The sequence below is a fragment of the Arminella tubonensis genome, from assembly GCF_003240585.1.
Lineage (GTDB): Bacteria > Pseudomonadota > Alphaproteobacteria > Rhizobiales > Rhizobiaceae > Rhizobium > Rhizobium tubonense.
Genome location: NZ_PCDP01000020.1, coordinates 1 through 42,272 on the forward strand (window position 1 = coordinate 1; position 42,272 = coordinate 42,272).

General features: G+C 59.0%; 33 protein-coding genes and 5 pseudogenes. 17 read left to right on the forward strand and 21 right to left on the reverse strand.

Features of this window, described 5'->3' with window-relative positions:
- Both CPY51_RS07175 and CPY51_RS07180 read left to right on the forward strand, forming a co-directional pair.
- Positions 1–123, forward strand: a pseudogene (locus CPY51_RS07175) (IS630 family transposase); the annotation flags it as partial.
- A gap of 74 nt (positions 124–197) precedes the next feature.
- Positions 198–1,277 carry an IS630 family transposase gene (locus CPY51_RS07180; RefSeq protein WP_111159608.1) on the forward strand — a complete coding sequence of 360 codons (1,080 nt, stop codon included), beginning with the start codon at positions 198–200 and terminating at the stop codon, positions 1,275–1,277.
- 371 nt (positions 1,278–1,648) lie between these two features.
- Here CPY51_RS07180 and CPY51_RS07185 read toward each other — a convergent pair whose 3' ends face one another.
- Genes CPY51_RS07185 through fumC form a run of 3 tightly spaced genes read right to left on the reverse strand, consistent with a single transcriptional unit; the run spans position 1,649 to position 5,165 of the window.
- Complete coding sequence (locus CPY51_RS07185; protein ID WP_111159609.1) at positions 1,649–2,371, reverse strand: YoaK family protein; 723 nt, start codon at positions 2,369–2,371, stop codon at positions 1,649–1,651.
- A gap of 11 nt (positions 2,372–2,382) precedes the next feature.
- Entirely contained in the window at positions 2,383–3,681 is a 1,299-nt protein-coding gene (locus tag CPY51_RS07190) for a threonine/serine exporter family protein (protein WP_195909456.1), read from the reverse strand.
- 20 nt (positions 3,682–3,701) lie between these two features.
- A complete protein-coding gene (gene fumC, locus CPY51_RS07195) occupies positions 3,702–5,165 on the reverse strand; it encodes a class II fumarate hydratase (RefSeq protein WP_111159611.1) in 1,464 nt (487 codons plus the stop codon).
- 479 nt (positions 5,166–5,644) lie between these two features.
- On the opposite strand from fumC, the gene CPY51_RS07200 reads away from it, so the two are divergent.
- Positions 5,645–11,152: a trifunctional serine/threonine-protein kinase/ATP-binding protein/sensor histidine kinase gene (locus CPY51_RS07200; RefSeq protein WP_195909457.1), complete on the forward strand. Its 5,508-nt coding sequence runs from the start codon at positions 5,645–5,647 to the stop codon at positions 11,150–11,152.
- A gap of 38 nt (positions 11,153–11,190) precedes the next feature.
- Here the strand turns inward: CPY51_RS07200 and CPY51_RS32975 are convergent.
- Both CPY51_RS32975 and CPY51_RS07210 read right to left on the reverse strand, forming a co-directional pair.
- Positions 11,191–11,871: pseudogene (locus CPY51_RS32975) on the reverse strand (glutathione S-transferase N-terminal domain-containing protein); the annotation flags it as partial.
- A 236-nt stretch (positions 11,872–12,107) separates the two neighbouring features.
- Positions 12,108–13,580: a CoA-acylating methylmalonate-semialdehyde dehydrogenase gene (locus CPY51_RS07210; protein ID WP_111159613.1), complete on the reverse strand. Its 1,473-nt coding sequence runs from the start codon at positions 13,578–13,580 to the stop codon at positions 12,108–12,110.
- Between the two features lie 622 nt (positions 13,581–14,202).
- Here CPY51_RS07210 and CPY51_RS07220 point away from each other — a divergent pair.
- Both CPY51_RS07220 and CPY51_RS07225 read left to right on the forward strand, forming a co-directional pair.
- Positions 14,203–15,279 (forward strand): GAF domain-containing protein, encoded by a 1,077-nt coding sequence (locus CPY51_RS07220; RefSeq protein WP_195909458.1) that lies wholly within the window; start codon positions 14,203–14,205, stop codon positions 15,277–15,279.
- Positions 15,276–15,980, forward strand: coding sequence for a sensor histidine kinase (locus tag CPY51_RS07225; protein ID WP_111159616.1), 705 nt, complete (start codon positions 15,276–15,278; stop codon positions 15,978–15,980). Before CPY51_RS07220 ends, CPY51_RS07225 begins: the two co-directional genes overlap by 4 nt.
- 109 nt (positions 15,981–16,089) lie before the next feature.
- On the opposite strand, the gene CPY51_RS34020 is transcribed toward CPY51_RS07225, so the two are convergent.
- Positions 16,090–16,350 carry a nuclear transport factor 2 family protein gene (locus tag CPY51_RS34020; protein WP_111159617.1) on the reverse strand — a complete coding sequence of 87 codons (261 nt, stop codon included), beginning with the start codon at positions 16,348–16,350 and terminating at the stop codon, positions 16,090–16,092.
- Between the two features lie 149 nt (positions 16,351–16,499).
- Here CPY51_RS34020 and CPY51_RS32230 point away from each other — a divergent pair, with 149 nt between their 5' ends.
- Positions 16,500–16,703: a hypothetical protein gene (locus CPY51_RS32230; RefSeq protein WP_146260090.1), complete on the forward strand. Its 204-nt coding sequence runs from the start codon at positions 16,500–16,502 to the stop codon at positions 16,701–16,703.
- 69 nt (positions 16,704–16,772) lie between these two features.
- Here the strand turns inward: CPY51_RS32230 and CPY51_RS07240 are convergent, their stop codons facing one another.
- The 8 genes from CPY51_RS07240 to CPY51_RS07275 form a co-directional block, all read right to left on the reverse strand.
- Positions 16,773–18,281, reverse strand: coding sequence for an MFS transporter (locus tag CPY51_RS07240; protein WP_111159619.1), 1,509 nt, complete (start codon positions 18,279–18,281; stop codon positions 16,773–16,775).
- 14 nt (positions 18,282–18,295) lie between these two features.
- Positions 18,296–19,432 (reverse strand): HlyD family secretion protein, encoded by a 1,137-nt coding sequence (locus CPY51_RS07245; protein ID WP_111159620.1) that lies wholly within the window; start codon positions 19,430–19,432, stop codon positions 18,296–18,298.
- Positions 19,433–19,602: 170 nt separating this feature from the next.
- A complete protein-coding gene (locus CPY51_RS07250) occupies positions 19,603–20,067 on the reverse strand; it encodes a DUF4126 domain-containing protein (protein WP_111159621.1) in 465 nt (154 codons plus the stop codon).
- 832 nt (positions 20,068–20,899) lie between these two features.
- Positions 20,900–21,436 carry a TetR/AcrR family transcriptional regulator gene (locus CPY51_RS07255; protein ID WP_244598511.1) on the reverse strand — a complete coding sequence of 179 codons (537 nt, stop codon included), beginning with the start codon at positions 21,434–21,436 and terminating at the stop codon, positions 20,900–20,902.
- Between the two features lie 69 nt (positions 21,437–21,505).
- The gene (locus tag CPY51_RS07260) at positions 21,506–21,919 is read right to left on the reverse strand and encodes a universal stress protein (RefSeq protein ID WP_111159622.1); all 414 of its coding nucleotides are present in this window, start codon (positions 21,917–21,919) and stop codon (positions 21,506–21,508) included.
- 44 nt (positions 21,920–21,963) lie between these two features.
- The gene (locus tag CPY51_RS07265; protein WP_111159623.1) at positions 21,964–23,670 is read right to left on the reverse strand and encodes an NAD-dependent malic enzyme; all 1,707 of its coding nucleotides are present in this window, start codon (positions 23,668–23,670) and stop codon (positions 21,964–21,966) included.
- A gap of 33 nt (positions 23,671–23,703) precedes the next feature.
- Positions 23,704–24,285 (reverse strand): HupE/UreJ family protein, encoded by a 582-nt coding sequence (locus CPY51_RS07270; protein ID WP_111159624.1) that lies wholly within the window; start codon positions 24,283–24,285, stop codon positions 23,704–23,706.
- Between the two features lie 54 nt (positions 24,286–24,339).
- On the reverse strand, positions 24,340–25,320 hold the full coding sequence (locus tag CPY51_RS07275) for a DUF4331 family protein (RefSeq protein ID WP_111159625.1): 981 nt from the start codon (positions 25,318–25,320) through the stop codon (positions 24,340–24,342).
- A 462-nt stretch (positions 25,321–25,782) separates the two neighbouring features.
- On the opposite strand from CPY51_RS07275, the gene CPY51_RS32235 reads away from it, so the two are divergent.
- From CPY51_RS32235 to CPY51_RS07285, 3 genes and pseudogenes are all read left to right on the forward strand, one after another.
- Positions 25,783–25,977, forward strand: a complete 195-nt coding sequence (locus tag CPY51_RS32235) for a hypothetical protein (RefSeq protein WP_146260091.1) — start codon at positions 25,783–25,785, stop codon at positions 25,975–25,977.
- A gap of 76 nt (positions 25,978–26,053) precedes the next feature.
- Positions 26,054–26,236: pseudogene (locus tag CPY51_RS07280) on the forward strand (2Fe-2S iron-sulfur cluster-binding protein); the annotation flags it as partial.
- Between the two features lie 202 nt (positions 26,237–26,438).
- The gene (locus tag CPY51_RS07285) at positions 26,439–26,609 is read left to right on the forward strand and encodes a ferritin family protein (protein ID WP_206607233.1); all 171 of its coding nucleotides are present in this window, start codon (positions 26,439–26,441) and stop codon (positions 26,607–26,609) included.
- Positions 26,610–26,972: 363 nt separating this feature from the next.
- On the opposite strand, the gene CPY51_RS07290 is transcribed toward CPY51_RS07285, so the two are convergent.
- The 4 genes from CPY51_RS07290 to CPY51_RS07305 form a co-directional block, all read right to left on the reverse strand.
- Positions 26,973–27,548, reverse strand: a complete 576-nt coding sequence (locus CPY51_RS07290) for a molybdopterin-dependent oxidoreductase (protein ID WP_111159626.1) — start codon at positions 27,546–27,548, stop codon at positions 26,973–26,975.
- Between the two features lie 14 nt (positions 27,549–27,562).
- Positions 27,563–27,778, reverse strand: a complete 216-nt coding sequence (locus tag CPY51_RS07295; RefSeq protein WP_111159627.1) for a hypothetical protein — start codon at positions 27,776–27,778, stop codon at positions 27,563–27,565.
- Positions 27,779–27,919: 141 nt separating this feature from the next.
- Positions 27,920–28,294, reverse strand: coding sequence for a response regulator (locus CPY51_RS07300; protein ID WP_111159628.1), 375 nt, complete (start codon positions 28,292–28,294; stop codon positions 27,920–27,922).
- Complete coding sequence (locus tag CPY51_RS07305; protein ID WP_111159629.1) at positions 28,294–32,058, reverse strand: PAS domain-containing protein; 3,765 nt, start codon at positions 32,056–32,058, stop codon at positions 28,294–28,296. The genes CPY51_RS07300 and CPY51_RS07305 overlap by 1 nt, the downstream gene beginning before the upstream one ends.
- Before the next feature lie 92 nt (positions 32,059–32,150).
- Here CPY51_RS07305 and CPY51_RS07310 point away from each other — a divergent pair, with 92 nt between their 5' ends.
- The 6 genes and pseudogenes from CPY51_RS07310 (at position 32,151) to CPY51_RS33240 (ending at position 35,809) form a co-directional block, all read left to right on the forward strand.
- Positions 32,151–32,879, forward strand: coding sequence for a cation:proton antiporter domain-containing protein (locus tag CPY51_RS07310; protein ID WP_111159630.1), 729 nt, complete (start codon positions 32,151–32,153; stop codon positions 32,877–32,879).
- 303 nt (positions 32,880–33,182) lie between these two features.
- Positions 33,183–33,942, forward strand: a pseudogene (locus tag CPY51_RS07315) (SDR family NAD(P)-dependent oxidoreductase).
- Positions 33,943–34,008: 66 nt separating this feature from the next.
- A pseudogene (locus CPY51_RS07320) lies at positions 34,009–34,266 on the forward strand (enoyl-CoA hydratase/isomerase family protein); the annotation flags it as partial.
- Between the two features lie 9 nt (positions 34,267–34,275).
- Positions 34,276–34,680 (forward strand): nuclear transport factor 2 family protein, encoded by a 405-nt coding sequence (locus CPY51_RS07325; RefSeq protein WP_111159631.1) that lies wholly within the window; start codon positions 34,276–34,278, stop codon positions 34,678–34,680.
- Between the two features lie 18 nt (positions 34,681–34,698).
- Positions 34,699–35,700: a cation diffusion facilitator family transporter gene (locus tag CPY51_RS33235; protein ID WP_111159632.1), complete on the forward strand. Its 1,002-nt coding sequence runs from the start codon at positions 34,699–34,701 to the stop codon at positions 35,698–35,700.
- Complete coding sequence (locus CPY51_RS33240) at positions 35,693–35,809, forward strand: hypothetical protein (RefSeq protein WP_244598515.1); 117 nt, start codon at positions 35,693–35,695, stop codon at positions 35,807–35,809. Before CPY51_RS33235 ends, CPY51_RS33240 begins: the two co-directional genes overlap by 8 nt.
- Positions 35,810–36,206: 397 nt before the next feature.
- Here CPY51_RS33240 and CPY51_RS07340 read toward each other — a convergent pair whose 3' ends face one another.
- From CPY51_RS07340 to folE, 3 genes are all read right to left on the reverse strand, one after another.
- The gene (locus CPY51_RS07340; protein WP_111159633.1) at positions 36,207–38,054 is read right to left on the reverse strand and encodes a pectate lyase family protein; all 1,848 of its coding nucleotides are present in this window, start codon (positions 38,052–38,054) and stop codon (positions 36,207–36,209) included.
- Between the two features lie 1,108 nt (positions 38,055–39,162).
- On the reverse strand, positions 39,163–39,864 hold the full coding sequence (locus tag CPY51_RS07355; protein ID WP_244598513.1) for an SDR family NAD(P)-dependent oxidoreductase: 702 nt from the start codon (positions 39,862–39,864) through the stop codon (positions 39,163–39,165).
- Positions 39,865–39,890: 26 nt separating this feature from the next.
- Positions 39,891–40,493 carry a GTP cyclohydrolase I FolE gene (folE, locus tag CPY51_RS07360; RefSeq protein ID WP_111159636.1) on the reverse strand — a complete coding sequence of 201 codons (603 nt, stop codon included), beginning with the start codon at positions 40,491–40,493 and terminating at the stop codon, positions 39,891–39,893.
- A 370-nt stretch (positions 40,494–40,863) separates the two neighbouring features.
- Between folE and CPY51_RS07365 the strand changes: the two genes are divergently transcribed.
- A complete protein-coding gene (locus CPY51_RS07365; RefSeq protein WP_206607234.1) occupies positions 40,864–41,544 on the forward strand; it encodes a type 1 glutamine amidotransferase domain-containing protein in 681 nt (226 codons plus the stop codon).
- Positions 41,545–42,080: 536 nt separating this feature from the next.
- Positions 42,081–42,272 (forward strand): hypothetical protein (locus CPY51_RS32980; protein ID WP_206607235.1); only part of this gene is annotated, 192 nt, incomplete at its 3' end.

Consider the following 42,272-nt stretch of genomic DNA (forward strand, 5'->3'; position numbering starts at 1 on the left):
CAGGCAGCCATCAACCGCTTTATCAAAGAGCACAATGAAGAGCCGAAGCCGTTCATCTGGAAAGCAGACCCTGACGACATCATCGCAGCCGTCAGACGTGGGCACCAAGTGTTGGAATCAATCGACTCGTGGATTGATCGAAACAAAAGAGTCCGCATGGGATTCCTTTTTCGTCGTCGCCGTGCGAAGATGCGAAAATGCGTACAGGGATCACATTTGAAGTTTCCACTGCCGACCGGAGTCGACTAGAGGCCATTGTAGCTGCGCCGGTCTCTCCGCAAAAGCACGTGTGGCGGGCGAAGATCATCTTGATGAGCGACGACGGTTTGGGCACGGTCGCGATCATGGAGGCGACTGGCAAATCCAAGACTTGTGTCTGGCGCTGGCAGGAGCGCTTCATGACTGAGGGTGTGGATGGCCTTCTGCGCGACAAGAGCCGGCCACCCGGCATCGCACCGCTCGACACCGAACTGGTCGAGCGGGTGATCGCATTGACGCTGGAAACACCGAAGCAGGAAGCCACACACTGGACCGTTCGTGCGATGGCAAAGGTGGTTGGGATCGCAGCCTCCTCGGTCGTGAAGATCTGGCATGAGCATGGCCTTGCACCACACCGCTGGCGCAGCTTCAAACTTTCGAATGACAAGGCGTTTGCCGAGAAATTGCATGACGTCGTCGGGCTATACGTCTCACCGCCAGCCCATGCGATCGTCCTATCCGTCGATGAAAAGAGCCAGATCCAGGCGCTCGACCGAACGCAGCCGGGTCTGCCACTCAAGAAAGGGCGCGGCGGCACGATGACCCATGACTATAAGCGCCACGGCACCACCACCTTGTTTGCCGCTCTCAATGTTCTCGACGGGTCGGTCATCGGCCGCAACATGCAACGCCATCGCCATCAGGAGTTCATTCGATTCCTCAATGCCATTGAGGCGGAGTTGCCGATAGATAAGGCCGTCCACGTCATTCTCGACAACTACGCCACCCATAAGCAGCCGAAGGTTCGCGCCTGGTTGGCACGCCATCCGAGATGGACCTTCCACTTCATCCCAACGTCTTGCTCATGGCTCAATGCAGTTGAGGGCTTCTTTGCAAAACTGACGCGTCGACGGTTGAAATACGGCGTCTTTCATTCCGTCGTCGACCTGCAGGCAGCTATCAACCGCTTCATCAAAGAGCACAATCAGGAGCCAACGCCATTCATCTGGAAAGCCGACCCCGATGAGATCATTGCGGCCGTCAAGCGTGGGCACCAAACGTTGGAATCAATCGACTAGCATGGCCGCGACAGGAAAGCCCTCGTCCAGATTAAGAGCTGGGCGCTGCCGTACAAGGACAACGTCTTCGAGGTGTAAAAAGCCGTCGATTTCACCAATCTGATGAACCAGTACGGCTACTTGCTGACGCTCACGAGGGCCACGACCGAGAAGCCTTTTCGGTTGTGCCGACCGGCTGGCTATACACGCGCTGCAGGATGCAAGTTTGTCGTGGCAGGCCAATCCCTCCGGTGGCGTGACCGCAACGATAATTGGACAAGACCGTTGTTGTTGGACGGCGGAAGCGAACCTCCGGTACTGGCGGGTTTGAGTTACGTCAGCATCGCACAGGTTTACCGGAATGGGTGGTTGGAGGGTTGTAGCCGAAGCTTTTATCCTTCTGATGATGTGGTCGAAAGAGCGCCCCTTACTTCGAGCTTTCCCAATGGGGTCCCTGGTTGGGCTACCAGTGCCAAGAGCCCGATCATGGGAGGTATCAAAAAGCACAAGCTTCCTGAGCACGTGAACGCCGCCGCTGCCAGCGCGCAGCCGGACGCAAATGCCGCCACACTTGTAAGCATTTCGACCATTCGCCGTCGGGTAGCCTCTCTCGAGTCAGGATTCCATCCCCATATCCCATCCGCCAAATCGATCATGGCCTGGGTTATGTTGCCCGTCATCATCGTGGTCGGAGGTGACGTCCCGAAATGAATTCGATGAGCCGCATTTTGTATTGCCATTGCGCCGATGAGGGCCAATCCGACGAGGACGGCCTGCCATCCATCACCCTTCGGAAAGGGGCCGTAAGTGACCATGAGGCTTGCCGCGACAACGAGGAAGGCCACCTGAATAGAAAGCATGGTTTTCAGAACAGGCCAACGTCGCTTAATCAGCCAAAAACTTGCCAGTCGTGCGACCACGATCACTGCGCAGAATACAGGCAACGCCAGCAGCTTTGCAGTCGCACCGGATGTTTCCAGCACCACCGCCGCACCGAATGTCACCAGATTGCCTGTGACATGAGCGGCGAGCAGACCGTGAAGCGCGAGAAATCCCAAGGTGTCGACAAAGCCGGCGTTCAAGCTCAGCAGTTTTGAAAGAGATAACCGCAACATCTTGCTCCGCCTCAATCGGCACCAGACGTGTCGGATCGGTGCCGCGCGACCACGACAATTCCTGCGAGCGACGAAGCAACCAGCAGGCCTACTCCCACCGCAGCCGTTAGTACCAAGGCCGAAATGCCGACCGAGGCGGACTCCGCAAGAATTGCAGGGGGAGTGTCGACGCCTTTTGCCATGATTTCCAAGCCGCCGACGCTCGCTCGGAACACATACGATCCGGGAATCATCGCAACCGTTCCCGGAAATGCGAATGTTGGCCACGGGAGTGACAACCACCCGCTTGCGCTGTGGGCGATAAGTCCAGCGATAAACGAGCAGGTTAGCGTTGCCGTCGCCAGGTCCAGGCCAAGAGCGCCGAGTTCACTCCGCAGGCCGTGACTGACCATGCCGCAGACCACGCAAGCCAGGATTGCCCGGGCCGGGCAGTTGAACAGTATCGCGAAGCCGAATGCAGCGACACCGGAGAAACAGAAGTCCTGCCAAACGGGAATCGGGGCGGTTGCAAGGTCGACGGTCAAGGGTTCGCCAACCAGGTTTGCCGCCAGGAAAAGCGCAAATCCTATGGCGACCACCGTTACCGTCCCCAACGCCAGCCTGAACGAAGCAATCCCTGTGTGGCCGCTTGCCATGTCGGCGATCCCGTTGATCAAGGGGACGCCAGGAACGAGTATCATCCCCGCTGCCACGAACGCCAGAACCGTCGGGGCGGTCGACATCAGTCTGAGAACAAGTGCTGCGACCACCGCGCTGACCAGCGCCGTGGTGAACGAGGAGACAATCGAATTCAGGTGACGCGCGCTGAAACCCTGGCGGAGCAGGGTGCTCACCAGTCCCGCCAGGAAAGCGGCAAGGACGACTGACCACTCCCCTCCAAATAGACGACAGAGCGCCGCCATGGTGCCTGCCACGGCAGGGATGATGAGCCAGGCGGGATACCGGACCGGTGATCCCTCGAGGGCTTCAAGGCGCCCCAGCGCCTCGCTCAGGTCCATCGACCCCGCGACTACGCACTTTGTCACGCCTTCGACAGCATCGAACAGTCCTGTGTTGGCTCCCATCCCTGCGATCCGCGGGCCTATACGGGTGCGATAGCTTGTTCCGGCATCGATCATGAGCAGGAGGCCCTCGCCACTCAAAAAAATCTCGGCAGACAGACCGAGCCTCGAGACAACCACCTTGGTCCGCCGACGAACGTACTCTGCATCAGCACCGCTGATTAACAGGAGTCTTGCGGTCTTCAGTATGAAATGGCTGACCGGATCGATCCCAGGCGGCCGGGCTTCATGTATGACCGGCCTGCTCATGTTGGAGGTGCCCATAGCCATCACGCCCCGGCGAGACCTTCGCCTACCATCTGCAACGGATTGATCGTCCTGTCGAAAACCGCTGCATCGACCTTGCCGGAGGCAAGTGCCGCCTCGCGGAGCGTGATGCCGTCCGCGATCGCACGCTCGGCTATGTGCGCTGCGTTCTGGTACCCGATCAACGGCGACAGCGCCGTGACCAACATGACGCTCCCCTCGACGTAGGAGCCGATTTTCGCGGTATCCAACTCCGTGCCTTCCACTGAAAATTCTCGAAACTTCGCGCAACCGTCAGCGAGGATGAGAGCCGAATGGAGAAAGTTGTTTATGATCACCGGCCGCATCGCGTTCAATTGGAAATTGCCCTGGCTTCCGGCGAACGCGACTGCGCAGTCGTTCCCCAAAACCTGGATGGAGATCATTACGATCGCTTCGCATTGGGTGGGATTGACCTTCCCGGGCATGATCGACGACCCCGGTTCGTTTGACGGCAGATTGAGTTCGGACAAGCCGCAGCGTGGTCCAGATGCCAACCATCGCATGTCGTTGGCGATTTTCATGAGCGAGACCGCCAAACCCCGTAGGCCCGCATGGGCCCTGACCATTGCGTCGAGCGAACCCTGGGCCGCGAACTTGTTCGGAGCGGTCACGAACGGTTTGCCGGTCAATTCAGCGATCTTGGCGGCGACATCCCGAGAGAAGCCGTCCGGGGCGTTGAGGCCCGTGCCGACGGCGGTTCCTCCCACCGCAAGTTCGTAGAGTCCTCGCCGGCTCGCTTTGATGTCACCGACCGCTGCACGAATTTGACCGGCCCAGCCATGCCATTCCTGCCCGACGGTCAATGGAACGGCATCTTCAAGATGTGTGCGTCCGATCTTGACGACGTTCATCCAACCATCGGCCTTTCGCTCGATGGTTTCGGCGAGTTTTTCGACTTGCGGCAGGAGCACGGTGTCGACCGCGTCGATCGAAGCGATGTGCATGGCGGTCGGAAAGGTGTCGTTGGAAGACTGCCCCATGTTGACGTCGTCGTTCGGGCCGATAGGCTTTTGCGATCCGATAACGCCCCCCAGAAGCTGGATGGCTCTGTTCGAGATCACCTCGTTCACGTTCATGTTCGATTGCGTACCGGAGCCGGTTTGCCAGACAAACAATGGGTAGTGCTCGTCAAGTTTTCCGGCGATGGTCTCATCAGCCGCCCGGACGATCGCATCGCGCTTCCAAGCGGGCAACCTTCCGGCCGATGCGTTCACAAGCGCACATGCTTTTTTTACATAGCCATAAGCGTGATAGATCGGTTTCGGCATTCTATCGCCGCCGATGTTGAAATGATGGAGTGACCGTTCGGTCTGAGCGCCCCAATAGCGGTTTCCCGGGACCTCAACCTCTCCCATGGAATCAAACTCCGTGCGCATACCCACGGCGGCAATTCCTATCGGCAGCTCCGTCATTCCCGGATCCTTAGTTGCTTGTGTGGAACTCATAGGTTTCTCCGTATGCACTCGATTTGCCACGCGATCCGTATTTCCAAGTCCAATTCCCGCCTGTGAATTTTCGGGAGCACGTGCGCAACCATCGACAGACATCTTGGTCAGAAGCCTGCCCTTCAAACCTCACGACATCGTGTGGCTTGGCGCATCGATAGTGCCACCATTACCTGAAGCTAAAGCTGGAGATATTGGACGATGGTATCCTCGATACGTTGGTCTCGATTGCGATCAATGAGACGCTTGGGGACCGACGCGCGATGTGCTTCATCAGCAGGACGCAAGTTGCTCGATACCGGGTGGCGAGCGGTTTTTTATGTCGATAAACATCGAAGTATAACCGATACCATAGGACAATTGGCGCAGACTAGCGGTCGAAGCAGCTTTGGCTTAAACTAAGCTCGCGGCTCTTGGGCGTGAGCCCGTTCCTATTGGTGCAAACCGGTTTTTGTGCCTGGCGACGAGAGGTGCCTTGGGTGGCTGAGCCTGCGGACTACGAACTGGAGACGCTCCGCGAAGAGACCGAGTTTGCGTGGTACCGCGGAAGAAGCAGCGGCGACCAGGCGCGTATACTTGCCGTCGCCCCAGTTGCCGAGAAACCATCCCCCAGGACCCTCCAGATTCTTGAACACGAATATTCGCTGGCGGCGGACCTTGATGCAGCGTGGGCGGCAAAACCGCTCGCGCTCAGACTTCATCAAGAACGGCCAATCCTTATTTTCGAAGACCCAGGCGGGGAACCTCTTAACCGCTTGATTGCGCAGCACCACGGGAAACCCACCGAGCGGGCCAACGTCTTACGAATTGCAATCGGTTTGACATCCGCGCTGGCGGCCGCTCATGGGAGTGGCCTCATCCATAGAGACATAAAGCCGTCGGCCTTTCTGGTCGACAAGTCCGGTCGGGCCTGGCTGACAAGCTTCGGCATCGCTTCCCGCATGCGCCGCGAACGCATGATGGCTCTTCCGACTGAGATCATGGCTGGCACCTTTGCCTATATGTCTCCGGAGCAGACCGGGCGTATGAACCGCTCGGTCGATGCGCGCAGCGATCTTTATTCTTTAGGGGTCGTCCTCTACGAACTGCTCACCGGCGTGCTCCCCTTTTCCGCCGTCGACCCTTTGGAATGGGTCCACAGTCACATCGCGCGGCAGCCGGTGCCACCCGCCCAACGCCGCGCGGTTCCCGCGCCGCTGTCGGCCATTGTCATCAAGCTCCTCGCCAAGAATGCGGAGGAACGCTATCAGACGGCTGTTGGTCTGGAGGCCGACCTCCGGCGCTGTCTGTCTGACTGGCAGTCGAAAGGCCGGATTGATCCTTTCGTCCTGGGTGCGGACGATACGTCGGACAAGTTGCTGATACCCGAGAAGCTTTACGGGAGGGAGAGCGACGTCGATGCACTGATTGCGGCGTTTGGCCGGGTGGTCGAGCACGGTGTCCCCGAGGTGGTGCTGGTATCCGGGTATTCCGGCGTTGGCAAATCGTCCGTTGTCAGCGAGCTGCACCGGGCGCTCGTTCCGTCACGCGGGATATTCGCGGCGGGCAAATTCGACCAGTACAAGCGCGACATTCCGTACGCGACGCTGGCGGAGGCACTTCAGACGCTTGTCCGCCAAATTCTGGTGAAGGGCGAAGCCGAGGTCGACCAGTGGCGGCGAGATATCGTGGAGGCGGTGGGTCCAAATGGCCAGCTGATCGTCAATCTTGTCCCCGAACTCGAATTCGTCATCGGCAAACAGCCCCCGGCGGTTGAAGTGGGGGCTCAGGAAACGATGGCGCGTTTCCAGTCGGTCTTCGTCCGTTTCCTCGGTGTATTCGCTCGCCCGGAGCATCCCCTCGCGCTGTTCCTCGATGACCTGCAATGGTTGGACATGGCGAGCCTGGACTTGCTGGAGCGCCTGGCGACCGAGCCGGATATGAGGCACCTGCTGTTGATCGGGGCCTACCGTAGCAACGAAGTCAGTCCGTCACATACGCTGATGCGAACATTTGCAAGGATGCGCGACGGGGGTGCAAAAATAGAAAACATCCTGCTCGCGCCTCTCGGAATCCACGACGTTGAGCAGCTTACGGCAGACGCTCTGGATGGCGATCGTAGCTCCGCTCATCCTCTGGCGCTTTTGATACACGAGAAGACCGGCGGCAACCCGTTCTTTGCAATCCAGCTTCTCACATCTCTCACCGACGAGGGGCTGCTCAGGTTCGATCGCGAAGCAGCCGGCTGGGGCTTTGATCTCAATGAGATTCGCGCCAAGGCTTATTCTAACAATGTCGTCGACCTGATGCTGAGCAAACTGCGGCGATTGTCATCGCAGACGCAGATCGCTCTCCAGCAATTCGCCTGTCTTGGGAATGTCGCCGAAGTCGGGTTGCTGAGCGCGGCACTGGGCCTGTCCGAAGGGAATATCCATGACGCGCTGCTGGAAGCCGCGCACGCCGGACTCATTGTTCGACTCGAGCAGAAGTATGCTTTTCTGCATGACCGCATTCAGGAGGCCGCCTACGCGCTCATTGCAGACAACGAACGAGCGGCCGTGCATCTGCGGATTGGCAGGCTGCTGCTTTTGAACCTGACGACTGACAATCTGGCCGAACATATCTTCGAGGTTGCCCGCCAGCTGAATGGCGGCGCTGAACTGCTGGTCGATGACGACGAAAAAACCCGAGTTGCGGCAATTGACCTGCAGGCAGCCCGGCGCGCCAAAGCATCTGCAGCTTATGCCTCGGCGCTCACATATCTCGTCGCCGGATCGAATCTGCTGGGCGATCGTGATCGGGAAAGCCGGCGGGAGCTGGGCTTCGCATTGGAAGTGGAACGGGCCGGATGCGAATTGCTGACGGGGGATTTGACCGCGGCGGAACATAGGTTGACAGCCCTTTCGGGCCGCGCGGCAAACCTCGTCGACATGGCTGCGGTGACGTGCCTGCGAGTGGATCTGTACGCCGTGCTCAGTCAGTCGGATCGCGCAGTCGCCGTGTGCCTTGATTATCTCCGGAAGGTCGGCGTCGAGTGGTCACCGCATCCCACTGACCTGGAGGTGAAGCAGGAATACGAACAAATATGGCAACGGATAGGAAGCCGGCCGATCGAGGATTTGATCGACCTGCCGATAATACAGGACGCGAGCACGCGTGCGACCATGGACGTCCTCACCAAGGTGCAGCCATCCACCCAGAACATCGACGACAAGCTGCTCTGCCTGATCACGATGCGGATGGTGAACCTCAGCCTGGAATACGGCAACTGCAGTGGATCGAGTTGCGCTTACGTCTTCTTCGGCATGATCCTGTCGTCATATTTCGAGAACTATCCCGCGGCCCGCAGCTTCGGCCGACTGAGCCTCGATCTCGTCGGCAAGCCAGGCCTTGATGCCTTCAAAGCCCGTGTTTATCAGGCATTCGCAATCTATGTGAGCCCTTGGGCGGAGCACGTCAGATCAACCCGTGTGTTCGTAAAGCAGGCGTTCGACTTGGCAAGCAGAGCCGGCGACGTTACTTACGCTGCTTATTGCCGCGACAATCTCGTGACCAACTCCCTGGCTTGCGGTGAACTGCTGGGTGAGGTGGAAAAGGAAGCGACAGAAGGCATCGAGTTCGCATCTAAGGCCGGTTTCGGCCTTATCGTTGACATCATAAAGGGTCAGCGCCACTTGGTCCGGACGCTGTCGGGGGCCATACATAATTCCTTTCCTGTGGCAGGAGCAGAATTGGACGAGCGCGAATTGGAGGAGCGTCTTGAGGCAGACCCCAACCTGGCGATTGCAGCCTGCTGGTACTGGATTCGTAGAATACAGTCCCGCGTCTTCATGCAGGACTACCCAGCAGCTGTCGCGGCGGCTGACAAGGCACAAACCCTTCTCTGGACCACTCCTGCACATTTCGAGAAGGCCGAATATCACTTCTATGCTGCGCTGGCGCGAGCTGGTTCGATAGTCTGCGGTCTGGACCACCAGTCCGCAGATATGAAGGCGCTGGTCGCCCACCATAGGCAAATCCAGATATGGGCAGAACACTGCCCGGAAAATTTCGAAAACCGTTCGTCGCTGATCGCAGCCGAAATCGCCCGGATAGAGGGGCGGGAGCAGGATGCCGCACGCCACTATGATGCTGCAATCAAATCGGCAAGGAAAAATGGCTTCATTCACAACGAGGCGCTCGCAAATGAACTGTTGGCGCGCTTCTATTCCGAATGCAGTCTGGATACTTCCAGCAATGCTCATCTGCGCAACGCCTACACCTGCTACCACCGCTGGGGTGCCTATGGAAAAACAAAGCAACTGGAAGAACGCCATCCGGGCCTGCGCGAGGAGCGCGCCTCTATCACCACGGCGGCGATCGATCCATGGATGGGCGAACTGGATGTCGCAGCGGTCGTGAAAGCCGCGCAGGCGCTTTCAAGCGAAATTGTCCTTCCCAAGTTGATTGAGCGACTGATGCATATCGCGCTGGAGCATGCAGGCGCGGAGCGTGGTCTGTTGATCCTGATCAGGGAAGGTGAGCCGCGGATCGAAGCTGAGGCGACGGCCGGATCGGGCGCGATCGAGGTTGTCGCTCGGAATTCCGCCGTCATAACATCGTCCGATCTACCGCAGTCCATCCTTCATTATGTGGTGCGGACCCAGGAGCGCGTGCTGTTGGACGATGGCTCGTCTGCAAACCAGTATTTCAAAGATGAGTATCTGCGGCTGAAGCGATGCCGATCTGTCCTCTGCCTTCCGATCGTCAGGAAAAAGAGGCTGGTGGCAGCACTTTACCTCGAAAACAACCTCTCACCGGGTATCTTCACGCCGGACAGGGTTGCCGTTTTGGGGCTATTGGTTTCGCAGGCATCGATCTCGCTGGAAAACGCGGCTGTCTACAACGAACTGCAAAGCAAAGTGCGATTGCTGCATCTTCTTCCTGTATCCGCCTGGACCTTAGGGCCGGATGGGACGCCAGATTTCGTCAACCAGGTCTGGCTTGATTTTTCCGGCCAGACGCTCGAGTTCGTCCGGACACATCCCGAAGCCTGGATGACCGCGATCCATCCCGACGACCGAGAAATAGCCGCCCGTAGCTTTTATGAGGGCGTGAGCCAGGGCCAGGGTTTCGCGTTCGAAACCCGGTCGCTCCGCGCCACTGACGGAACGTATCGATGGCACCTTCAGCAAGCTGTCGTCCTGCGCGATGCGGAAGGAAAAGTCCTTAAATTCATCGGCACGACGACTGACATCGACGACCAGAAACGCGCTCAGAAACGGGCTGAAGAGACGTTGCGGCAAACGCAAGGCGACCTTGCCCATGTGGGACGGATCGCCACTCTCAATGCCATGACAGCTTCCATCGCCCACGAGGTCAGCCAGCCCCTGTCCGGAATCCTCACAAACGCAGGAACCTGCCTGCGGATGCTGGCGGCCGATTCCCCCAGCCTGACCGTCATCGGAGGAGCGGTTCGGCGGACGATCCGCGATGCGGAGCGAGCCAACGAAATCGTCCGGCGCTTGCGGGCGATGTTCTCCGCAAAGGCCCCGGCTATGGAAAATGTCGACCTCAACGACGCGGCGAAGGAAGTGATCACCCTGTCGGCGCGCGAGGTGAAGAACGGCGGTGCCGTTGTCCAGACCAAATTTGCGGATGGTCTTCCACCCATCAGTGCGGACCGGGTTCAACTCCAGCAAGTCATCCTGAACCTGTTGCTGAACGCTGTCGACGCGATGGCCAATGTCGAGGATCGACCGAGGACAGTGGTCGTCGAGACGTCACTTCAAGGCAGCGGGGGCATAAAATTGACCGTCCGGGATTCCGGCACGGGCGTTGACGCGAAAACCGTCGAAAAGCTCTTCCAGGCGTTCTACACCACCAAAGCAAACGGCATGGGGGTCGGCCTGTCGATCTGCCGTTCCATTATCGAGAGCCACGGTGGCCGCCTCATGGCAACGGCCAATGAAGACGGACCCGGTGCGACATTCGCTTTCGACCTGCCCAGCTTGATCGATCTTGTCTGACGAGGAACATGCTCAGTCGAGATGGCTCCCCTTGCCGGCATCGTTTCTGCACGGCGCTCGTCCTTTGCCACTCGCTTTTGCCTTTTTCGTTCTTCTCTTCCAACCTCAATCGCTTTCAGGACGGCCGGCCTCGCGGCAATCGTTTCGAACCAGCGTTGGACTTTCGGGAATTCTTCAAGCTGCAATCCAGCATTTGCGTGCTGTCCGATCCAGCCAAAGCACGCCATATCTGCGATGGAATAATCGACGGCTAAAAACTGTTCTTGGGCAAGGTGTCGGTCCATGACTCCATACAGCCCCCTGACTTCGTCGGTGTAGCGTTGAACAGCGTAGTCGATCCGCTGTTCCGAGTAATTCCGGAAGTGATTTGCCTGTCCAGCCATTGGGCCGAGGTTTGCCATCTGCCAGAATAGCAACTGATCCACACCGGTGCGCCGCCGTTCATCGCCAGGGTAGAAGCGCTGGAATTTTCGTCCGAGATATTGGAGGATCGCGCCCGACTCGAAGATCGAAATCGGTTCGCCGTCAGGCCCGTCGTGATCGACGATCGCGGGTATCTTCCCGTTTGGGGCGATGGTCAAAAAAGCCGGGCTGAATTGTTCGCCCCGTTTAATGTTGATGTATTTGACGTCATACGGCTCTTCCAGCTCCTCGAGCATGACCGTGATTTTGCGCCCGTTTGGGGTTGGCCAGTAGTAGAGATCGATCCTGGAAGTCATCTAGCCCACACATCTTTTGTTTCGCACTCGGTAGTCCTCACTAACTCTGGGTCGGGCCTGATCGTCGTCAACCAGGGAGTACGCCGCTTTATGCCGCTACAGGAGGGGCGCGACTTATCCGTTCCGGTACGCTGACGCGGACATAACGCGAGCCGTCGGAGATGAACACGGAGCTAGCGCCGCTCGTGATCGATGCTGAAGTTCGGCAGCATCGATCACGTTTTCGGCGAGGCAGGCTAGTCGAGCGCAGGTCCCTCGGGTGGCCAGCGCTGTGTGACCAGCTTGGTCCGCGTGAAGAAGCGGATGCTGTCCTCACCGTATTGATTGAGGTCTCCAAATGCAGAGTCCTTCCAGCCACCGAAGCTATGGTAGCTGACCGGCACCGGCATCGGCACATTGACCCCAACCATGCCGACGGCAACTTTTTCCACGAAACGGTCGGCGGCGTAACCGTTGCGCGTGAAGATCGAGACCGCATTGCCTTGGTGATGGTCGCTCGGGTAGCTCAGCGCTTCTTCGAATGTCTCCGCCCGAACGATCTGCAGCACCGGACCGAAAATTTCTTCCTGATAGCTCTTCATGCTGGAGGTGGCGTGATCGATCAGTGTCGGCCAAAGGAAAAACCCATCCTCGTGGCCCGGCAGGCTCCGGCCCCGCCCATCGATGACGACTTCGGCACCCTCGTCAGCGGCCATTTGAATGTAGCTCTCGACCTTGCGCTTGTGTTCCGCTGTGACAACCGGCCCCATCTGGGCTTCAGGTTCGGAGGCGATGCCGATCCGCAGTTTGGATATCTCCCGCTGCAGTCGCTCGCGAAGTGCCTCGGCTGTCTTTTGGCCAACGGCAACGATCACCGGCATCGCCATACACCGCTGACCTGCCGAGCCAAAGGCACCGGCGAGCGCATCCGCAACGACCTGATCAAGATCAGCGTCGGGCAAGACGACGCCGTGATTTTTCGCTCCGCCCATGCACTGGACGCGCTGCCCATTGGCCGCGCCGCGCGCGTAAACGGACTTGGCCACCGGCGTCGAACCGACAAAGCTGACGGCCTTGATGTCCGGATGGTCGGTGATCGCTTCCCCCACTTCCTTGCCACCATGGACGACGTTGAGGATTCCAGCCGGCAGGCCGGCTTCAGTAGCGAGTTCCGCGAGCCTGACGCTGACGGAGGGGGTACGGGTCGGCGGTTTCAGAATGAAAGCGTTGCCGACAGCAATGGCCGGAGCAAGCATCCAGAGCGGAATCATTGCCGGAAAGTTGTAGGGCGTGATGCCGGCAACGACGCCAAGCGGTTCGCGGATTGAATAGACGTTGGTGCCGGGACCAGCGCCCCGGGTGTACTCGCCTTTCTGCAGGTGTGGGACGCCGCAGACAAAATCCACGACGTCGAGACCGCGCTGAAGCTCACCAAGCGAGTCGTCCAGCAATTTGCCGTGCTCCGACGACATCAGGCCGGCGAGTTCCTGCTTGTGCTCTTCGATTAATGCCTTGAACCTGAACATCACCTGAGACCGCTGCTGGGGTGTGAGCGCGGCCCAGGCGGGCTGCGCAGATTTTGCGATTGCGACTGCTTCTGCAAGGATCGCGCGGTCACCGAGTTCAAGCTCTGCCTGCACTCGGCCGGTGTTCGGATCATAGACCGGACTGGTGGCCGCGACGGGACGGGAGAAGTGCTGGCCGTTGATGTAATTGCTGATCTTGCGCATGAATTTTTCCTTTATACGAATAGGCCTTAGAGGTGGGAACAACTGAGGCCCTATGGGAATAGTCGCCAGCCGGCAGACATCGTCGCGTCCAGCGGCACAATGCCGCGCTCTTTAGGCGAGATCTGATTGGGCAGATCGGAGGCGGGAGTCGCACTGGGCCTGTCTTGGTTCGGTTCGCCGAAAAGGTCACTTTGCTGACCGTTCTCTTCGGTAGCCGCAGTCTCGACCCGGGCATAGAATGAACTGTCCAAAAAAGGCGAAGTGCCCAATACTTTGTCCTCGTCCCAGTGGGCACCAATTCAGCGCGGTTCGGATTGAAATGGGCGGACGCTGTACTTCAGCTCGACACCATCGTATCGCCGATGCCTTCGTTCAATTGCCTCGCCTCTGGATTTCTCGATGTGGGATGGCTCGCGATATCAGGACGCTCAATTCTTCCTTTCGCTCTTAGCGACTCGGGTGATGCCAGGCTCTGGCCCACGTCTCTCACCATGATCATATGCGCCGCTGCCCTTTCCGTGTTGTGGAAATTCAGGCGCTCGGCGCTCGATCAATGGCTTATGATCGTCGTCCTTGCGCTGATTATCGAACTGGCGGTAACTGCCGCGATTGGAGGGCGCGCATGGCGCACCGAGTGGTAAGTCAGCAATACGGGGCGACGCTCGGTGTTTATACTGGCCGCGCATTCTCGCTCGTCACCTCCACCGTAGTATTGATCGGATTGCTGGCGGAAACGACCAGGCTCTATAGCCGGGTTGCCCACGCAAATACGTTAGCGGGCGCGGTCAAAGCGTCTCAGACTCTGTCCAGTGAGATCGAGTTGCGAAAGCTGATCGAGCGGCTAGTGACGGTCGCACTCAAAAATGCCGGGGCGGATCGCGGCCTTTTGATCCGGCTCTCAGGCGACGATTATGTCGTCCAGGCGCAAGCAAGAACAATTGACGGTCACATCGAAGTCATAGGCGGTGAGGGGTCGGCCACCCCGGTCGCCTTCCCCGAAACTATCGTTCGTTGCGTATTGTCGACGCACGAGCGCGTGATCCTCGATGACGCCTCTGAACCCAACATGTTTTCCCCGGATGTCTACCTCCGCGATCGACAATCGAAATCTATTCTGTGCCTACCCTTGATCAAACAGCGAGAGCTGACCGGCTTTCTCCTCCTCGAAAACACTAAAATGTCTCACGCATTCAGCGCGGCTCAAATCGCGGTCCTGGAGCTTCTGGCTGCTCAGGCATCCATTTCGTTGGAGAACGCCCGGCTTTATGCTGATCTCGAACTACAGGTCGGCCTGTTGCAGCAGCTTCCCGTGTCCGCCTGGACCCTCGATCCGGACGGAACACTCGATTTCGTCAACCAGGTCTGGCTCGACTTTTCTGGTCAGACACTTGAGTTCATCCGTTCGCATCCCAACAACTGGATGTCTGCGGTCCACCCCGAGGACCGAGTAAGACCTTCTGGGAGGGCGTGCATTCCGGGCAGGGGTTCTCGTTCGAAACCAGGTCTTTGCGCGCCAAGGATGGTATCTAATCGCCGACACCTCCAGCAAGCCGTGAGCTTGCGCGATGCTGAAGGAAAGGTCCTCAGGTTGTCGGAGCAACGACGGACATCGATGACCAAAAGCTTGCGGAGGAAACCTTGCGTCGGACGCAGAGCGAACTTGCGCATGTTGCGAGGGTGGCCACCCTCAACGCGATGACCGCCTCCATTGCCCACGAGGTGAGCCAGGCCCTCTCCGGCATCCTCACCAACGCCAACATTTGTCTTCGAATGCTGGCGGACGAGCCGCCAAACGTCGCCGGGGCCGTCGCGACGGCGCAGCGGACCATCCGAGACGCCAATCGAGCGTCCGAGGTGGTCAGACGTCTGCGCGAGATGTTTTCGAACAAGGAGCCAGTCATCGAGTTGGTCGATTTGAACAACGCAGTGCGCGAAGTAATTGCGATCGCCGGCGGTGAACTTACGAGGCGAAGCGCGCGCCTGCAGACAGAACTAGCGGACGGCTTGCCGGCACTGAGCGCCAACCGCGTCCAATTGCAGCAAGTCATCTTGAACCTGCTCCTCAACGCCGCCGACGCCATGGGCGAGATCGAAGATCGGCCAAGGTCACTGCTGGTGAGGACGGAACTCGAAACCGACGGTGCCGCCCGCCTGGAGGTTCGTGACGTCGGAACGGGGTTCGACCCTGCCATCGTCGGGAAATTGTTCGAGCCTTTCCACTCGACCAAGCCTAACGGTATGGGGATCGGCCTAGCGATCTGTCGGACGATTATCGAGAGCCACAAGGGACGTCTTTGGGCCTCACCGAACGATGGGCCGGGTGCCACCTTCAGCTTCTCGATTCCTGCCCCTCGGCCCAAATTGGAGGTCGATAAGGGGTCAACATTCAATGCAGTTTGAAAACGAAGCTTGTCGCCCCCGACATCGCGTGTGGCGCGGAGTCAGTGCCAGTTGCCACCCAATGCGGTGATGTCTCATCGGAGGTCACCTTTGCGGACCAATCGCCAACTCAGACGCCGGGTTTTGTTGAGACAAACTGTTGATATTTCGTCAGCAAAATGGGGTCGTCCATCGATCCATGATGATGCGTCTGTTTCCAGCGGCCGTCCACCTTGCGGAAGACGCGGCTGGTCCGTATCTTCAATTCGAGGGAACCATTTGTCGACGCGAGCGCCCCCCGTTCCCTGCCGATCACATAGAATATCTCAGCGGACTGATGAAGCGCGTAGTCGTGGAACTCGACGTATACCTTCGCTTCGCCGTCAAACAGTTGCGTGTAGACCGTGCAGCAGAAGCCGCGAAATGCGGCCCTGCAGCGAAATCATCCGAACGTTCAAACCGCGCAGCAAAGATTCAATCTCCGCAATTGAAGACTCCATAGCCTCCATTCTGCCGCTCCTCCTCCCGGAGCCGCTCCCAATGGAGACCAAAATGCGCAACCAGGATTTCAGAGACATGCCGGAGTATCGAGCAGCCACAGGATTCCCACTCGCCATCATATTCCTTTCGATGCTGGGCATCGGCGGATATCTGATTGGCAGCGGGACGCTGACTGACACCTCCGCCAAGCAGGCCCGCGTCTATGTTCCGCTTGCAGCGGCCGTGGTTCCGATCAACCGCTGAGGTCGGCAAAGAGCCCGAAGCATTGCGGCGACCATGCAATAGCCGCTGCAACGCTTCGATTCCCCTAGCTTACCGTGGGTGGTTGGTCAGCGGATGGGCGGGCGAGGGGGCCATCAGAGACACCACCAGCAGGCCAACAATGGCTGCGTAGAAGGTGATCCAGAAGCCGTCTATGTAGGCCTGGACGTTGGATTCACGCTGAACAGCGCTTGCCATAGAGGTGAAATTCCGCCTCGCCGTATCCAGATGCAGCGTTCCGTCGGTGACGTGCAGTCCGATCAGGAATGAATGCAATTGCTCGCGTTGCCTGATCCATGTCGCCATCACCGTCGCTGCGATCTCAGGACAGATCAATCTCATGACCTGGACGTAGGCGGTCATCTCCGTCGCGCGCATAGGATTTGCGTTTACGAATATCGTCGTCACCGCGGCGAGGAACGTGATCTCCTCGGCAACCGTCTGAAGAATGACGACGATGTCGAATTCCGGCAGCGACCAGAGGCTTGTCAGGAAAGTCCCGAGCCAAGATGACAGTGCGAAACAGCTGAAGCCGACAATCAGCGTGACGCGAGGCCCGGCCGTCCGGACCAGAACGACGGCCGCAATTGTCGAGAAGATCAGCAACAGGAAGGCGTATGGAGCGGAAAAGTTGCCAATCTGCTCGGGGCGCAGGTGGGCGACCGCAATCAGGAAATTCGGGGCGAGAAGCGAACTCGAGAGGCTTGCGACCATGAACGAAATGACCGCGAGGAAACCCAACGCGATGTTTCTCGTGAAGATGGATATGTGAGCCCACGGTTGCTTTACGGAATGCTCGTGCAGCAGGAAGACGACGATCAGGAAAACCGATGCCGCCAGCAACGAGACGACCAAGCCGGACCGAAACCAGTCAAGCCGGTTCCCCTGGTCAAGGGCCACGAACAGCATCGTCAGCGCGACGCCCAGGATCGCCATTCCGCCCCAGTCGGCGTGGGCGAGCAGTTTTCTGTCAATCCTGACAGACTTTGCTCCGAACCACACCAAGACGCCGATGACGGGTGCAACGAGAGCATCCTGCCAGTAGAGCCACTGCCATCCGATCGTCTGGGAATAGCTGCCGGCCGTGTAGAGGCCGAGGTTCTGCGCAAAAGGGATTCTGACCACATAGAAAGCCAGCGCCACGATCCAGTACTTGCGGTCGAGGTTGCGGAAGGCCGTCATCAGCGTCGCACCGACAAAGACGCCAAGCATCAAAGCCCTGACAGCGTGCAGCGACAACAGCAGTTCGAAATTCTGGACCAGCGGGATGACGAGTGACAAGGCGGAATAGACGATCACCGGTCCGGTCAGCACCCGTCTCACCCCAAAGGCGGCGACCAGCCAGGCGACACAGGGGGCGATCAACACCTGCGGAGCGGTGGAGAAAGTTGCGAGCCATGAGCCTTCATCAAAGCTGAGTCCGAAGGCTCCGCGCAGATCGGGCAAGCCAACGCTCGATGTGCGCAGGTCGAGAGCGGTCAGGATTGCCGCCATGAGCACAGCCACGGCGACCAGGGCCGGGCGAGTACGGTCGATTTCCAGCGAGAGGGTGTCTGACATCGGGTTCCCACCTTTTACTCCCGGGTTGCGATGCGGGTGACGACGGACATGCCGGGGCGGAGCCGGTCAAAGGCTGCTTGCTTAGGATCAAGTTCAACACGGACACTAAGGCGCTGAGCGACCTTGGTGAAATTTCCGGATGCATTGTCGGGAGGAAGGACTGCGAAGGTCGAGCCACTTGCTGGCGCGATCCGCGACACGGTCCCCCTGAAATTTTGCCCCGGAAATGTGTCGACCGATATATCGACCGGCTCCCCGACACGGACATTGGCAAGCTGGTTCTCTTTGTAGTTCGCCAGCACATAGATGTTAGGGAGGGGAACGATGGAGATCATGCTCGTTCCGGCACCGACAAAGGTGCCAAGCTGGACGTTGCGGCGGGCAACGACACCGTCGAAGGGTGCCCTGACCAACGTGTAGCCAAGCTCGAGTTCGGATGCGGCCAGTTCCGAAGCCGCCGTGTCGACATTGGCGTTGAGGACATCGCGCTGCTTGAACAGAAGATCTAGCTGTGCCTTTTGCGCGGCGACAGTCGCCTCGTTCATCTTTGAGTTTGCCAGCGCCCGTTCATGGGCCGCCGTGGCCTTCTCGAGGTTTTGCAGCGAGCTTGCGCCGGCGTCCGTTGCCAGCCGGGTTTGACGGTCGAGTTCCTTCTTCGTCTGGACCTCGTCGGCATTGGAGGCCTGTTGCTGAGCGGCCGCGATGTCGATTTTCGCCAGCTGGAACACCTGCTGGCTGCCATTGTCCTCCAATTGGGCGCGGGCAGCTTCGAGTTTGGCCTTCGACGAACGGACCGCAACCTCGTAGGGAGAGCGGTCAATCGTGAACAGCAAGTCCCCTGTTTTCACTTTGGTGTAGTCGTCGACGGACACGGCCTCGACGGTGCCGCTGACGCGCGCGCTGATAGCCGAGACGTCGGCAAACACCGCCGCGTCGTCGGTCGCCTGGACGGATCGGTCAGAAACCCAACGATCCCAGTTCGAGGCGGCCCCTACCACTGCAAGCACTGCAATCAGGATCGCCGCGGCAGGAACGAGTATCGGCTTCTTGTGAGCAGAGGTTGTCGCGGCCCCTCCGGAAGCCGGCGGAAGGTTCGTGACGTTCGAAGTGTTGGATGCGGTTGGAGGCTTGATATTGTTGGTCCCGGCCATTTTCTTTGTCCGTTCAAGAACCGTGGTTCTCGGTTTGAGGTCCTTCAAATCATCGATGGCTCGCGCACGAACGCTCGAACCGGTCGATGGTCGAGACACGATATAAACGGCTCGTATCGTTTCTACAACGACCAACCCCCGGGCCTGGTATGCACAACCGGCATGACCACTCACGCCACTGCCCACACTATCAAGGACGCGCCCGCGACCGCCACGAAGTCTTCGAGCACTGCGCCAGGGAAATCACTCCCGAACACGTTCTCCAGCCAACCTCTTGCGGCCACTCCGCCGTAGGTTCCGACCACGCTTCCGGTGACACCCAGCATTGCCCCTCCAAGGGCCCAGCCGGACGCCGCTCCGCCAGCCGCGCCGGGAAGAGCGCCGGTGGCCAACCTCGTCACGAATTGCACCGCAACTTTGCGACTTGGCGACGAAGTCAGTTTGTCACCCGCGATTTCCGCCACCGCAAGCACGGAGATGATCCACGGTGTCAGAGGATAAGCAAGGAACGCCAGCCACCCGTCAGTAACATCAATCCGGCCAAAGAATGCTGCCCAGCTCACGGCGGCGGCAGCCGTCAAGGGACGCATCCCCGCGATCATGCCAATAAGGAACGATAGACAGGCTAACGTCATTGCTTAACCTCCACACGCTCGAAGATGCCTCCGAACAATAAGCATCATCCATAAGCGGCAGCCGCGATGCTTGAACGTAAGGTCTGCAATTGGACGCAAAGGACCATGTTCGGTTTCCGGACTGGCTATTGCTGTGGGGCGTGGTTGAGACGTTGGGAATGCTGGGGGTGTTAAACAATGTCGGGCCGCCCCGCAATGCCGGGCTGGACGCGGGTGCAATTGTTCAAGACAGGAGCAACCGACATGCGTAACGGGCGATCATTCAAATTGGATGGACGGTTTCGAACGACATTGTCGGCAAATTCGAAAAGGCAGAAGCCATCGTCCGGCCAGTGCTGATACTACACCTCTCCAGTCGGGAGCGGCGGCTGCCCGAGGATTTTAAGCATCAGCAGGCAACGCGAGATCGGACTCCCTCCATGGCAATTGGTCCGCCCAGGTATTCGCGAGCGATTGTTGTAGCATCACCGATTTGATCCCGCACCGAAACTAATCTGAGATCCGTTGTCCCAATCACCCTGCTGAAAATTTCCGTTTCCGCTTGTGCTACAGGACATGAGAGTAAAAGCAGAAAGCGCGATGAGCGCCCATCGTTCCCGCCGATATCCTCTCCGAACTTGAAATCGTCGCTGAGGCCACTCAGCAATCTCGGAGCTACGTCGTCCTGCGAACGATCCAGACATATCGCATGAACGAAGGTGCCGACATCCTGGCCGTGGTGAGGGGTGGTCGGCCAATTTGGCGAAGCCGAAAAGCCGTAGGGTTTTGTTACGTGGCGGATCGTCTTGCGATATGAGCCATGACGCCCGTCAGCGAACCTTCATCATGAAGCTCATGCGTCAGCAGGCGGAACCAGCTGTAACCGATCCAGTGAAAGCCTGTCGTCGACCTCCTCCATGGCGATCTCCCGTCGCTTCGCTGCGGCGACCAGCAACTGCCTCACGTCCACCGTCCGCTCGGGTAGGAATCTCTCTCTGAGCACCGAGAGCGCCTCGCTCGTTCCCAACGCCTCCGCGATTAGCCCCCTCAGGGCCGCTCCCGCAGGTTCGACAGCCAGAACCGCCATAGACTGGATGTATAGCCCCAGGTCTTCGAGAAGCGATCCCTTGTCTGGCACCGTTACCGAAGCGGCTCTTTCGATGGAATAGATGGAAATGAACAGGTCGGCCTTGGTCGGGTACCAGCGATAGATTGTTGTCTTTCCGGCACCAGCCCGGCGGGCCACCTCGTCGATAGAGAAACCCGCATATCCTTTCTCCCCGATCAATTCCCTAGCGGCAGACAGAACAGCAGCTTTTGCCTCCGGGCTCCGGCGGGACCCGATGGACGTTCGCTCTTTGGCGTGGAGGGGCTTGGGTATCGCTATCATTGAATTGGCGTAGCGCAGCGGCCAGCCCCTATCAACCGGGAAATTATCCCATTGCTTCCGACGGACAGCTCAGGCCGTAGTCCGGAGAATGTGTATGGAGCAGGGGGCGTTCCGGACGACATGATCAAGGACCGAACCGAATACGTGCTCAAGCGCATCGTCTCGATGAGAAACGATCACGACAAGGTCGGCATGGACTTCGTTCAGCAGCGCGACGACGCCCTCGGAAGGCCTGCCCTCACGCACATGGACTGAGGCAGATGTGCCGGTGGATCGCAGTGCCCTAACCAGCGTTTTCTCGACATCCGCAATGACGCCCATATCCCATTCGTCGGGGAAGGCGGAAGAGGACGCCAGCCCGTCCAGTACGTGGACTAGATGAAGTTTTCCGTTCGGAGCAACGAGCATGCTTGCTGCGGTAATGAGCTGTTGCGTCCTTTCCCTTGATCCCCGACCGATGGCGCAAACGACGGTATTGTACATATTCCACTTCCCCTTGCACATTGCCAACCATTGCTTGCCAAGGTTCATCTGCCCCGGGTGTAAGGCCGATAACGCGGCACCCAGACGGCTCGCCGGATAAGTCCTTCGATCTCGTCGGTCGCGACGGGGTGCGCGACCAGTCCTTCGGAATGAGCCTGCAGAGCGACCGCGAGCGCCACCGTCACCGAGACCTCCCTCAGCGACGCGATCGGTGGCAGCAGCGAGTCCTTCGAATTTCCCAGCGCCGGGGAAACCGCGGCGAGGGCTCTTGCCGCCGCCATCATCATGCCGTCGCTCACGCGAGTAGCGTCGATTGCCGTCACCCCGAGGCCGATTCCCGGAAAGACATAGGAATTGTTGGTCTGATCGACCTTGAATGCCTTGCCGTCGCGGGTCAGCGGTGGGAAGGGACTGCCCGTCCCGATGACCGCTCTTCCACCGGTCCAATGTTCGATGTCCTCGGGCGTGGCCTCCGCCCTCGATGTCGGGTTCGACAATGGGAAAATAATGGGCCGTTCGCAATTTGTGGTCATCGTCTTGACGACAGCCTGCGTGAATGCGCCCTTTTGTCCTGAGACGCCGATCAGCACCGTCGGCTTGGCGTTTCGCACGACGTCGAGAAGCGAAATTCGGTCCGGCTGCTCCAGTTTCCATCCTTGCACCACAGGGGCGGCCTGCACGAACGGGCGTTGAAACGAAGCGTACTCTTTCGCGCCCTCCACCTGCAGACCGTCCCTGTCGATCAGGAAGAAGCGTCCTCTCGCTTCCTTCGCATTGACGCCTGCCTCGACAAGCGCATGGGTCAACTGAGCGGAGATTCCGCAACCTGCTGAGCCAGCTCCAAGCACGGCAAACCGTTGTTCGGCCAGAGGGCGGCCAGTGACGTTCATCGCGGCAAGAAGGGTGGCAGTCGCAACTGCTGCAGTACCCTGGACATCGTCGTTGAACGTGCAAAGGCGATCGCGGTAACGCTCAAGCAAGCGTGTTGCGTTGTTCTTGGCGAAGTCCTCCCATTGAAGCAAGACATTCGGCCACCGCCTTCTGACAGCGTCGACAAAAGTTTCGATGAAGTCGTCGTACTCCTGTCCCCTGAGGCGTTCATGACGCCACCCGATATAGAGGGGATCGGCCAGGCGTGCGGCATTGTCTGTACCGACGTCGAGGAAAATGGGGAGGGTCGCAGAAGGATCGATCCCGCCGCATCCAGTGTAGAGTGCCAGTTTGCCGATGGGGATGCCCATCCCGCCGGCACCCTGATCACCGAGACCTAGTATCCGCTCCCCATCTGTCACCACGATCACACGGACATCGTCGAAACTCGGATGAGACAATATCCGTTCGATGTTCGACCTCTGGGGGTAGCTCAGAAACAGGCCACGCGGCTTTCGATAGAGCCGGCTGAACTGCTCGCATCCTTCCCCGACCGTCGGCGTGTAGACGATAGGCAGCAGTTCCTCGAGGTTTTCGATCAAGAGTGCGAAGAACAGCGTTTCGTTCGTGTCTTGAAGGTCTCTAAGGAATGCGTAGCGCTCGATGTCGGTTTCGAAACTGCGCAGCACCTGCAGTCGCCGGGAAACCTGCTCATCGAGATTGCCGATCGCCGGTGGCAGCAATCCATTAAGTTCGAACTGGTCACGCTCGGCCTGGCTGAATGCCGTCCCTTTGTTGAACCGGGGATCGGTCAACAACTGATAACCGAATAATCCGGTCTTCACGGCCGGTTCGCGGCCATCTTGGGTGTGGGTCTGCATGAGAGCAACTCCTCCAGGTGAATGCAGCGCCTTTCAAAGAACGCCCGCATACATTCCAATTCCAACTGCGGTGCAGGCGACCCCCGCCAGACGGCTGATCGAACCTGCTGCCGTTCCTTTCAGGGCCAGCGCGAGACCGATACCGACGGCATGCAGAGCCACGGTGGCAACGACAAATCCAACAACGTATTCCAGCCCGTTTACAGTGTGGGCGATTTCGGTTCCGTGCGCATGGCCGTGAAGCAGAGCGAAAACGCCGATCAAACCAGCGCCGAGCCATGGCGGCGGATTGACGGCGAACGTGACCATCAGTCCGAGCACGACGACCGAAGCCAGGATGCCCGGCTCGACGAAGGGAACCGGCATATCTGCCAGCCCGAGGACGCCGCCGACCAGCATGACCCCCACGAAGGTCAGGGGCCAAAGCCAAAGCGCCCGGTTGCCCTTCATTGCGGCCCACATACCGACAGCCACCATGGCGGCGATGTGGTCGAGGCCGCTCAAGGGATGAGCTACGCCCGCCGCAAAAGACAGCTCATGGAAAATCGCTGGATGCGCCGAGGCGGAGGTTACGAACGGCAGGCTAAGAGCCAAACCTATCAAAAAAGATCGCATGTCATTCTCCTTGGGGTGATGGTTTTTTGCTGCAAGGATGGTCAATGTCCGAGATCACGCCTGCACATCATGCGGCGGTCCGAGATATGGAAATTCTGTGAGCAGGTCGCTGTGCGGCCCGACGCCGTCCCCCGAAATCTTGCCGTTCGTCAGGACGACCATGAAGGCGTCGGCGGCATCGTCGGTGAGCGTCCTGCCGTTGTCCGGATAGGAGGCGGGCTTTGCCGGATCGTAAGGCATGACGTCCGGCAGCAATGACTTTGCCACCCGCTCGGCTTCCTCGGGCTTATACCCGCCTGTGTGCTCGAGAGCATGGGCAAACACGCCGACGAATTGCGCGTCGTCGGCAGGCTGCGCCGCCATATAGGCGTCCCGATGTTCGCCTGGCAGGAAGACTGCCTGCTGTGGACGCGCACCCCGTTCAAGCTGCACCCATGCCCCGTTCTGCTTGATGAGCGTGCGGGCCCAAAGACCCATCCGCGCAGACCCCAAAGCGGTATTGGGGACTTCCAGTACGATGCTGCAGACGTTCTTCTGCGCGAAGAAATCGGACCCGGTAAACGTCAGATCGTTGACGGCGCCGAGCGTGTCGAAGAAAAACGGTTCGCTGCGCCAGCCCGCGAAAAACCGGTAGTCGCCAAAATTCGATATCCGCGCGTCCCGGCCTGTCGACACCGGCGCGTTCAGGACGACCACGGCGCCGCCGTCATCTGTTCCTGAGGCTTGGGCGCCTTCGACGCGGCACACAGTGGCACCTTGAATTCCGCCTGGTAAGATCGAAACGCGCATCCTGAATGCGATATCGGCAACGGCATCGCCGTTCGTGTCGATCTTCAGCTCGTACAATCCTTCAGAAGCAAACGGGTCTCTAGTGGTCGCCGCCGGATGGATCAGGGTGGAGGACGGATGCACGTTCATGATCAGGATCGACTTGTTCGCGTCTCCCGGTTTGGGAAAGGCGTAGATGTCGGTGAGGTCTAGACGTGCGTCTTCGAGAGGGAACCCGAAGTTGGGTCCCGAATAATGATGTGACATCGTCTCATCCTTAATTTCTTTCGGTCCGACCTGAAGTTTGGTCGGGCTTTCACCCAGTGAAGCGCCACGCCATAAGAGGCTCAATGGGCTTCGACACCTGTAGGGTTAGCGGTCGCTGCAAACGGACGATATTGGACGATGGTATCCTCGATACCTTGGTGTCGGTGAAGGACGGTACAAGCAGAGGCCCACGCGGCCCTCCGAGCCCATCTGATCGAGAGAGCAAAAAGACCCGCCTCCCATTCAAGGGGACGGGTCAGACTTCTCGCCGGGCGCGGGTACAACCAAAACCTATTAGCGAAGACTATCGTGACATAGGCCATACAGCCTCAATAGCAACGGAATCCGCTCCTGCAGCGCTCCGACACCTTGGTACAATAGACGTCGCGGCCCACACATCGTTCTATCTGGCGATTGCGGAACGCCTGAGCGTGTCCGGTCAGTCGCTTCCGGGAAACGGTCATGCCACGTCTTCTTTCCGTCAATGTCGGATTGCCCAGCGACATCGTCTGGCAGGGGAAAACCGTCAACACCGCGATCTGGAAGTCTCCGGTCACCGGACCTCGCATGGCGCGCCGGCGCTTGGTAGGGTTTTCGCCTATTTCGCGTGCCGAACAAAGTGCGAGAGAGCGACGCCGTTGTGTCCTTGTGGCTTGAACCCGCAGATGGACAGGCCGTCTCCTCCGCCATCGCCGGGCAGTTCATGGTGTTGCGCCTCGGTTCCGCCAAGGGCATTGCTGAGGCCTGCGACGTTCCGGTCCGGTGGTCGTGCCGTACCGGTGTCTGCCATACCTGCGAAACCGGGCTTGAGGCTGGAAGCGTCAGCTACCACCCGGACCCCGTCGACGCACCGGCGGATGGCAATCTGCTGATCTGCTGCTCGCAGCCAAAGGGCGACATCGTGCTTGATCTTTAACGATCAAGAACATTGAGGACCGAAAAAGAACTCAGTGCAATGCATCGACGACCATCGAGCGGTCGTTCCGAAGGAGATCGGTCGGTGTGGCAAAGATCGGCTGCTGGCGAATTATCCTTGGTCATGGACCTGTGATGAGTTCGAAGTAGGAACTACCCCCGAAAGGAAAGGCTTCTCCGCACTGACGAACTCGGCGTCTTACATGCTGGAGGAGTTGCGCGAAGACAATCTTCATCTCGTCGAGGCTTTTCGCAAGGTGAAGTCTCTGGCCGACAAGGCCAAGGACAACGCGACCAGCGGCATCGTCGATCAATGGACCGACTTCGCCGAACGGCGTGCCTGGTTCCTGTTCGAGGCGTCGCGCACCGATTGATCGACATAACGACGAACTCTTACGTTCGGCTTGGGGGCGCGTCCTGCCGCGGACTCATCAACGGAGGCTCGCGGCGTGATGCCGTCAAAGCAGTCTCCCGGCAGATAGGCAACCCATACCGTCCGTCGCTCTCGATAATCTCAATGCGTCAGTTGGTTGATCACCGTCCGAAGTCAGTCGCCGCAGCCCCGTCCCACTGGGAGGGAATGTGGGACGGGGCGCGCTATTCGAGGTTCAGCGGCGGACCTCGAAGGGCGAAAGGCCAGCAGAGCTACATGAGGGGAACCTCTGCACGTTGCCTACCCCCCGCGCGATGTTTGGGGATCGCGCTGACGGTGAAAATACTCTAGCTTGACGTCTGCCCTAGCGATTGAATGGAGCCGCTCTCTGTGGAACAAACGGGCGGAAGTTGGCGATGATAGGGAGATCGGCGATGCGGTCCCGCGTCTGGTCGCACCAGTATGAGGGAGCCCGAAGCCGATCGCTCGTTACGAAGTGGAGCGCCGCGATCCAGCTCAGCGAAAGCGAACCGGTCTCGCTGAACACCCGGAGAAGGGCAGGGCCGCCGCAATCGGCTGTCAGCGGTTCGCCCTGACAACTCGTCGCAATCATCGCGCCGCGACCGAACAGATTCCGTGAAGGGATGCGGCGGCTTCGGCCATCAGTTGAATAGGCCACGACAAATCCGTGAGAAGGGACAAGTCCGATCGCGGCGAGGACCGTTTCGATGAGCACGCCCTCCCAGCAGACATCCGCCGAGGTAGATTTGACCCTCTCAGCGGATATGTCGGGCAATGTCGTGTGTGGCAAACAGCGCAGTGTGCGCCAGTCAAGATCGCAGGCGCTCTGCCGACCGACGACCAGACGCATCGTCCAGCCGTTTCGGCTGATCATCGGCGCGGCCAGGTTTGCGAGCGCTCCAGCAAACGGGAAGGACATGTCTCGCGGCCGGGTTAGTGGACGCGCCAGACGCCGTTGCCCAAAACAAAATCAAGTCTCGGTCCGACGATACCTTCGAGAGCCATCCCTTGCTGCATCGCTCCTGGCCGCATTGCCAGCCCTTGGGCATTCGGCGCAAATCCAAACCGGGCGACGTCATACTCGGTCGCCCTGACTGCAAGACCCCGGCGGAAATGGAAACCGGCCAACGAACTGTTCTTTGCATTCATCTCAAAATTCCTTCTGGTTAGACTTCAGTCTGACCAGTGAATTCTAGTTGTCGATGCGACAGAACGCTTGAACAGGGCGAGCGGACTTGGAAGGTTCGCTTCAGTCACTGATACCAAGGGGGCTTTTAAATCAGGAGAACGTCAGTTGGTGCGCAGCGCGGTTTCGAGCGCCTTTTGCAAGGTGTCGGCACTGAACGGCTTGAAGACGCAGTCGACCGCTCCCCTTGCCATCAATTGAAGCCGCACGGCCTCGTCCTTCAAGGCAGTGATGAACACGATCGGAGTTCGCTGGCCTCGCCTGTTAAGCTCAGTTTGCAGCTCCGGACCCGACATTCCGGGCATGCCGATGTCAAGTATCAGGCAATCTGACTTTCCCAGGCTAGTTGACGCTAGGAAGTCTTCGGCCGATGCGAACGTCTCCACTCCGAGCCCAAATGCCCTCAGTAAATCTGGAAGCGACTCCCTAACGGACTCGTCATCATCGATTACCGATACCAGGGACTGCTTGATGCTCATCAATTCCTCGCCTCGATGCTTCTCTTGGGACTCGTGTGCGCAACGTGTCTAACGGACGCTTCGTTCCCAGTATATATTGGAATAGCAAACGAAACCGTTACCCCGGGTCCGTCGTTGACTGTGGCGCACAGCCGACCATTGTGGCTTTCGATGATCGACCGGCTGACAGAAAGTCCAATCCCCATGCCATCGCTCTTGGTGGAATAGAATGCCTCGAAAACCCGATCAGTTTCGTTGGCCTCGAAACCGACGCCCGCATCCTCCACGGCAAATCGTATGTGGTCATCTCCGTCGCGCTCGGTCCTGATCGTCAGGCGCCTTGGCCTGTCGTTGATACCCACCATCGCCTCGGTCGCGTTGCGAAGCAAATTTAGGATGACTTGTTGCAACTGGACCCTGTCGCCAGCCGCAGGAGGCAGGTCGTCGGAAAGCTCGGTGCGGAGCACTATCCGGCCGCGCTGGATGTCGCCGCGGGACAAGACCATCACTTCGCGAACCGCCTCGCTCAGGTCGACCGGCTCGATGGTGAACGGGTTTTTGCTGAACAGCGCCCGAAGTCTCGCGATTACGTCGGCGGCGCGATTCCCGTCGCGGATCGTCCGTCGCGCGGTTGCCATCGCCACCTCGATGTTGGGCGGGTCTTCCGCCAGCATGCGCAGACAAGTGTCAGCGTTGGTCACGATGCCTGATAGCGGCTGGTTGACCTCGTGGGCGATAGAGGCGGTCAGAATGCCGAGGCTTGTGATCCTCGCGACGCGGGCAAGATCGGCGCGTGCCTTGCTCAGCGCCTCCTCGGCAAGCCGGCTCGCCGTGACGTCCCTGACCGCTCCGCGAAGCTCCAGTTCTCCGTCCTTGTTTCGTTCGTTGTGGGCGACGACGCGGACGTATTTGATCAACTGATCGGGCATCAGGAGCTTGGTCTCGTAGTCGAAATCGCTCCCCTCCTGCTGTGATCTGTCCATGACCTGCTGGAACGTTGGGTAATTTTCCGGATGGGTCCTGCCTCGGATCAGGTCGACCGTGACCGGCTCAGCCGGATCAAAGCCGTAAATCCTATACGTCTCGTCCGAGCAGGTGACGGTTTCCGATCCCAGCACCCAGGCAAAGCTTCCGGTGCCGCTGACGCGCTGGGCGTCTGCGAGGAAAGCTTCGCTCCGCCGCAGCTCCTCCTCGGCCCGTTTTCGATCGTCGATGTCAGTGAGGAGGCCGTACCAGCGAATGACATTGCCATTGCCGTCATAGAGCGGGAGACCGCGTATCTGGAACCACCGGTAGTGGCCGTCGTAGCGAAGAAGACGCGTCTCGATCTCGTAGGGTTCGCCAGACTTGATCGACAAGGTGAAGGCCTCGACATAACTTTGCAGATCGTCCGGATGGGTCATACCATTCGTCGCCCAATCCTTCACAGCCTCCAGCGGCTGGTCGAAATATTCAAGTAGCTGGTGGTTGGCTCCAGTCAACTCGCCGTCCGGCGCAAACAAGGCGATCATCCCTGGAATGGTGTCGACGATCAGACGCGAATACCGCTCGCTCTCGCGCAATGCTTCGTCGGCATTCTTGCGGTCTTCGATGTCGATATTTGTCCCATACCATTTGACGATGGTGCCATTTTCGTCGCGCAACGGATTGGCGCGGAACAGGAACCAGCGATAAGCTCCATCGTAGCGGCGCATCCTGGCTTCCACGTCAACGCGCTCACCCGATTCAAGGCATCCTTGCCAATAGCTGAACAACATGCCTGCATCGTCGGGGTGGATCACGTCTCCCCAACCGAACCCCGCCGCCTGTTCCCATGTCACTCCGGCATAGTTGAGCCATCGGTCGCTCAGAAACTCGACGAATCCGTTGGGAGAGGTGGCCCAGGCCGTCGTCGGAAGCGTGTTGATGATCCGTCGCAGCGTGACCTCGCTTTCGCGCACGGCCTCCTCGGCGCGCTTTCTGTCATCGATGTCGGTCATCAGGCAATACCAGCGGACGACATGGCCGTCTGGATCCCTGGCGGGGTTGCCGCGAAGATGGAACCAGCGGTAGGTTCCGTCATGTCGCTTGAGCCGTGTTTCGAAATCCATCGGGTTGCCCGACATCAGCGACCGCGCGAATGCATCGACATGGTGCTGGAGGTCATCTGGATGCACCGTGCCGTTGTCGCGCCAGTTCTCGAAGCTTTCGAGCGTTTGACCAAGGTATTCGAGAAACTGCTCGTTGATTCCCTCAGTCTCGCCGTTCCTCCCAAATATCGAGACGAGACCGGGAATGGTGTCGACGATCAGACGCGATTGCCGTTCGCTTTCCGCCAGCGCCTCTTCCGCCCGCTTCCGATCTTCAATATCGACGTTCGTCCCATACCACTTGACGATGCTGCCTGCCTCGTCGCGCAGCGGACTTCCGCGAAACAGGAACCATCGATATTCGCCGTCGAACCGGCGGATACGGGCCTCCGCATCGTTCGGAATACCAGTTGCCAGACATCTCCGCCAGTTGTCAGCCAGGCCCGGCAAGTCGTCGGGATGTATCGCGTTACTCCATCCCCAACCCTCTGCTTCTTCAGCGGACATGCCGGCATATTCCAGCCAGCGGTGGTGGAGGAAGTCGGTGTAGCCATCAGGGAGGGTCGACCACGCAATGGTTGGGATGGTGTTGATGATCTGGGCGAGGTTCCGTTCGCTTGCTCGTAATTCCTCTTCCGCGCGCTTTCGATCCTCGATGTCGATATTCGTCCCGAACCATTTGATGATCGTGCCGTCCTCAGCGCGGAGCGGGTCTGCCCGGAACAGAAACCAGCGATATTCCCCATCGAAGCGCCTCATGCGCGCTTCGATGTCCACGCTGTCGCCCGACGCGAGGCATCCTTGCCAATAGGTGAAGAGCCTCTCTGCGTCATCGGGGTGAATCACGTCGCCCCAACCATATCCACTGGCCTGTTCAGCCGTGAAGCCTGAATAGTCTAACCAGCGGGCGTTGAGGAAATCGACATAGCCATTGGGCGAGGTGGACCATGCCGTTGTCGGCAGCGCATTGAGGTTATCACGGAGATTGGTCTCGCTCGTCCGCAGCGCCTCCTCGGCCCGCTTCCGTTCATCGATGTCGATGTGAAGCGCGTACCATTGAAGGACATGTCCTTCCTTGTCCCGCCGAGGATTGCCGCAAACCTGGAACCAGCGGTAGTTTCCACCGTCTTCCCTGAGGCGGATGTCCATATCATAAGCTTCTCCGTCGGCGACCGCCTGCGTGATGGCCTCGATGGCGCGAGGCAAATCTTCGGCATGGACAAAGTCGGCGGTTTTCCAAAGCTTCACCTCGTCCCCCGATGCACCAAGATAACGCATTAGATGGTCGTTGATCGCCTCCAATTCCCCGTTCCGGCCCAAGATTGCGATACCCGCGGGGATGTCATTGAGTATGTCTCCCCCCGGCCGTTCCGAGGACCGTTCGTCGATTTCCGTCGCAAGTGCGAGCCAATAGGCGATCCGGCCTTCATCGCTTTGAACCGGATTGCATTGGACGGCGAACCGCTGGTGCCGTCCATCAAAACGTTTGAGGCAGGCGTCAATTCGGCCTCGTTTGCCAAGCGCTAGAAGGGAGTGCCATTGCTCGGTGAGGGCAGGGAGGTCATCCGGGCTGACCATCGCCTGCCATTGAACATCACCGCCCACGCCGAGCCCGGTGAAGTCCGACCATTCCCGGTTGAGAAACGTCAGCCGTCCCTCGGGCGTGGCGGTCAAAGCCATGCCCGGCAGTGAATCCAGTATACGGCCGAGGTCCATAGCCGTTCCTTTTCGCGAATAGCCGCCGACAGCATCGTAACGACAGGGCGGGCCGGAGCATATTATTCGATGGTATCGGTTTCTCGTAAAAGTTGAAGCGAAATTCTTGGCTTCAAAGCCTCGGGTGCGTTATATTTTCAGCGGTCGGGGTCGCGGTGCTCCTCAACGTTCTTTTCGGGACCGGATGGGCGGCAGAGCTGTTGCTCGGTGGGATCATCGCACCCCCAGACTCCGTGGCCCCGATTGCCATCGGACGCAGGTTCCTGGTTCCGAGCCGGCTGCTGACGATCATCGAAGGCGAAGGGCTCGTGAACGATGCCACCGCGCTTGTCCTCGTCGGATTGGCGTCGGCCGCGATTCACGGCGCCAGCATCGACCCCGTCGCCTCGATCTCGCAATATGTCGTCACCGTCGCCGGCGAAGTCGGCTGGGGAATATTGACGGCTTTTATTGCACTTCGTCTAAGACGCTGGGCTGGGGACACGCATGTCGAGATCGCGCTTTCGCTGTTAACGCATTACTTTGCCTTCTGGGTTCCAGGAGCGCTCGGCGGATCGGGAGTGCTTGCCGCCGTCGTCGCCGGTCTGTTCGTCAGCTGGAATGGTCATCACTTTATCGCCGCATCGACGCGGATACGGGGCTATTTCACATGGGATTTCGTCACCTACATTATCGAGGGCCTCGCGTTCTTCCTCGCGGGTCTGCAGGTCCATCAGATTGTAGCCTCGGCAACATTTTCCACGTGGCGCTATTATCTTCTCGTTTCCTTCGCCATAGGGATTGCGGCGGTCCTCCTGAGGTTCGCATGGGTCTCTTTTTGATGGGGCGGATTGCCTGCTGTCCAGTTTCGGGCCAAGCGTGCACTATCAGCGTCGTAGTTGCCGCATTCAACATGTAGATATGCTGGCACAGTTGATCCGCCGCTGCGGTCAATCCGGGATGGTCAACATCGTTGCAATGCTTTGCTCTTCGGAAGCCGGTTGCACTGGACACGACAATCACGGGATGCTGATCCGATGGTATTGGGGACACCATCGTACAATAGCGTCATCTCTGCTTCCGTTGTCGTCTGGACCTGCATGTGGCTATTCCCAAAAGGCCATATGCGGTGAAAGGAGCCGGAAATGGATAGTCAGAAGAAGACAATTGTCATCACGGGAGCCTCGCAAGGCATTGGCGAAGGCCTGGCCAATGCGTTCCTCGAGAGGAACTACAACGTCGTCGCCACGTCTCGGAAGATCAGCGCCCGTTTCCCCTACGGAGTCTCGGACACCGTCGCTCTGGTCGATGGTGACATCGCTGATCCGGCGACCGCCACGCGTATTGCGGCAATCGCCGTCGAACGCTTCGGATCGATCGATGCCCTGATTAACAATGCGGGAATTTATCTCAGCAAGCCATTTCTTGAATACACGCTTGAAGACTTTCGAAAACTCTCGTCGATTAATCTCGAGAACTTCCTTCATCTGACGCAGCTGGCAGTCAAACAGATGCTGGCTCAGAAAACCGGCGGCAGCGTCGTCAACATCGGAGCATCAACCGCTGACCATCCAATCGCGGGCGTCAATGCTTCTGTCGCCATGATCACAAAAGGCGGAATACACCCGTCTCCAAAAGCCTCGCGATGGAATACGCACGAGAGGGAATCCGCTTCAACGTCGTGGCTCCCGGCGTCGTCGACACGCCAATGCATCACAGTGGGCCAACGGATTTCCTGAAGACGTTCTCGCCGAAGAACGCCGTTTCCAACGTGCAGGACATCGCCGACGCCGTCGTTTCCTGACCGAAGCTCCTCATGTAACGGGGGAGGTGGTGCAAGTCGATGGCGGAGCCCATGCAGGCAAAAATGGTAACCGTCGAGCGGAGTTCGTCAGTAGGATGTGAGGCAGTGATGATCAAGAAATTGAATTCGGTACCACCGGTCAAAAACCGTACGCTTCCACGGTGAGTTTGGACGGTTTTGTGGATGCGATCGCGACCCGCACCTCCAAGTTCGACAAGCAGGCAATAGCCGATACGAAGCGGCTGGTCGACTTTTTGTCCCTGCCATCAGACCCCGAGATCGGCGCCGGCTGGGACGCATTCATCACCTCCGTCCAGCGACCGCGGGCGCAGGCGAATATCTCGAAGTTGATGACGATGGGCCTTCAGACAAATGGTGAAATGGAAAGCAAGCTGGGTCACTACACCACGACGCTTGGGCACTAGGAGGTTCGAATGAACGACAAGGCCATTCGCGCGGCACTGGACCGCCATTGGGCTGCATCGGACGAGAATGATTTCGATGTTGAGCATAGGATTTACCACGCCGACGCCGTGCTCAACTATCCGCAGTCGGGCGAGCGTATCCGCGGCCGCCGGAACATCCAGGAGAGTCGGTTTGTGCAGCCCAACAGGAAGCGGTTTTCGGTTCGACGGATCGTCGGTCGTGACGATCTGTGGGTGACCGAATTCACACTGACATACGACGGCGCGCCGTCCTACGCGGTCAGCATCATGGAATTCAACGACGGCCTCGTGGCGCACGAGACCCAGTACTTCGCCGACCCTTTCGAGCCTTCGCCCTCACGAGCGCATTTGGTGGAGCTTGACGACAGTGCGGATATGCCGCCCCGGGCTTAGACTGCGAGGCTGATCGAAATGGCCGCATTCCATGGGTTGTTCAGCTTGAAGGACCCGGCCACGCGGGTGGTCGTCATTGCGCTGATTAGCGACCTCGTTGTCGCCGCCGTCAAGGTCATCGCAGGGTTTCTTTCGAATAGCTCCGCGATGACCAGCGAGGGTGTTCATACTCTCGTCGACGCCAGCACGGAAATCATCTTGCTCTATGGGATGGTCGCATCCCGCCGCGGGCGCACGCCGGAACATCAGCTCGGTTTCGGCAGAGAACTGTATTTCTGGAATTTCGTGGTCGCCGTGCTTATTTTGGCGCTTGGGTCTGGAATTGCGCTCGTTGCCGGTGCGCGCCAGATCACTAATCCCGTCAGACTTCAAAGCGAGTGGCTGAACTTTTTCGTTCTTGGATGCTCGGGAGCGGTGGAGGCAGCGGCAATGTGGAAGGCCTTCGGTAATTCGCGGACCGCCCGAGGCAATAAAAGCCTTTATCGGTACCTCTCACGCCGCCGCGATCCTACTTCGCTCACGGTGCTTTTTGGAGGAATCGCCGCCATCGTGAGTCTCATCGCGACCGCGCTCGGGTTGTCAGCGGCGGCAATCACAAATGATGCCGTCTACGACGGAGTCGCGTCGATCGCCATCGCGACGATACTTGCCGTGACCGCAATCAAACTGGCTGCTGATAGCAAGTCCTTGTTGATCGGCGTCCCAGCTGATCCAGAAGTAGTGACGATGATCGTCGAACGGGTAAAATTGAACGGCGCGGTCGAGACAGTCAATGGCGTGGTGAGCGTTCACCTCTCGCCGGACCAACTGCTTATCGGCCTTAGTGTTGCGTTCAAAACCGCACTGGATACTTCAATGATTGAAAATGCGATCATTCAGGTCGAAGCAAGCCTGCGGAATAGTCACCCTCAGATCGTCGCTTTGTTTATCAAGCCGCAATCTCATGAGCACTACTCAAAGCTTCATGAATGCCGTGTCGCCGGGCATGATCGATACGCCGCTGTGGTCGAAGATGGATGACGCCGCCCGCCCGGCGCTGTTCGATCGTATCGCCCAAACCGTGCCGGCCACGTCCATTTGGCAAACCGATGACATCGCGAACGCAGTCACCTTCCTCGTGACTAGGTGATCGCCGCCGGCTCGACCGTGCGCGTCGACGGCAGCGGTGCGATTTGGTGATGTGATGAACATCGATCATGTCAGGTTCTGAACGAGCGACCTCGAGGCGACCCGCGCCTTCCTCGTAACCATTCTCGGTGTGACCGTCGGCACCGACCCCCGTGGAAACGAGCCGGAGGAAAGACGGAGGAGGGCAGAGGAGCGAAACGGCGGGAGAAACCAGGTCTGACTCAGGTCGGCCGAGTGCAAGCGACGGCGTTTGCCTCCCGCCGCGTGGCAGTCTGGTCTCCATCTCCTACCGCATCGCATTACGGAGGAGACGGTGTGCCTGGCGATCGTCGATGTACTCGGCAAGCGACGCTCCAGCCGCTGGTCGACCCCGCGAACCGGATCTGACGTCGGACTCCTCACGGGTAGCTGACCACCTGGCTCGGGACACTCTGCTGCGGCTTGGCAACAGCCGCACCGGTCCCGTTGATCACCGAGTCGACAGAGCCTGATCCGTCCAGGAAGACGGTGAGCAGATCGTGCATCCGCACACCTGGCGTCTGCGGTACTTGGAAGGCGGTAGCCGCCTTGATGGGCAGACCGTGGTTGAAGTAGCTGTAGCTACCCATCCCGTAGCCTTGGAAGGTCCTCACGTTTGGCGAGACCACGAACGCTGGATAGCCATTGAAGGTCGCGCTGAGCGACCAGGCCGCCTGGGTTGGCGGATCGTAAGGCATCTCGTTCTGGAAAAACACGGTGCTGCCGCCCTGGCCGTTCCAGGTCACCTCGGTCTTCTGGTAATGCTCGACGAACAGTCCGTAGGCGGAGACGTCGTCACCGTTGACGATCACGCCGTGGTCGGCGGTGTTGGCGGTCCAGCCCACACCGGTGCCGTGATCGGCGCGCCAGGCCCAGATGTTATCCAGCAAGACATGCGAGCTGTTGACGATCAGGCTGGTGGTCGCCCTGCCCGCGCCGGCTCCGCCGATGCGGAAGAAAACGTCCTGGATCTGCGTCGGGTCCGAATCCATGCCGTGACGCGGAAAACCGGGGTGGGTACCGACCTGGAGCAGCACCGGTGAATTCTTCGGGCCGGCATCGAACATGACCCCCGACAGCTTGGTTCCAGGGACGTCGAGCACCACCATGGCCGCACTGCCCTGCTGGGGGTTCAACCTCGCAAACCCCATCCCCAGGATGATGGTGTCCGGTCGACTGACGATGATCGGGGCCGCGAGCGGGTAGACGCCCGGTGTCAGGATCAGATCCTTGTGCAGCGCCAGCGCGCGGTTGATCGCCGCCACTGGGGTCTTTGGATTCGCAACGAAGAAGTCCGTGATGGGCATGGATGTGCCGGCGGTGGACCCACCGGCCCAGGAGGTTCCGCGCGAGCCATGCTGCACCGCAGGCACCATGACCCGGTAGAGGTCAGCGGCATCGGTGTAGAGGTAGGGCGCGTCTGCGCTGACCGCCGTGGTGTCGAGGGTGGTGTACGGATTTGCCCCGGCGACACCGAAACTCTGGGCCGGCGCTCCGACGGTGCCGGAGAACACCTGGTTCCAGACCCCGTTGCTCCATCCGTCGAGATCACTGTTGCGCACGAGGAACTGCTGCTGTGAACCGTTCACCACGGATCCGCCGGTGAATTTGGTGTCAGCGATGAATCCGCCGCTGGCGAAGGCGGGTTTGCTGCAGTAGTCCATCAACGAGAACGCCCCGTCGACCGCGACCCTTCGCATCGGTGCTGCCTGCGACACCGCCCAGAACTCGGTGTTGGCGTGACAATTCGTTCCACCGGCGACCTTGATGGTCAGATTCGACAACGAGCGCCAGAAGTTGTTGAGGGCCAGGCAGTTCTGCGAAGCGTCGCACTGGTTGTAGACATCGACCGAGCCGTTGATGACGACGTCTCCCGGCTCTTTGCCGAGGCCTGCGACCTGCGTGTAGTAGCCGACCTGGAAGACCAGTGGTGATGCGGCCGTGCCGTAGGTTCCGGGCTGGAAAAGCAGCGAATAGCGTTCGGGACCGAACTGGTTGGTGAGTTGCCGGGCGGCGACCGCGTCGACGGTGGACTGGATCTGGCTCAGCGGCATTTTGGGAGAGAGAACGATGACGTTCGCTCCAAGCCTCTGTGTCGCCGAAATCGCCGAGAGATCCGCCGGCGGCCCGGCCTCGGCGCACGTCGCATCCCTGACAGCCATCGGGACAAACAGACCCAAGAGGAGAAGGCCTGCCACTATGACAACCTTGCTGCGCGGGAGGCGCATGGAGTTCCTTTCCGCCCGGCTCGCGCTCGGCTGGCTACACCCGTGCTCCAGGTCACAGGCAACAGAACACGTCTGGCTACCTCTCAGCAAGCCTTCAGAGCCTCCGGGTGAAAGGCATGCGTTTGCGCATCACCCATCGCGCCTCACTCGCGGAGACAAGCGGCCAGACTCCAGGAAAATTGCCGACCCATGCCGTCGCCAGACCACCAACAACGGTTGCGATAAAAGCCGAGATTGGTACTTCTCGAAAATCGCAGACGACGGTGACGACGCATCCCTCCGAGCCTTGATGGCTGGAAATCTCTCGATGAAGGAGAACTTCGTCGACAGGGCCTAAGCCAATGTCTTGATGCCTAGGTTTCCGGACGTGAGCGCGACCCATTTAGGCCTTGGTGGTGGTTCCTACATAATAGCGGATATTTGCAATCGAACAGCCAGGCGCCGCAGGAAGGTGATCATTTTGGCGCCTGGCGTAGTCAGGTCCGCACGATGCGAGGCGGCCCACCGCTGAACTGATGCCATCTCGGATTGTTCCCGAAAGTTTCCAATAAATGGCGGCCCAGAAAATCTTCCGATCTCTTCGAGAGCCATCGAGGCTGTCAGATATGATGTCGGCAGGCATCAGACCTTTGAGGTCGAACTGCACCTCGCATCTGAGAACGGGCGCTTGTTGCAAGATCGCTGCTCTTTTCGCAGAACTCGGCCAGCATAGGCACGACCAGGTAACGCGGGCGAGCGATACTCGGTCGCCGTCCCCATTTGCAGGGAGTTCGTTCAGCGACCCACGGCGTGTCGCGATCACCGTCTGAACGCCGACATCGATCGCAGAATGCAAAAATGCATCATCGGGCGGGCTGTTGACGGAGGTTCGGTCGGAAGCACTCAAGAAGTCATGATCGTCCTATTTCTTCAGAGGATCGTCATCATGTGTTGGAGGCAGGGTGGTGGCGCTGCCACCGCAGGATTATCGCCGATTATCTCATCGCCGCCGGCGACGTCGTCTATCACATCGTTGGACGGGAGGTCCGACAGGCCATGCTGACCGATGGCGCGATTGTCTCGGAGAATGGCAGCGTTCGTTACCCAGCGTCTCGGCCTTCAGGCGGGGTCAAAATCCCCCCGCCGCAATCGCCGCACCCGTGACCGCGCTTGCCTCCAGTGAAACCAGGAAAGCTATCAGTCGTGCAATCGAGCTTGCGGGCACCCAAGTTTCCGTATTTGCGTCAGGCATCGCTTCGCGGTTCCGAGGCGTGTCGATCGTGCCGGGCAGGATGCAGTTCGCAGTGATCAGGTGAGTTCTGTTTTCCGCAGCGATCGCCTCGGTCAGGCGAATGACCGCCGCCTTCGAAGCAGCATAGGCAGACTGATGGCTCCCGGCCTTCAGGCCGGGAGACGCGGCGATGTGAAGGATTCGACCGTGCCGGCGCTGCTGCATGCCCGGAAGAACGGCCGCGCTGATGGCGTAGGCGGTGCGCGCATTCATCATCATCAGGGCATCCCATCGACCAATCCCCGATTGATCGATGGGTCCCATGTTGAAGCCTCCAACCGTATTGACCAGACCATCGACACGGCCAAACCGATCATGTGACTTTTGGACTGCGCGCAGACACGATGTCACGTCGGTCAGATCGATCCCGCCAACGCCAAGCACGTCCGCCTCGGATGGAAGACTTGCTAGCAGGGCAGCAAGGGTTTCAGTCTTTCGCTCGACGCACGCCAGCCGCACGCCCTTTCTGGAAAGCTCGCGGACTACCGCGCGACCTAGGTCGCCTGCTGCGCCGGTGATCATGATGACTGGCTTTTCCATCGTGGGTTTTCCTCTGTGCTTAACTCTTATGCCCTGACCTCGGACAAGAACCTCGCTTGCAGCGATACCGAATGCCGCATCTCTCCTTTGAACGTCATCGTCAAAGTGGTCGCGCCCCGTTGTTTGACGCCGCGCATCGACATGCACATATGTTCGGCCTCGACCACGACCGCGACGCTGAGCGGCCGCAGGCCGTCGTCAAGGGATTGTGCGATCTGGGCGGTCATCGTTTCCTGAGTCTGCAGACGGCGTGCGAATATCTCCACCAGCCTTGCAAATTTAGAAAGGCCGAGGACACGTCCCGCAGGCTGGTAGCCAATATGAACATGCCCATGAAACGGCAGCATGTGGTGTTCGCAGTGTGAAAAGAACGGGATGCTTTTGACGATCACCATGTCCTGATATCCGCCGACATCCGAGAATGTCCGCGCCAATGGATCATCCGCGGGTTCGCGATACCCAGCGAAAAGTTCTCCATGGGCCTTGGTGACACGGCGAGGAGTATCCTGAAGGCCTTCCCGACCGGGATCGTCTCCTGCCCAGCGAATTAGAGTGCGTACCGCTTCCTCGGCCTCGTCTCTCGACGGCCGCTCCGCCGCTTTCGAAAATTCCTGAACGATCGCGTCCATCCAATCTCTTCCAATCAATTGGTCGACGGCTCCTGCCGTCATGGTTGAGTATCCATTTTCCGTAGCGTGACGATTGCCCGAAGAGCGCGGTCTTGGACTGAAACGGCTAGAAGAGGACACGGTCTGCGATTCTCGCTGCGCGCCGGAAAGGCGATCTTCGATCATCGCAGCGGGCACGATCAGCGGGTCAGCGCCGTGTTGTCTCGACGACCGATCGGGTGGCCGGTTCTTGCTGTGATCGAAAGATGATACCAGCGTATCGGCGACACCTTCGTACAATGGCCCCCCCTCGCTTTTTCGCAGACTTTCAATTTCGCGGACAGGGGCGTGAGGCTCCTGGCGCAATAGATTGTCACTAGGAGGAAGAGCGATGAGTGCCAAAAAAATCCTGATGGTTCTGACGTCACACGACACGCTGGGGAATACCGGCAGGAGGACCGGTTTCTGGCTCGAGGAGTTCGCGGCGCCCTACTATGTTTTCATGGACGCGGGCGCGAGCGTGACCGTTGCCTCGCCCAAGGGCGGCCAGCCTCCGATCGATCCGAAGAGCGATGAGCCGGGAAACCAGACGCCGCCGATGACCCGTTTCAAGTCCGACAAGGCCGCTCAAACCGTGCTTGCCCATACGGTCAAACTCGCCGATGTCAAAGCGGCCGACTTCGATACCGTCTTTTATTCCGGGGGTCATGGCCCGATGTGGGATCTGGCGGAGGACAAGACGTCCATCTCGCTCATCGAGGATTTCTATAATTCCGGCAAGCCTGTTGCGGCCGTCTGTCATGCCCCGGGCGTGTTTCGTCATCTCCAGTACAAGGGCCAGCCTCTGGTCAAGGGCAAGCGGGTGACCGGCTTCACCGACACAGAAGAGGAGGCCGTGCATCTGACGCATCTAGTTCCTTTCCTCGTGAAGGACGAGCTTCGACGGCTGGGTGGCAAGTTTGAAAAGGTCGCAGACTGGCAAAGCTTTGCCATAACCGGCGGTCGCCTTATCACCGGGCAAAATCCGGCCTCATCGACTGCCGGTGCCCAGGAACTGTTGAAGCAACTTTAGCAACATCCGTGGCGAGAGACCGCAAGAGCGGGTCGCCCGTTTGGCGCAGACGGACGCGAGCCGTGGTCGGCGTCGCGCTGTCCTCAACGTACTTTTCGGGACCGGATGGGGAGTAGGGTCCTGCTCGGAGCAATCGTCGCTCCCCCGGACCCGGTTGCCCCGATTGCAATCGCAAGCACGTTTCCGGTTCCGAGCCGGGTGTTGACGATCATCGAATGCGAAGGACTCGTGAACGCCACCACGTTTGTCCTCGTGGGATTCACGTCGGCGGCGATCCACGGAGCCAGCGTTAACCCGGTCGCCTCGATTTCGCGATACGTCGTGGCCACCGCCAGCGAAGTGGGGTGGCGAATATCGATGGCTCTAACTGCGATCCGTGTAATGCGGTCAGCTGGGGATACGAGGATCGCCCCTGCCGGAGGAAACTGACGTGGCAAGAGCTTGCACCTCGCTTCTGACAGCGAAGGCTGCGCACGATATTTCCCTTCGATCCTTTTAATATTTCGCTGCAAACGCAGATCCCCATGGTTGGGTCAATGGGGATCTGGACGATCAAGAGCCTGGACTGCAAGCCGTTTCGGATCGGCGTGAAACTGCTAGTTTGGAAGCCGCCCGAGATGGTATCCAAGTCGGTGTTCGACATCCCCCGGCTTGTGGAAACCGCGCTCGATCAGCGATTTGATCCCGTTTTGCGCCGCGGGGCGCTGAAGGGACGCGATACAGGCATC

Coding starts and splice junctions, on each gene's coding strand:
- CPY51_RS07180 (WP_111159608.1), top strand. CDS start 198: ATGCGTACAGGGATCACATTTGAAGTTTCCACTGCCGACCGGAGTCGA.
- CPY51_RS07185 (WP_111159609.1), bottom strand. CDS start 2,371: ATGTTGCGGTTATCTCTTTCAAAACTGCTGAGCTTGAACGCCGGCTTT.
- CPY51_RS07190 (WP_195909456.1), bottom strand. CDS start 3,681: ATGAGCAGGCCGGTCATACATGAAGCCCGGCCGCCTGGGATCGATCCG.
- fumC (WP_111159611.1), bottom strand. CDS start 5,165: ATGAGTTCCACACAAGCAACTAAGGATCCGGGAATGACGGAGCTGCCG.
- CPY51_RS07210 (WP_111159613.1), bottom strand. CDS start 13,580: ATGCGCAAGATCAGCAATTACATCAACGGCCAGCACTTCTCCCGTCCC.
- CPY51_RS07220 (WP_195909458.1), top strand. CDS start 14,203: ATGGCGCACCGAGTGGTAAGTCAGCAATACGGGGCGACGCTCGGTGTT.
- CPY51_RS07225 (WP_111159616.1), top strand. CDS start 15,276: ATGACCGCCTCCATTGCCCACGAGGTGAGCCAGGCCCTCTCCGGCATC.
- CPY51_RS32230 (WP_146260090.1), top strand. CDS start 16,500: ATGGAGACCAAAATGCGCAACCAGGATTTCAGAGACATGCCGGAGTAT.
- CPY51_RS07240 (WP_111159619.1), bottom strand. CDS start 18,281: ATGTCAGACACCCTCTCGCTGGAAATCGACCGTACTCGCCCGGCCCTG.
- CPY51_RS07245 (WP_111159620.1), bottom strand. CDS start 19,432: ATGGCCGGGACCAACAATATCAAGCCTCCAACCGCATCCAACACTTCG.
- CPY51_RS07250 (WP_111159621.1), bottom strand. CDS start 20,067: ATGACGTTAGCCTGTCTATCGTTCCTTATTGGCATGATCGCGGGGATG.
- CPY51_RS07255 (WP_244598511.1), bottom strand. CDS start 21,436: ATGATAGCGATACCCAAGCCCCTCCACGCCAAAGAGCGAACGTCCATC.
- CPY51_RS07260 (WP_111159622.1), bottom strand. CDS start 21,919: ATGTACAATACCGTCGTTTGCGCCATCGGTCGGGGATCAAGGGAAAGG.
- CPY51_RS07265 (WP_111159623.1), bottom strand. CDS start 23,670: ATGCAGACCCACACCCAAGATGGCCGCGAACCGGCCGTGAAGACCGGA.
- CPY51_RS07270 (WP_111159624.1), bottom strand. CDS start 24,285: ATGCGATCTTTTTTGATAGGTTTGGCTCTTAGCCTGCCGTTCGTAACC.
- CPY51_RS07275 (WP_111159625.1), bottom strand. CDS start 25,320: ATGTCACATCATTATTCGGGACCCAACTTCGGGTTCCCTCTCGAAGAC.
- CPY51_RS32235 (WP_146260091.1), top strand. CDS start 25,783: ATGCCACGTCTTCTTTCCGTCAATGTCGGATTGCCCAGCGACATCGTC.
- CPY51_RS07285 (WP_206607233.1), top strand. CDS start 26,439: ATGCTGGAGGAGTTGCGCGAAGACAATCTTCATCTCGTCGAGGCTTTT.
- CPY51_RS07290 (WP_111159626.1), bottom strand. CDS start 27,548: ATGTCCTTCCCGTTTGCTGGAGCGCTCGCAAACCTGGCCGCGCCGATG.
- CPY51_RS07295 (WP_111159627.1), bottom strand. CDS start 27,778: ATGAATGCAAAGAACAGTTCGTTGGCCGGTTTCCATTTCCGCCGGGGT.
- CPY51_RS07300 (WP_111159628.1), bottom strand. CDS start 28,294: ATGAGCATCAAGCAGTCCCTGGTATCGGTAATCGATGATGACGAGTCC.
- CPY51_RS07305 (WP_111159629.1), bottom strand. CDS start 32,058: ATGGACCTCGGCCGTATACTGGATTCACTGCCGGGCATGGCTTTGACC.
- CPY51_RS07325 (WP_111159631.1), top strand. CDS start 34,276: ATGAACGACAAGGCCATTCGCGCGGCACTGGACCGCCATTGGGCTGCA.
- CPY51_RS33235 (WP_111159632.1), top strand. CDS start 34,699: ATGGCCGCATTCCATGGGTTGTTCAGCTTGAAGGACCCGGCCACGCGG.
- CPY51_RS33240 (WP_244598515.1), top strand. CDS start 35,693: ATGGATGACGCCGCCCGCCCGGCGCTGTTCGATCGTATCGCCCAAACC.
- CPY51_RS07340 (WP_111159633.1), bottom strand. CDS start 38,054: ATGCGCCTCCCGCGCAGCAAGGTTGTCATAGTGGCAGGCCTTCTCCTC.
- CPY51_RS07355 (WP_244598513.1), bottom strand. CDS start 39,864: ATGGAAAAGCCAGTCATCATGATCACCGGCGCAGCAGGCGACCTAGGT.
- folE (WP_111159636.1), bottom strand. CDS start 40,493: ATGGACGCGATCGTTCAGGAATTTTCGAAAGCGGCGGAGCGGCCGTCG.
- CPY51_RS07365 (WP_206607234.1), top strand. CDS start 40,864: ATGAGTGCCAAAAAAATCCTGATGGTTCTGACGTCACACGACACGCTG.